Here is a 56,051-nt window from a genome sequence, read left to right on the forward strand (position 1 = left end):
ACATGAAGGGCGGCGGCTCCGGGTCGGTACGGCAAAGGAAGCATTGTACCGGGCGTTCAGGCAGCGCAGTTCGTAGGGTGGAAAACCGCGAAGCGTTTTCCGCCACGGTGTGCAGGCATTACCAGTGGACGCGGGAGCGTCGAGGGCTGCATTCCCACGCGGAGCATGAGAACGATCAATGGTGGCAAGCTGCGCGTTGACCACCCTACGAATCCGCCATGTCGGCTCGAACCCGTAGGGTGGAAACGACCTCAACAGCCCTAGATGCGGAAGCGACTGACCATGGCCTGCAGTTCGTTACCCAGGCGGGCCAGTTCGATGCTTGAGGCAGCGGTCTCATCGCTGGACGTAGCGGTCTGCTCGGCGATGTCGCGCACGTTGATCACGCTGCGGCTGATCTCCTCGGCCACGGCGCTTTGCTCTTCGGCAGCGGTGGCAATCTGTTGGTTCATCGCCTGGATATTCGAGACTTTGGCGGTGATGTGAGTGAGCGACAGCCCGGCCTTGCGGGTAAGTGCGACGCTGCTTTCGGTCAGGCTGTGGCTATTGTGCATCGCACCGGCGACCTGTTGCGTTCCCTGATGCAGCGCGGCGACCAACTGTTCGATTTCTTCGGTGGAGTTCTGCGTCCGCTGTGCCAGGCCACGCACTTCGTCGGCCACCACCGCGAACCCGCGTCCCGCTTCACCCGCACGGGCTGCCTCGATGGCCGCGTTGAGCGCCAGCAGGTTGGTTTGCTCGGCCACTGTCTTGATCACGTCCATGACGCTGCCGATGCGTTTGCTTTCCGATTCCAGCTTGGCCATGGCGTCGGTAGAGCGGAGCATCTCGTCGGACAGGCGCTCGATCTGCTGGATAGCTTCGCTGACCACCGCGTCGCCCGCGCGGGCTTCGCGATCGGCATCGCTGGCCGCTTGGTAAGCATCCTCGGCATTGCGTGCCACTTCCTGCACCGTGGCGGACATCTCGTGCATGGCAGTGGCGGCCTGGTCAGTTTCGACCTTCTGAGCGTTCATGCCGACGCTGGTCTGCTCGGTCACGGCTGACAGCTGCTCGGCAGCACTGGCCATTTGCGTGACGCTGTCGCGAATGCCCCCGATGAGCTCGCGCAGGGTCGCCGCCATGCTCATCACGCCCTGCTGCAATGCGCCAATTTCGTCTTTGCGGGTAATGTGGCGCTGGTCGGTCAAATTACCCGCAGCGATATTCCTGACCACCGCAAGCGTCGCGGCCAGGGGATGGGTGATTTGCCGTGTAATCTGCCACGCAGCGAAGAGGCCGATCAGCAAGGCCAGGGTCGCAACCGTGAGCTGGGTGAGTCGAGCTTGCGCAATATCTTCCTCGAGTAACGCGTCCTGGGCTTGGGCCAATGCCTTGCCGAGACGGTTGATCTCCGTGGTCTGATTCGCCATTTCCTGGCGTGCCGTGGCAATCGCCTCGGTCTGGGCCACGACGGCCTCGAGCGCGACCAGGTATCCGTCGAGTGCTTGTTTGGTGACTGCTACTTGAGTGGCGAAATTGCCTCCAAGTACCTCTTGCACGCGTGCGGCCGATTGGCGAGCTCGCTCGATCTGCTTTTCGACTTGAGCCGCGACTGCGGCGGTAGGCGTTATGTTGTAGCCGCGCATCTGGTAACGCACCAACTGCCAGTTCATGCGCAAGTCGGAAATCGCCTCGAGCCCGGCATAGCGATTGCCATCAGAGGCCGAGAACCGCTCCACCGCCTTGCCCATATCGTCGATGGGCTTGCTGGCCAATGCCGCCTGCTTACCCATGTCGGCGCGGGCTGCGGTGCCCGCAGCATAGGCGGCACGCATCTTCTGCAGCGAGGCGCGGGTGAGCTGAATCTGCTCGGCTTGCTGGCGCAGAAGGGCCACATTTTCGGGCCGAGTGAAGTTTGGCAGGATCTCGTTGAGGCGCTGTTCAAACCCTGCCAACGTACGGTCTACGGTCTCGGCCGATGTCACATCACCGTTGTCGAGCATGTACTGCAGGCGGGTGACTCTCAGCTCGGCCAGCGATTCGTTCAGCGAGGCAATCTGCTCCAGCAGCGTGCTGCGGCGCGTTACATCACCCAGGCTGAGCCAGCCGGAAACGGCCAGCGCAGCGGTCAGTAAAAGCACCGAGCCAAAGCCGATGGCCAGCTTCTTGGTCATGCTGAGGTCAGCGAACCATTCTTTCATCCGATTTCTCCTAGCCCTGAATGGGCTGCGGTGCCGAGGCGCTGACAGTGCGGCCCCGGTGACATCACTCGGGTGCGGCAACGCCCAAGGCCATTCCAGAGAGGATCGGCATGGCCTTGGGCGGAGACGATTTCCACATGCATCGACGCAGTAGCCTGGCGCTAGGCTCAGGCTAATCGGGGGTCAATACACGAAAGTCAGCAGCAGGTTGAAGATCAGCGCCGCGACGAAGCCCAAGGGCGCAGCCCGGAGGAGCAACTGCGGAAAGAGCGAGGTGCGGCTTTCTTCTGTGGGGCAGGCGCCGAGGATCAGGCTGCCGCCGGAGGAGAAGGGCGAAATCGAGGTGGCCTGGGAACCGACGACGATGGCGATGAACAGAATCATCGGATCGAGGCCCAGTGTCGAGGCAATCGCCGGCACCATCGGGAACAGGGCCGGGGTCACAACGCCGAGGGTGCTGGAGAACAGCGACATGAACGCCGCCACCACACCGAACACGACCGGCACCATAATCGGCGGAATGCTATTACCCATCCACGATGCCAACAGGTCAATGGTGCCCGCCTTGATGGCGACCGAGATGAGCATGCCCACGCCGCAGATCATGATGAGCGTGGCCCAGGGCACCGAGGCCATGGCCTTGCGCTCGTCGCCCAGTTTCAGCAGCAGCGCGACGACCGAGAACAGGCTGGCAATCAGGCCGATGTCCATCTTCGCGTTGATGAAGCTGACTGTGGCGTTGTCCGGCAGGATGATGTTGGCAATAGGCGCCGCGAGCACGATGGCCATCATCAGAAGGGTCAGCCACAAGGTCATCTTTTGTTCGCGGTTGAGCGGCGTCGGCGCGGTCGCCAGGTAGGCAGAGGCCTTCATCGCCTTGCCATGCCCGGTCATGAACACCAGCCCGGAAATCACCACCAGCGGAATCACCAGGGTACTGACAAAGATCCCCGCCGCGTTGATGAAGGCCTCGTTTTCCGGGATGCCTGCGTTCACCATCAGGCCGCGGAAAATAATGCCGCTCTGGCTCGACACGAAGTTGGCCCCGCTCAGCGCGCCATAGTTGACCGCCATCCCGCCAGTAATCAGGCTCATGCCGGTGCGCTGACAGAGCAGCAGGGTGATGGGTGCCATGAAGGCCAGTACGGTGTAATACCCCGCGCCCATCGCCGAGATGGCCGTCGCGGTGAAGAACACCGCAAACGGCAGCAACTGCGGCACGGTCCGACATTGATAGATCAGGTGTTCGGCCAGCTTCTCCAGCGTGCCGTTGACGGTGGCGAAGCTGTAGAACAGGCAGACCGAAAAGATCACAAAGAAAATCTTCAGCGGCCACATGCCGATGATTTCGGACGGGCTGAGGCCCATGCCGAAACAGCCGATCAGGTAGGCAAAGGCAATGGCAAACAGGCCGATGTTGATCCGGGTCTTGTAGCCAAGGGCGACGGCGACGACGATCGCCGCGACGACGAGCATGCTCATCATGTGAGAGAGTCCTGTTGTTATTTTGATTCGTTAACGGGAGACGTCGAAGCCGAACAGCTTCTTCGGGTTAACCATCAGCACCTGGTTGCGCTCGCTGGCGTCCGGGAGCAACGCCTTGATGAAGGCGGACTGCTGGTCATAATCGGTGTGTTGCTCGAACTGGGTATTCGGCCAGTCGCTGCCCCACAGGCAGCGGTCGAGGCCGCCGCTCGCCTGGCGAGTCTGTTGCACTAGCCAAGCTGCCTGGGCCAAGTCGGATTGGCTGCGATAGGCCGCGGACAGCTTCAGCCACACGCGCTTGTCAGCCAGCAATGCGAGAAACGCCTGGTGGTTGGGGTTGTTTGGGTCGATGCCGCCAGCCGGCAGCCCGAAATGGTCGATCACCACGTTGACGCCACTGGCCAGGATCGACGGCACGATCAGAGCCAGGTCATCGATGCTGCGTTGAATCTCCACTTGCCAACCGCGCGGGGCCAACCGCTCGAACAGCGCGGTCCAGGCGGGGCCGCTGTAATCGACCAGTGCCTTGCCCACCAGGTTCAGGCGGATGCCGACCACGCCCGCGTTATCCAGTTCGTCCAATTCCTGGTCAGTGACATCCGCATCGACTACTGCAACGGCGCGCAGCCGCTGCGGATAACGCCGTAGCGCGTCGAGCATGAAACTGTTGTCGGTTCCCAGAAAACTCGGCTGGATCAGTACGCCGTGCGAGAGGCCATTGCGGTCCAGATGGTCGAAGTACTGCTCTATCAGCGCATCGTAATGCGGGCTGTAACGACGGTTCGGCACCATCGGCAGGTCATGGCGAAAGATATGGGCGTGCGTGTCGACGCCAGTAAGGGCGGGCGGGTGATGGGCTTTCATGAGCAAGGTAACTCTGGTCGTTTGTTGTTAGGCAAACCGCCGGTGGGGTGCATGGCCTCGGATGCGAAGCCCTGCGCGGTGGGTGCCATTATTCGAGCGATCATGTAGTCATATATATGAATGGATGACCATATATTCGGAGATGGATATCTGTCAATCATGGGTCGGTGCTAAAGTGGCTGGACGTGTGTGGACCTGGATCGATCGAATGAACGCCCCGACACTTGGATACGACGAGCGCCTGCCGCTCTATCAGCGCCTGCGCGAAGAAATGCTGGCCAAGATCGCCGCCGGTGAATGGACGCCTGGGGCGCCCATTCCCACCGAAGCGGAACTGACCAAACTTTATGGCGTGGCCATCGGCACCGTACGCAAGGCGGTGGATACGCTGGTCAACGAAGGGCTGCTGTTGCGCAGCCAGGGGCGCGGCACCTTTGTGCGCCGGCCCAACTTCGAGGCGTCGCTGGCGCGTTTCTTTCGCCAGGTGGATGCCAACGGCGGCCGCGAGATTCCCACCAGCCGTATCCTGTCCAAGACGTTGCACGAGCCATCCCAGACGGTCGCCACCGCACTGGAGCTGCCAGACGGCGAACAGGTGGTCCACATAAAGCGCCTGCGCATGATTGAAGACCGCACGCTGTTCCACGAAGAAATTTGGCTGCCCGCCTCACGCTTCGGCGCGTTGCTGGATATCGACGCTGAAGATTTTGGCGAACTGCTCTACCCGTTTTATGAAGAGCAGTGCGGCCAACGCATCGCCTCCGCCAAGGAAACCCTCACCGTCGGCGCAGCCAATGGCGCCATGGCCAAGACCCTTTCGGTTGCCGAGGGCTCCCCCGTGGTCACTATCGAGCGCACGGCGCTGGGTTACGACCGTTCCCCGCTGGAATACCGGCTGTCCCGCGCCGGGGCCGAGGGGTTCCGATACCAGATCGATATTTCCTGAGTTCGCGCGGTTCGTTGGAGGGAATAGTTTGCGTTCACGTCCGGGCATTGCCGCGGACGCCGGAGCGTCGAGAACTGCGTTCTCATGGGGAGAGCAGAAACGAACAAAAATGAAGTGTTGCGAAGTTCGTAGGGTGGAAAACCGCGAAGCGTTTTCCACCAGCAGCCCAAGTCACTCCCCGTAGCCGTTCTCATCCAACGATGGGCCACCACACCAGTCCTCAGCGTAAATACCCATCGCCACAGTCCGATGAACTCGAATAGGGCCGTGTTTCAGTTCGTAGGGTGAAGAACCGCGAAGCGTTTTCCACCAGCAGCACAACTACTCCCCGTAGCCGTTCTCATCCAACGATGGGTCACCGCACCAGTCCTCAGCGTAAATACCCATCGCCACAGCCCGATGAACTCGAATAGGGCCGTGTTTCAGTTCGTAGGGTGAAAAACCGCGAAGCGTTTTCCACCAGCAGCCCAGCTCACTCCCCGTAGCTGTTCTCATCCAACGATGGGTCACCGCACCAGTCCTCAGCGTAAATACCCATCGCCACAGCCCGATGAAAACTCGAATAGGGCCAATCCACCAATCGTTGCACGTGGCCGTGTTTCAGTGGGTTGTAGTGGATGTAGTCGAAGTGGCGTTGATAGTCCTCTTCGTCACGGATCAGGTGTTCCCAATAGCGCCGCTGCCAGATGCCTCGCTCGCCGCGTCGTTGTTGCGTTGCGGTGAGCGTCTCGGTGATTGGCAGACGTTTGGCGAAGGCGAATTTAATCACCTTCCAGCGCAGTGCGAAGTTGGCATCGCCGGGCGGTAGCGTCCACAGGCAGTGCATATGTTCGGGCAACACTACCCAGGCATCGATATGGAAAGGATGACGAGCTTTGGTGGCCCGAACCGTATCGCGAAGCAACGCGACTTCGCGGATCAGTAAATCACTGCTGCGGTTATGCAGATTCACGGTGAAGAAATAGGTGGCGCCAGGCACCCGGGCACGGCGGTAGTCGGGCATGACGTCTCGTCCTTGAGCATGCGGGGATTGCAAACATGGTGGACAAGCTGCGCGTTGTCCACCCTACGAATCCGCCATGCCAGCTCAAACCCGTAGGTGGAAAACCGAGAAGCGTTTTCCGCCGTGGATCTCCAGGCTATTGGCTGCCGCGGTTACGCAGATTACGCATGGTGGACAAGCTACGCGTTGTCCACCCTACAAATACATCACTCCGCTGCTATCCCGAACGTAGGGTGGAAAACCGCGAAGCGTTTTCCACCATGGATACAAGCTACTGGCTCAACCAGTGACGCTCGATTGATCAAACTGAACCGCTGAAACGACGGGTTGTGCCGATAGCTCGGCGCGCTCGGCAAGGCCGAGGTTGTCACGTCCTTGAAGGTAGGTCTTGGTCATTACCGCCCAGCGCAGTGGAAACTCGGCCACTAGGGTCAGGCTGCCCACTTCGGTCTGCACGCAACCCAGCTCGTTGCCTGCGTACTCCACCGCCTCGTCGATTGCCCGACGCCAGCGCTCATCGGTGAAACCGACTCCGAGCAGAATGGAGCTGCCGGTGGCTACTGACTGGTTGCTGGCAAGCAAACGCGACATATACCAGAAGTCATCCGAGGCACTGAGCATCATCTTGCCCTGGTTAGTATTGGCGAACGGGACTTTCAGCTCGATGTAATGAAAGCCGCGACCACTGGCCTCGCGCACCCACAGGTCGCATTGCTTGGTGTCTCGGTCCATCTGCCTGCGCCGCTGGTCCAACCAGACCGTGTACTCGAGGCCGATATCCTCGTTGTCTGGCTCCAGTTGGTATTGCGCAATCAGCCAGAGATAGAACTCGATCTTCAACCAGCCTTCGAAACCATTCTTCAGCTGCGACAGTCGCTGCAGGTCGGCAGCGCGGCGGATACTCAGGTCGTCAAGGAAGGCCTTGAAGGTTGCGGTAACGTTGTGGAAGCCGGGCATTGGAGTCCTTATAGGTTCGGCTTGTGGCGGATTGCGAAAACAAGGGGAAGGTTTAAATAATCTGTCCCCCTTTTTGTTTCGCAGCGTTTTCCACCTTGGATATACAGGCTACTGACTGCGGTTAAGCAGATTAACGGTGAAAAAATAGGTGGCGCCGGGAACGCGGGCGCGGCGGCTCGTCCTTGAGCGTGCGGGGCAGCAACCATGGTGGACAAGCTACGCGTTGTCCACCCTACGAATCTGGTTGTAGGCCCGCAGGAGGGTTTCGAGTTCAGGGCTTTGGGGAGGCGAGGGCAGTTGCATGATGTGGCTTTCGAGGCGGGTAATGGCTTATGCCGGCCCTTGGGCCGGCAATGGCAAGCGGTGTGGAGTCTGCCTAGGTGGGAATGAAAAATAAATCTGTCCCCTTTTCCTTTTTTGTCAGTCTCTTTTGTCACGTTTTCCTTTTCATGCCTGGCTCGTTATCTTCGGCGAGGGCAGTGTCTTTTTCTTCTTCTGTATTTAAAGGGGCTGGTTTGTATTCGAAGTCTTTTTCAAGATCTTTCGCTAGATGGCTCTTTAAAATTGCAACTTTTAGTCTTATGCGCTCTTGAAATCTTGTTTGGTCTTCAATTTCCAGTCCGTGGGCTGCTGAGTATACGGTGTCCTTTGCAATGATTAGCAGCTTTGCCAGATTAAGACGGTCTTCATGAATTTTGAAAATTTTTGAAAAAAGCGATTTCGAAAGTTTCCATGAGTAAAGAATTCCAAGCCCAAAAACGAGTGCAAATGGAATCCTTAAAATAAAATTTGATAAGATATCAGAGGCGCTTACGTAGTCTGTAAAAAGCAGTTTGCTAGCGCTGTGGTAAAGCTGGTAAATGCAGAAAATTATACTCGATAAGGAAATGGTGGCTAAGATTGAATAAAGCTTGGATTGGCCTTTCCCCTCTTTTACATAGTCTCTATATTCGTCCGAGATAAGGTTTCTATCATTTATTATAGTGGTAAGTTCGCTTTTCTTTGCTGATATGCTTTTGTTAAGATCCTTTACTTGCTCTGTTAGTTGGTCGTGGTTATTTTTTGCCTCGTTAAAATGGGTAAGCTTGTTTTGTAGATCTATGGATTGGATATTTGTTTTCTCTATTAGAAGCTCTAGTTCCTCTTCGGTTTTATTTAGCTCCTCTTCTGTTGTGGCTTTTTCTTTTGATGCCTCTATTATTTCATTTTCGAGGCTTTCTTTTTCGGATTTTAATACTTCTGACTTGGTCTCTAGTTCAAGGTTCTGTTTTTTATATTTTTCAATTTTTGATTCTATATTGTAAATCGTGTCTATCGTTGTTTTTATTTTTTCTGAGATTTCAGCAAATTGTGAAAATGGATAGCCTATTATTTTTATTTTATTTGCCTCTGGCTTTACGAGTATGTGGTTGGATTTTATTTTGATGCCAAGGGCTATGGAATTTACCATGAATTGTGCGGTGGTATCGTTGAGCTTTGTTGGCTTTGGTATTATCTTCTTTGTCCCAGCATTAATTTCTAATGCAATGTCCTTGATTATTTCTCCGGCATTTCCAGAAATCTCAATTCTTCTTATGAAGGCAGGCTCATTAACGTGTATACCGCGCTCTTTTTTCTCAATTCCAATATGAGTTTGGTTTTCAGGGTCTAGTAATGGTGAATATTTTGCTGTTGTGGTGAAGAATTCATTTATTATTGTTGGGGCGCTTGGGATTTCTTGTTTAAGTTCTTCTATCGATTGCGTTAAATCGTTCATTTTCTGATCCATAAGAAAGCCCCGCACTAGGCGGGGCTTCTTAATTCAGCTCATCCCCTACATCCATGGCGGGCGTAGGTCGAACCGTATAGCAATGTCAAGGTGCTATCAATCCCAGCTCAACGCCCCACCCGTCTGATACTCAATCACCCGTGTCTCAAAGAAGTTCTTCTCCTTCTTCAAGTCCATGATTTCCGACATCCACGGGAACGGGTTGGTGGTGCCCGGGTACTCTTCCTTGAGGCCAATCTGCGTCAATCGGCGGTTGGCGATGAATTTGAGGTAGTCCTCCATCATCGCGGCGTTCATGCCGAGCACACCACGGGGCATGGTGTCGCGGGCGTATTCGATTTCCAGTTGGGTGCCCTGCAGGATCATCTGCGTCGCTTCGTCCTTCATGGCGTCGTCCCACAGGTGTGGGTTTTCGATCTTGATCTGGTTGATCACGTCGATGCCGAAGTTCAGGTGCATGGATTCGTCGCGCAGGATGTATTGGAACTGCTCGGCGGTGCCGGTCATCTTGTTGCGGCGGCCCATGGAGAGGATCTGGGTGAAGCCGCAGTAGAAGAAGATGCCCTCCAGCACGCAGTAGTAGGCGATCAGGTTGCGCAGGAATTCCTTGTCGGTCTCCACCGTGCCGGTATTGAACATCGGGTCGGAGATCGAGCGGGTGTACTTGAGGCCCCAGCTGGCCTTTTTCGCGACGCTGGGAATCTCGTGGTACATGTTGAAGATCTCGCCTTCATCCATGCCGAGGGATTCGATGCAGTACTGGTAGGCGTGGGTGTGGATCGCCTCTTCGAAGGCCTGGCGCAGGATGTACTGGCGGCATTCGGGGTTGGTGATCAGGCGGTACACGGCCAGCACCAGGTTGTTGGCGACCAGGCTGTCGGCGGTGGAGAAGAAGCCCAGGTTGCGCTTGACGATGCGGCGCTCGTCTTCGGAGAGGCCGTCCTGGCTTTTCCACAGGGCGATGTCGGCGGTCATGTTGACCTCTTGCGGCATCCAGTGGTTGGCGCAGCCATCGAGGTATTTCTGCCAGGCCCAGTCGTACTTGAAGGGCACGAGCTGGTTGAGGTCGGCGCGGGCGTTGATCATTTGCTTGTCGCCGACTTGCACGCGAGCGGAGGAGCCTTCCAGCTCGTCCAGACCTTCCTGGATGTCGAGGGCGTTCAGCGCGGCCTTGGCGCGGGCCACGGCGGCGGAGTCGTCGGCGGCGACGGCGCGGGCTTGCTGCACGATGCCGGCGGCCTGGCCGTCGAGGTGTTCAAGGCCCTGGGCGGCGGCGTTGGGGGCGCTCGCCGGTTGGGCGGTGGTTTGGCCTTCTTCGGGCTTGTCGAATTCGTCCCAGCTCAGCATGGCGGTTTCTCCTGATTGGGGACCGGTCCGTGCCCGGTCGAAAGGTTTGATGGCTTTTGGTGTGCACGCAAAAGCGCGGAATGTGTTGTGTCTTTGGGCTGTGGCGTGGCGCCCATTGGTGGATGCATAAAGCGGCACCCTACAAGGTCGGTTCGCGAGCGAGCCCGCTCTTACAAACTCAGCTCGGGTGTGAGCGCGAAACTGAGCGAGTGAGCGCTAGGCGTCGGGTTGCTTTGGCCCCGGAGCGTACTGTTGTACGTGAGGAGCCGAAGCGGCCCGGCAACAACGCGTGCGCCGCTCAGGTTCGTGCGTCAGTTAACGTCTACTGGCAGGCTTCGCAGTCGGGTTCATCGATGGCACAGGCTTTCGGCACGGGCGCCGGGCCGGCGGACATCGGTGCTACCGGTGCCACTGCCGGGGCGGCGCTGAGGCCGTCATTGCCACCGCTGGATACGGCGTTGAGCTTGCCGGTGGTGATGGTGGATTTCTCGGTGCTGGTGGCGGCCAGGGCACGGAGGTAGTAGGTGGTTTTCAGGCCACGGTACCAGGCCATGCGGTAGGTCACGTCGAGCTTCTTGCCCGAGGCGCCGGCGATGTACAGGTTCAGCGACTGCGCCTGGTCGATCCACTTCTGGCGGCGGCTGGCGGCGTCGACGATCCACTTGGTTTCGACTTCGAAGGCGGTGGCGTACAGGTCTTTCAGTTCTTGCGGGATGCGCTCGATCTGCTGCACGGAGCCGTCGTAGTACTTGAGGTCGTTGATCATTACCGCGTCCCACAGGCCGCGGGCCTTGAGGTCGCGCACCAGGTAGGGGTTGATCACGGTGAATTCGCCGGACAGGTTCGATTTCACGTACAGGTTCTGGTAGGTCGGCTCGATGGACTGCGACACGCCGGTGATGTTGGCGATGGTCGCGGTCGGTGCGATGGCCATGATGTTCGAGTTACGAATGCCTTTCTTGACGCGCTCGCGTACCGGGGCCCAGTCCAGGGACTCGGTCAGGTCGACGTCGATGTATTTCTGGCCACGGGCCTCGATGAGGATCTGCTGGGAATCCAGCGGCAGAATGCCCTGGCTCCACAGCGAACCCTGGAAGGTCTCGTAGGCACCGCGCTCGTCTGCCAGGTCGCAGGACGCCTGGATGGCGTAGTAGCTGACCGCCTCCATGGATTTGTCGGCGAACTCGATGGCCGCGTCGGAACCGTAGGCGATGTGCTGCAGGTACAGCGCATCCTGGAAGCCCATGATGCCCAGGCCCACCGGACGGTGCTTGAGGTTGGAGTTACGCGCCTGCGGCACGCTGTAGTAGTTGATGTCGATGACGTTATCGAGCATGCGTACCGCGGTGCGCACGGTGCGCGCAAGCTTCTCGGTGTCCAGCTTGCCATCGACGATATGGTTCGGCAGGTTGACCGAGCCTAGGTTGCAGACGGCGATTTCGTCGGCGTTGGTGTTCAGGGTGATCTCGGTGCACAGGTTGGAACTGTGCACCACGCCCACGTGCTGCTGCGGGCTGCGCAGGTTGCACGGGTCCTTGAAGGTGATCCACGGGTGGCCGGTCTCGAACAGCATCGAGAGCATCTTGCGCCACAGGTCCTTGGCCTGAACGACCTTGTGCAGCTTGATCTTGCCGTAGGTGGCCAGGGCTTCGTAGTACTCGTAGCGCTCCTCGAAGGCCTTGCCGGTGAGGTCGTGCAGGTCGGGCACGTCGGAGGGCGAGAACAGCGTCCAGGAGCCGTCGTCGAAGACGCGCTTCATGAACAGGTCGGGCACCCAGTTGGCGGTGTTCATGTCATGGGTGCGGCGACGGTCGTCACCGGTGTTCTTGCGCAGTTCGAGGAATTCCTCGATGTCCAGGTGCCAGGTTTCCAGGTAGGCGCACACCGCGCCCTTGCGCTTGCCGCCCTGGTTGACGGCGACGGCGGTGTCGTTGACCACTTTCAGGAAGGGCACGACGCCCTGGGACTTGCCATTGGTGCCCTTGATGTAGGCGCCCAGAGCGCGCACCGGGGTCCAGTCGTTGCCCAGGCCGCCGGCGAATTTGGACAGCAGGGCGTTGTCGCGGATGGCGTTGTAGATGCCGCCCAGGTCGTCCGGCACGGTGGTCAGGTAGCAGGAGGACAGCTGCGGGCGCAGGGTGCCGGCGTTGAACAGGGTCGGGGTCGAGGCCATGTAATCGAAGGACGACAACAGGTTGTAGAACTCGATGGCACGCGCTTCCTTGTTCTGCTCTTCCATTGCCAGGCCCATGGCCACGCGCATGAAGAACACTTGCGGCAGTTCGAAGCGCACACCGTCCTTGTGGATGAAGTAGCGGTCGTAGAGGGTTTGCAGGCCCAGGTAGGTGAACTGTTGGTCGCGCTCGTGATCGATCGCCGCGCCCAGCTTGGCCAGGTCATAGCCCTTGAGCTTGGGATCGAGCAGTTCGAATTCCACACCCTTTTCCACGTAGGCGGGCAGCGCCTTGGCGTAGATCTCAGCCATTTCGTGGTGGGTGGCGGCCTTGGCCACGTCGAGGAAGCCCAGCGCTTCGGCGCGCAAGGTGTCAAGCAACAGGCGGGCGGTAACGTAGGAGTAGTTCGGCTCGCGTTCCACCAGGGTGCGCGCGGTCATCACCAAAGCGGTGTTGACGTCTTTTTGCGCGACGCCGTCGTAGAGGTTCTTCAGGGTTTCGCGTTCGATCAGCGCGCCGTCCACTTCGGCCAAGCCTTCACAAGCTTCACGGATGATGGTCTGCAGGCGGCCGAGGTCCAGCGGGCGCTGGCTGCCATCGTCCAGGGTGATGCGAATGCTCGGGTGCGGCTGGGTCACGTTGTGTGCGGTGCGCTTGCGTTCCAGGGCGCGGGCTTCGCGGTACAGCACGTAGTCGCGGGCGACCTTCTGCTCGCCGGCGCGCATCAGCGCCAGTTCCACCTGGTCCTGGATGTCTTCGATGTGCAGCGTGCCGCCGGACGGCATGCGGCGCTTGAAGGCGGCGGTGACCTGCTCGGTCAGATGGCGCACGGTTTCGTGGATGCGCGAGGAGGCAGCCGCCTGGCCGCCTTCCACTGCGAGAAACGCCTTGGTAATCGCCACGGTGATCTTGTCGTCGGTGTAGGGCACCACGGTGCCGTTGCGCTTGATCACGCGCAGCTGACCCGGCGCGGTGGCGCTCAGGTCCTGGCGGTTGTCGACAGGCTGCACGTTGGCCTGTGTCTCGCGTGTGGTATCGGTTTGCATGGGGATCTCCGCATCTCCAATGGTCGGCATCCGTTGATTGGGACGCCTCACGTCTTACTGCTAAAACAAAACGCGCACGCCTGCGAACTGCGCCGGCGTGGGCATGGGTAATTCGGAACGGGTCTGGCCTACATCAAAATGCCTTCCTGGCGCCCAGTCCGCTGGAGGAAAACCTCCAACACAACCCCTAGTGGTTGCTGAGGTTGCTTCGCTGCTGCGACCCGCTGTCGGGGGAGCATCCGAAGCAACCTCAGTCTGGTCTGCAATCAGTCCGTCAGGGGTTGCAGAAACAAGGTGTTTAGGCTAGTCGGTCGAGCGTTTTTCGGTCTCGTCCGGTTAGAGTCCTGTAGTGCCTACTGGTTCATCTGAACACAATATGTAGGGGTCATTGCTGAATAAGATACAGGATATTGATTGCGTACGGGCGTGGCAAGATAGCGGGTAGTGGCCATCTGTGGATAAGTCTGTGGGTTAGCTTTGCGTAACCGGCTGTAGCGGGCGTCTGGGCGATCTTTGCTGTTTTTGTCATTTTGCGACCTTGGCAGCAGAGTTTTTTTGTCGTCGGGGCAAAACACTATATGTTGTGTTTTCCCGTTGAAAATGGCATGGCCTGTGCAGACGTGGGCAGATTGCTACAATGCCGGCCTTTTCGGGCTGTATCGATAGGGAGGGCGGCGCATGGAACAGGACTGCTGGCGAATCTTGATCGTCGAGGATGACTTGCGCCTGGCCGAGCTCACCCGTGATTACCTGGTCGCCCACGGCCTACGGGTGGATATCGAATCTGACGGCGCCCAGGCAGCGGCGCGCATTATTGATGAACGCCCCGATCTGGTGATTCTCGACCTGATGCTGCCCGGCGTGGACGGGCTGTCGATCTGCAAGCAGGTGCGCCCGGCATACGCGGGGCCGATCCTGATGCTTACGGCGCGTACGGACGACACGGACCAGGTGCAGGGGTTGGAGTCCGGCGCCGACGATTATGTGTGCAAACCGGTGCGCCCGCTGGTGCTGCTGGCGCGTATCCGCGCCTTGCTGCGCCGTCGGGAAGGTGCTGGCGAAGTGGAAGGCACGCCGCAGCGCCTGGAGTTCGGCGCCCTGCGTCTGGACAACGCCCGCCGCGAAGCCTGGTTGGGCGAGGAATTGATCGATCTGACCGGCGCCGAGTTCGACCTGCTCTGGCTGCTGGCGGTGAATGCTGGGCGCATCCTGTCTCGCGAGGAAATCTTCAACGCCCTGCGCGGCATCGAATACGACGGCCAGGATCGCTCCATCGACGTGCGCATCTCGCGTATCCGCCCAAAAATCGGCGATGACCCGGTGTTGCCGCGCCTGATCAAGACCATTCGCGGCAAGGGTTATCTGTTTGTGCGCGAGGCGGCCGAGGAGCTGTAATAGCGCGCAGGTGCTGCTGCTTTTTTCCCAATTGATGGACGGCCCGTGAACTCGATTTTTCTGCGCATTTATGCCGGCATGCTCGCCACCCTGGTGCTGGTTGCCTTGCTAGGTGTGGGCAGCCTGCAACTGGTCAACGGCTTGCGCGTCGATCATTACCGCGAGCGCTTGGCCAGCGGCACCTTTCATCTGATGGCCGACAACCTGACGTCGATGAATGCTGTGGAACGTCAACGGGCCACGGCGTTATGGGAGCGCATGCTGGGTGTGCCGCTGCGCTTGCAGCATCTTTCCGAGTTGCCGCTGGATGCACCCTCGCGCGGTCGCCTGATGCGCGGTCAGGTACTGGTCCAGCAGAGCGGCACGCAGCCTTCGATGGTGTACGTACTGGTCAGCCGAGCGGAGCAACTGTTGCTCACCGCCAGCGTGGGACAGGTCAGCGAACAGCTGGCGCGCGCCACCCTGTATTTGCTGATGGATGAACTGGCGCGTTACCCCATGATCGAGCAGCCGCGTCGGCTGGAGGCGTTGAAGGCAGAGAAGGATTTCGGCTTCGCGGTGAACCTGCTGCCCATCGAGCGTATTGAAATGGACGCCGACCAGCGCCGACGGGTCGCGGAGGGCGATACGGTCATGGCGCTGGGCAGGGGGGGCGAGTCAATTCGGGTGATCGCCAGCATGGTGGCTTCGCCCTGGGTGCTCGAGTTGGGCCCGTTGTACCGCATGAACCCCTATCCGCCACACCTGTTGGTGCTTTTCGTGGCGCTGGGTCTCAGCCTGATCGGCCTGACGCTGTATTGGCTGGTGCGTCGACTGGAGCGTCGCTTGCGCGGCCTGGAAGCCGCCGCGACGCGGATCGCCGCCGGCAGCCTGGAGACCCGCGTTCCGGAGGTGGGTACCGATTCGGTGGGCCGTCTGGCCGTGGCCTTCAACGTCATGGCCGAGCACCTGCAACGGCTGCTGTCGATGCAACGCGAACTGGTGCGCGCGGTGTCCCATGAATTGCGCACGCCGGTGGCGCGGTTGCGTTTTGGTCTGGAGATGGTCGGCGAGGCGCCGGATGCCACCAGCCGGGGCAAATACTTGGCGGGTATGGACCACGATATCCAAGAACTCGACCGGTTGGTGGACGAGATGCTGGTTTACGCACGCCTGGAGCAGGGTTCGCCGGCGCTGAACTTCCAGGAGGTCCGGCTGGAGGCGCTGCTCGATCAGGTGATCGATGAACTGGCCCCGCTACGTGCCGACGTGCGCATCGAACGCGGGCTATGGCAGCCGGCGCAGGACGGTTCGGGCAGCACAGTCGAAGCCGAGCCGCGTTACTTGCACCGCGCGGTGCAGAACCTGGTGAGTAATGCCCTGCGCCACGCGGAATCCAAGGTGCGCGTCAGTTTTACTGTGGGCATGAACCGTTGTCGAATCGATATCGAGGATGACGGACCGGGTGTGCCGGAAGAAGCTTGGGAACGAATCTTCACCACGCCATTCCTGCGTCTGGATGACAGCCGCACGCGCGCGTCGGGTGGGCACGGCCTGGGGTTGTCCATCGTGCGTCGCATCATCTACTGGCACCGCGGGCGCGCACTGATTGGTCGCAGCGCGTTGGGCGGCGCGCAGTTCAGCCTGGTCTGGCCGCGCCGCCAGCACGAAGGCGAACAGTAAGCGCCGGCATTTTCAGGTAGGCGGTGGGCCGCCCGGCCACGCCGCAGCAGGGTGAGACCGGTGTGAATGAAGTAGGGCTGCGTCGCTCGCTGCACGGTGTTGGGATGGAAAACACAACGTTTCACGAGCACCCCGCCAGCGGAGCATCAGGCTAAAAAGATGGGCTGCCCGGCGACTCAGTGCGTTTATCTGTGCAGCCAGCAACGGGCGAGGAGCCCTACAACGGTGCACATGAAAGTTGTCGGCCTCAGTCAGGCCGCTTCCTTGGCAAATTCCACCTGATAGCGCTCCATCAATACGCGGTTGTCATGCTGCCAGGGGTGGAAGTCGCGGCGATAGAAATCCAGGTAGTCGCGTACCAGCGGGCGGAAGATGCCGCGGCTGCCCCACAGCCAGACCAGACCGTTGCGCCAGACGCGCCAGTTCCACAGCAAGCCGTCGCGCTTGAGCATATGCCGCATCCCTTTGAGGGTGTCCCAGGTGAAGAAGAGGGTGCTCTGCACCATGGCCCGGCGGCGCAGCCAGGGACTGCCACACACCTGTTGATACACATCGAAGGCCACCGCCTTGTGCTCGGTTTCCTCCAGCGCGTGCCAGCGCCACAGGCGGGCCAGACGCGGATCGGCGCCGTCCATCCAGGCGGGATTGCTGAGCAGGGCGTTGGCCAAAATGGCGGTCAGGTGTTCCACCGCACAAGTGGCGGCCAATTGCAGTTCGGGTGACAGATGCCGTTTGACGAATGCGAGGCGTCGCTGCAAACCGCGCTCCAGGTAGTCGATGTTGTAGCCCAGATCGCGCAGGCGTTGGTTGTAGTCCTGATGCTCACGGCTGTGATGGCCTTCCTGGCCGATAAAGCCGCGTATCTCTTCACGCAATTCAGGGTCTTCGATCTGGTCGCGAAACAGCCGCACGGAGTCGATGAAAAAACGTTCGCCATCGGGGAACAGCACCGACATGGCATTGAAAAAGTGACTCTTAAATGCATCCCCACTGTGCCAATGACGCGGCAATGGGCTGGGCAGGTCAAAATCCGGCTGGCGCGGGCGGATGTGCAAGCCTTCAGGGGTCAGACGGGGCATGGACGGCTCCAGAGTTGAGGAGGAATGGCTATGGCGAGTCCATCTTTGCTATTCATCACCAAGACGCGTACCGATCTTTAGCAGGGCTGAACTGCAGATTCCAGGAGACTGTCGGCGTGCCGAAGCCGCGCCAATGGAATAAGCTGCGAACCATGAACTACTTGGCACATCTGCACCTGGGCGGGCCGGCGCCGGCGCAACTGCTCGGCAGCCTGTACGGCGATTTCGTCAAAGGCCGGCTGGACGGTCGTTATCCCGCGGACATCGAAGCGGCGATCCGCCTGCATCGACGCATCGACATGTTTACCGACAGCCATCCGCTGATTTTTGAGGCCCGGATGCGCTTCCCGGCTGCGCGGCGGCGCACCTCGGGCATTCTACTCGACCTGTTTTTCGATCATTGCCTGGCCAATGCCTGGGAGGACTACGCCAGCGAGCCGCTGCCGGCCTTCACCACGCGGGTTTATCAGGTGCTGGCCGATGAGGCGCATCTGCCGGGGCACCTGGCGCAGATTGCGCCGCGCATGGCTGCGCAGGACTGGCTGGGCAGTTACCGCGACTTCAGCGTGCTGGAGCGGGTCGTTGCCAGCATGCGCCGACGCTTGTCCCGGCCCGCATTGCTCGACGACGCCGAGCTGGAGCTGGAGCGCCTGTATGAACCGCTGTGCAAGGATTTCCGGGCGTTTTATCCGGAGTTGATGGCCTTTGCTGAGCGTGAGCTCAATTCCTAAATCCGTAGGGTGGATGTCGCTTTTCACATCCACCCATTAACCGTGCTCGGTGGACAGGGAAAACGTTGTCCACCCTACAGTGGGCCCCGCTAAACCAGGTCGAGTCAGGCGGCGTGCTTGAGGCTCTCGGCGGTACCGAATAACGCGTGTTCTACCGCCGCCTGCGCCTGGCGGGCCAGTTCGTTGCGGCTGCGCCCCTGCGATTCCAGCGGCGCCAACAGAAAAATATCCACGTCGGCCACCTCGTTGCGCAGCAAGCGGCGCAAATGGCTGAGCAGATCGTCGTCGCCGATGAACGGAGCGATGGGGTCTGTTTCTCCCAGGCGTCGGTAGCGGATCGCCACGGGCTGGATGGCCACGCCCGCGTCGATCGCGCCGGACAGCAGTCGGCCATGAAAGGTGCGCACGGCGGTACCGTCGGTACTGGTGCCTTCGGGAAACAGCATCACCGAGCCGGGCTGGCGCAGGCGCTCGGCCAGTTGTCCGCTGACCTGTCCGCTATCGCTGGCGCCGCGCCGGATGAACAGCGTGCCGCCTTGCAACGCCAGCCAGCCGGCCAGCGGCCAGCGGCGCACCTCGGCCTTGGCCAGGAAGGCCAGGGGCATCAGTTGACCGAGCAGCGGGATGTCGGTCCAGGACACGTGGTTGCCGATCCACAGCATGGGCGTATCGGGCAGCTTGCCATGCACCGTGACGCGAAACGGCAGGGCAGCGGCCAGCCGCCCGTGAAACCAGCGCGTCAGACGTTGGCGCCGCGCCGCGCGCGGGCCAGTGCCCAGGCGGGTTGAAAGCGCCACCGCAGCGGCCAGCAGCGCACCGAGGCCGATCACCAGCAGTAAGCGCAGCAGCCGCGCCGGATAGCGCAGCGCCGTCATACGGCCGCCTTGAAGTGGCGGGCATAGCGCGGGCACAGGTCTTCGCGCTTGAGCAGGATGAACACGTCAGCGACCTGGAAGTCGGCATCCCAGCAGGGCTCACCGCAGATTTTCGCCCCCAGGCGCATGTAGGCCTTGAGAAGCGGTGGCAGCTCGGCAATCACGTTATTCGGCAGGTTCAGCGTGGGCAGCGGCGTTTTCGGTTCCGCATGCAGGTTTTCCGTACACAGGTAGCGTTCGCGCAGGCGTTGCATCACGGCTTGGGCCTGCACGCCGCCGTCGCGCATGGGAATGCTGGCGCAGCCCATCAGGTAGCGGTAGTCGCCCTGGTTGAGGACGTCCGCCAGTTCGCCCCAGAGCACGCCGATGGTGGCGCCGTTGCGGTAACGGGCATCCACGCAGGTGCGGCCGATTTCCAGCAGCGGGCCTTCGAGCGCGCTCAGGCCATGCAGGCGAAATTCATCTTCACTGTAAAAGCGCCCCAGACGCTGCGCGGCGTGATGATCCAACAGGCGGGTGGTGGCGACCAGTTCCCCGGTTTCATGGTCGCGCACGCCGATGTGCTGACAGTGGGGATCGTAATCGTCTTGATCCAGACCCTGTTCTCCGCCCTGGAGTTGGGCGCCGAATTCGTGGCTGAACACGCGAAAGCGCAGGGCTTGTGCTTCACGCAGGGCCTGCTCGCCGATCAGGCGCTCGGCCTGCAGACGGCTGGGGGTGGAAACCGCACGACGGGCGATGCAAGTCATGTTGCTGCTCCTCTGCCGGCTGTAGCCGGTCGACCTGGTTGGCAAGGCCGATGCTAGGCACACAGGGTGGCGAGGCGGTTACGGTTGCATGACGCCTGCATGACAGCGCGCGGGGCGGATGGCCGCGTAATCAGGGCTACGCTGCTAGTGGCTGATCCCGTTTCGTCGCGATGAAATGGTGATAGCCCCTTAGCGAACGACTTTTTTCTGTAACGGTCCATGTGTGGCGGGTCGGCAGCTTGAATGAACCTGTCGCAATCCGGCCCGCAGCCGAACGGAGGAAGCTGTGCATATCGCCGATATGACCATGTTCTATGCGCCGGCCAGCGGCGGAGTGCGCACTTATCTGGATGCCAAACATAGACGGCTGCGTCAGTACCCCGGTGTACAGCACAGCCTGCTGATCCCGGGCAATGTCTATCGGCAGCACGATGGGATTTATCAAATCCCCACGCCGCCGCTGCCGTTTGCCAAGGGGTACCGCTTTCCCATTCGCCGCACACCTTGGCGCAATGTACTGCGCGCTCTGCAGCCTGATGTGATCGAAGTGGGCGACCCTTACCTGACCGCCTGGGCGGCCCTGGATGCCGGCCGACGTCAGGATGTGCCGGTGATAGGTTTTTATCACTCCGACCTGCCGCTGCTGGTGCGCAACCGCATCGGCTCCTGGCTGGACACCAATCTGGATGCCTATGTCGCTCGGCTGTACGGCAATTTTGACCGGGTGCTGGCGCCGAGCCGGGTCATGGCCGACAAGCTGTGCCGGCTGGGGGTGCGCAATGTCTATGTGCAGCCGTTGGGCGTGGACCTGGATGCCTTCCGGCCTGAGTTGCGTGATACCGACCTCAAGCGTCAGCTGGGGCTGGAGGAGTCGGTCCGGCTGTTGGTTTTCGCCGGGCGCGGTTCGCGGGAAAAGAACCTGCCGGTCCTGTTGGAGTGTGTACAGCACCTGGGCAAGGGCTATCACCTGTTATTGGTGGGCTCGGACATGCCCACCCGCGTTCCGCATAACGTGTCGGTCATCAATCATTTCTGCCCGCTGGGCGAAGTGGCGCGGCTGATGGCGAGCAGTGACGCCTTGCTGCATGCCGGCGATCAGGAAACCTTCGGCCTGGTCGTGCTGGAAGCCATGGCCAGCGGAATACCAGTGGTGGCCGTACGCGCCGGTGCGCTGGCGGAAATCATTCCGAGCCATTGCGGGCGGTTGTGTCGGCCCAACGACGGGAAAGCCATGGCTACTGCGGTGCGTGAGCTGTTCGAAGACGATGCGCGGCTGATTGGCGAGCAGGCGCGCCAGCATGTCGAGGCCCAGCATGCCTGGGATGCGGTGATTGCCGGATTGCTCGCCCATTATCATGCGGTGCTGGGCTCGACCGCGTTCGAGGCGGTGGTGCATGGCTGAGCGTTATTTCCTGGCAGTCCTGCACGATGTGGCGCCGCAAACCTGGGCAGATTATCAACCGCTGCTCGCTACGCTGGATGCCTGGAACGTGTCGCTGACCTGGCTGGTGGTGCCCGACTTTCACCATTGCCAGCCTTTGCAGGAATACGGCGGGTTCCGCCAGCGGCTCGATCAACGCCTGGCGTTGGGTGATGAACTGGTGCTGCATGGCTTGTTTCATTGCGACGATCAACCACCGCCGCGTACGCCCAGGGAATGGTTCATACGCCGGGTGTATACCCACGAAGGGGAGTTCTACCGGCTCGACGAGGCCCAGGCGTACTCGCGGCTGGAGGCTGGTATCGAGGCGTTTCGCCTTTCTGGTTGGCCGCTGCAGGGCTTTGTGGCCCCTGGTTGGCTGATGAGCAGCGGCACGCGTCAGGCGTTGAGTCGCACGGGTTTACGCTACACCAGCGATGCTCGGCATCTGTATTTGCTGCCCGAACACCGGCCGCTGGTCGCTCCAGGCCTGGTGATGAGCAGCCGCAGCGCGTGGCGGCGCCGGCTTTCCAAAGGCTATTGCGAACGTCTGTTGCGACGCCACAGGTGTTCGCCTGTGCTGCGCTTGGGGCTGCATCCGCAGGATTTGCGCCAGCCGGCCAGCCGTGATTATTGGCTGGCCGTGATACGGCGCTTGCTGGATGAGGGGCGGGTGCCATTGACCAAGCGGGAATGGATCGAACGGCAGGCGGGCGGGCATGGTGCTTCATGAGCCGCGGATTGTGGCTGTTGCTATGCGCGCTGCTGGCCGCCGCCCTGATTCCCCTGTTGCTTGGCGGAGGGGAGCTGTGGCAACGCTTGCGAGCTTTTCCGCCAGGTCTGTTGCTGATCATGCTGGGCATGATCGTGCTGTGCTGGAATCTCAATGCGTTGCGCTTGCGCCTCTTGCTGGGCTGGCGCCGGCTGGGGCAGGGCCGGGCACTGGGTGTGGTGATGGCCACCGAATTTGCCATTTGCGCCACGCCTGCCGGAGCAGGAGGACCCTTGACGCTGATGGCGCTGCTGATGCGCCATGGCGTGCGTCCTGCACAAGGCACGGCGATTTATGCCGTGGAGCAACTCGGTGATCTGCTGGTATTTGCCTGTGCGCTGGTGGGTATTTTGCTGTTCGGCCTGTTCAACGCGCTGAGCTCACGGCTGGATTGGATGCTGGGAGTCAGCTTGGTGCTGCTGGGAGGGGGATTGGCGCTCATCGGCCTGGCGGCCTGGTATCACCGCGTGCTGCTGCGCTTCAGCGGTTATATGCTGGCGCGTCTGGGCGTGTCCTGGCGTCGACGGTTGCGCTGGGGGCGCCGGGTGTTGGGTTTTCGTAACGCCTTGCGTGACAGCTTACATTTGCCACGGCGGATTCTTTTTGCCGTGTTCTTGCTTACCCTGGCCCATTGGCTGCTGCGCTACAGCGTGCTTTACCTGACGCTGCGAGGGCTGGGCAGCGCGCTGCCCTGGGCATGGACGTTTCTGATTCAGGTACTGGCGCTGGGAGCGGGGCAACTGAGCTTGTTGCCGGGCGGCGCCGGCAGCGCTGAACTGGCCTCGGTGGCGTTATTGACGCCTATGGTGGGCAAGTCCAGCGCGGCGGCAGCGATTCTGATCTGGCGCGCGGTGACCTACTACTTCTATCTGATCGCAGGCGCGCCTTTATTCCTGCATCTGGCCGGGCGACCGCTGCTCAGAAGACTGGTGCGTTTTCGCCAGCCTTGAGCAGTGCGGTGGTGCCGCTTACTTCTTGCCGATGGTGATGTGGCGCTTGGGTGCCCAGGATTGGCCACTGACGCCCTTGTCGATTTCTTGGATCTCTCCGCCGGACTTCAGGAAAGCGGCGATCTGGGCATCCAGGGATTCGCTGGTGGAAGTGGCTGCAGCGGGCTTGGAAGTCCGATTGGAGCCTTTGATGCGAGTAGGAGCTTTTACGGCTGCTTTGGCGGGTGTGCTGGTGGACATGTCTGCTGATCCTCAGTGAAGAAGTGAACACCTGAACGGCAAAAAACACGAAAACGGCCGAAGAGCCGGTTTGAGTGCTAGCCGATTGAGTTGTGAACTTCACCGCCTGCGTGTTGGAGATGTGCGAGGGAGTGAAGAAGTGGTGGCCTTCTGTGAAGCCTCTGGAGGGGCGGCATGTGAAGCTGTTGCGCTTCGTCTGCGCTCCGGTTGCATTAAGGAACGATTGCGGTTGGCGAACGGGTATTCGCAGAACAATTGGGGGCCGAAAATGCAACACAGCCGCTCCACCATACGCGTCGGAGCGACAATTAGCCAGCGACTTGTGGTTTGGTTGCCCAGGCAGGATAGAGAAAATGCCGTGAAAAATAGCGAAATAGACGGGATTTGTGCCGTTTAGCCGCGATTCGAGTGAAGCCTTGACTGGCTCTGCGTCGCGGTTTCCAGGCCGCTAGCCGATCGGTTGGGGAGCACAGCTTTGCTCAAATGCTCGCGGGATAAATTTTGTCAGCCAGACGACTCAGGGATAGCAGGGGTTTACATTGCTGGTAGCGCTTCAGTCGCTCGGCCAGAGGGAAGGGAAGAGACGTATCGGGGTGAAAACCCAGGCGCTGGTAAAACATCTGCAGATCAGGATGGCAGAACAGCCAGATCGGCTCGGTTGTCTGGGCGATAACCCGCTGCAGCAGATGGGAGGCAACTCCTCGGCCGCGCTCATGGGAGGCCACCCATAGGCCGGTGAGCCAGTGTCCATTCTCTACCGGGGTCAAGCACAGCCCGGCGATGATCTCATCGCGTCGGGCGACCCACAGCTGCTGCGCCTGGCCGGTACGCATGCGGCTGCGCTGGGCACGGTAGAACTTGTCCAGCAAGGGGCGTTGGGCGGGGGTGAGCTGGCTGATGTTGAGGTTGGACATGGTGCGCGGGATTGAGACTTGGGGGCCGTATTCTAAGGCACCTGCGTCGCTTTGCTGCCTGGGACCGATCCATAAGTCGGAGTGCGCCGATGGCGTTAAAGGATTTGCTGCTAGCCCTGGTGGTGATCATTGCCTGGGGCTTGAATTTCGTGGTGATCAAGGTTGGTCTGCAGGACATACCGCCGCTGCTGCTGGGCGCCTTGCGTTTTTTACTGGTGGTGTTTCCCGCGATTTTCTTCATGCGTCGTCCACAGGTGCCGTGGCGCTGGTTGCTGGCCTACGGCCTGACCCTTTCGCTGGGCCAGTTTGCCTTCTTGTTCTCTGCCATGGCAGTGGGTATGCCGGCGGGGTTGGCGTCGCTGGTATTACAGGCGCAGGCATTCTTTACGCTGCTGTTCGCCGGACTGTTTCTGGGCGAGCGGCTACGGCGGGTCACGTTGTTCGGTTTGCTGCTGGCTGCCGCAGGGTTGGCGCTGATTGGCCTGCAAGGCGGCGAGGGCATGACCCTGGCGGGCTTTCTGCTGACGTTGTGCGCGGCGTCGATGTGGGCGCTGGGTAATGTGGTGACGCGGCACATTGGCCGGGTGGATATTCTTGGTCTGGTGATCTGGGGAGCGTTGGTGCCGCCGGTGCCGTTTCTGGCCTTATCCGCCTGGCTGGAGGGGCCGGCCGTCATGGAGCAAGCCCTACGAGGCATCAGTCTGGATTCGCTGTTGGCCATCGCCTATCTGGCGTTTGTCGCCACCATGCTGGGTTATGGACTCTGGGGGCGTTTGCTGGCGCGCTACCCGGCCACTCAAGTCGCACCCTTCTCGCTGCTGGTGCCGGTGGTGGGGATCGGCTCTTCGGCACTGCTCCTTGGGGAAAGATTGGCGCCGCTGCAATGGGTGGGCGCGGTATTGGTCATGGCGGGGTTGCTGATCAATGTGTTTGGTGCCCGGTGGTTCGGGAGGTTGCGCGCCGGCTAGTTCAGGAGGGAACGGATCGGGTATAAAAACCCTCGCTCTTAATCGGGCGAGGGTTACTGATGATGCCTTACGGCATTGCGCCGTGACTGCCTAGCAGGCTGGTGTCGGTTTTCTTGGCGTGTTTGGCCAGGCGTTTTTCCTTGGCATTCTTCAGCGGTTTTTTCTTCGCTTGCTTGCGAGAGTCGTGACTTTTCATGGCCTGTTTCCTCTGGAAAATTAAGAGTCAACATGTGCATTTCGGCAGCCGGCGTCCCGGTCACCCTTCCTCCCCAGGCCGCATGAGCCTGTAAAACGTTCCTTTCAAGAATAGTTCGTCGCTAGCTCAGGTTGTAGGTGTGCGACGGAATGGCTTGAAAGCCGTGCGAAGAGGCAGGAATGGAGCGGTTAGTCAGACGCCAAGAAGGGCTCTCCGGCCCGCCTGGCCAATGCGCTGGAGCGGATGATCGCTCCGCTTTGCGGGCGGAGCGACTCGCATCATTCAGGGCGATCGCCCAAAACGTAGCAGCATTCACAAGGCTTGGCTGTGCTGACGGCTATGCGGTATCAAAGCCTGTTATTGCTGTTTGCTTTTAAGCAGGTCAGCCAGGCCCGCCAGCCCCTTGAAGGTTTCCTTGGGCCCCTGGCCACCGCCGGGTGTGGCTTCGGCGAAATACTGATTGTCGGTGTAGCGGGAGTGTTCATTATCGTGGCAGAACAGGCACAGCAGCTCCCAATTCGAGCCGTCCTCGGGATTATTGTCGTGATTGTGATCCTTGTGGTGCACGGTCAGCTCGCTCAACCGCTTGCCGGAAAATTCCCGCGCGCAGCGACCGCAGACCCAGGGGTACATTTTCAGTGCTTTTTCCCGATAACCCTGTTCACGCTGGCTGTAGGGAATGCTCGATTTGTTGCTCATGGCGAGTCCTGCTCGACGATGTGAAGAAGAGGCGTGTAGTTGACGTCGGACATTCGCCTCAGTCAATACGCTCAGCCGCGTTGGCGCTGGGTCAGACCCTTGAGGAAATTGCGCAGTACCTGATCACCACAGGGCCGATAGTTTTTATGGCCGGGCTTGCGAAACAGGGCGCTGAGTTCGGCTTTGCCCATCGGCAAGCCAACGGAGACGAGCATGGCATGGATGTCTTCATCCTTGAGTTCGAAGGCGACGCGCAGTTTCTTGAGAACCTGATTGTTGGTGACCGGAGTTTCCACCTCGGCGACAGGCGCGTCCGGGCGCTGGCCGCGCTTGAAGATCACCAGGCCATTGAGCACATGAGCCAGGGTCAAATCGGGGCAGGGTTGATAACCCTCGTCTTCTTCGTGCTGCAGGTAAGCGCTGATATCCGACTCATTAATCGGATAACCGGCCAGTTGTGCGATCTTTTGCAGCTCGGCATCGCTGATGTCGAGCAGGTAACGCAGACTGCGCAGGACGTCGTTGTGGGTCATTCGGTGGCACTCTGGGGGAAATTTGGCCGCGCAGTATACAGCCCGGACGCCAGGCTCCGGGGCGTGTGAACCAGCCGTCGATGCACCCCAATGCTCAGATCATCTTTCTGAAACGGTTCCAGGTTTGCTGGCCGGCGATTATCCAGTACGGGCGGGCCTGGCCGACTCCGGCCTGCTGCATGTACGGATGCTGCTGGATGATCCGCTCCAGCACTGGCTCCTGGGAGGGTTCGACATCCACGAAAAAGACGTGATCGCCTGCGCGCAAGCGATCCTGTAGTTGGCGGAAATACTGGTTGGGCGTCTGAATGCCAAACAGGCCGCCTTCCCAGGTACTGAAGCCAAGCAGGATCAAGGCCAGGAAAATGAACGGAACCCAGCCGGCCGGGCTGTCTGTCCAACCGCTGAAGTAAGCAACCAGCAACACCAGAATGGCCAGTGCCAAGCCGATGTACAGGCCCCGGCGACCGGAATTGACCACATCGGTTTTCAACACCGAGGGCACGCTGTGCACGTGATGACGTTCCAGTGCCGCATCCTGCTCGCTCAGCACATGAATCTGTTCGGTGGCGATGCCGCTGGCTTCGAGCTCACGCTCGATCTGTTCCAGATCATCCAGATTATTGCTGATGTAGTAATGGCGGTTCATAAGCACCTCCGAGGGCGATGAACCATCCTTGGTGAAGCAGACGAGTCAAAATGACTCACCCTGCAGTCTAGCACGGGGGTTCTGGGCTGATTCTGCCCTGCGCTATGCTTGGGTAAGTTCAGACAGGAGAAACACAATGCGCACTGTATTATTGGCCTTCGATGGCTCTGACAGTTCCAAGCGAGCGCTGCAGTACGTCATAGACTTCGCTCGTGAATACAATGCGACCCTGGAGTTGCATCTGATTAACGTGCAGCACGAGCCCATGGTGTACGGCGAATACATGACCGGCGACATCATCGAACAAGTGGGAAACTCGATACGCGCCGAAGCCAGCAAGATTCTCGAGTGGCCAGCGGCCCAGCTTGCAGCAGCCGGCATCACCTACCAAACCCATACGGCACTGGGCAACATCCCCGAGCAGATCGGCCTGGCTGCCAAGAAGCTGGGCTGTGACACCGTCGTCATGGGCACGCGTGGCCTGGGCAGCTTCACCGGCATGCTGATGGGCTCGGTGGCCACCCGGGTGATTCACGAAGTGCCGGTGCCGGTACTGCTGGTCAAGTAACTCAGCGTCAAGACATCGGGCAGCCACGTGCCAGCTGGCTTGCCTGATGTGCCCGTTCGGCCGGGATCCGTAGCTGGGCCAACAGGTAGTCGGCAAATGTCGCTGAATAAGGCTGTAAGGCGATGGCGTCCTGCATGCACGCCAGCCAGGCATCGCGCTCCGTCTGCGTAATATTCCAGCGCGTGTGAAACTGCGGAATGCTGATCGGCCCGAAACGCTCGGCGTAACGACGTGGCCCGCCCAACCAGCCGGTCAGGAACGTGGCCAGCTTGTCGCGAGCCAGGCTCAAGTCTTCGGGGTACAGGTTGCGTACACAGGCCGCAGCGCTTTTCTGATCCATGATCCGATAAAAATCCGCTACCAGACGACGGATACCAGCCTCTGCGCCGGCCGCCTGAAACGAGGCGTCGCCGACGCCGAATTGGGGTTGTTGAGTGAGGGACATGTGCATACCTGCTTGGAAAGTGCTGCCGCCATAGTGCGGGGTTTTTCTCACACCGTGTGATTGAGCTGCGTCGGCATCTGCAACTGGCCCGCGCTAATTTCCACGTTTGCTGTCGATTTGCCGCAAGCGATTTCCCTCGAAGCGCAGGTAGTGATACATGCCGTTTTTGGGCCCGTAGATCCATTCCTCGACCGACACCTCCTGGCGCCAGCCATAGTCATCAGCCTGCAGTTTGTAACCGATGCTTTGTCGGCTGGCAGGCTCTCCGCATGTGTTCAGGACTTCGAAGGCGCTGTCATCCAGGCTGACCAGGCGGCTGCCGCAGCGGTAAGTGGATGCTGCCTGGAGCGGGCTATTGAAAAGCAGCATGCATACGGCAGCGACCACCAGGCGAGTCATGATGTTCATTCACTGTCCAGGTGCATCAGCGTGGCCACCTCTCCTGTTTCCTGTGCTTCGCCAACGACGGTATCGAGCAGGTATACCCGGCGATCCTCCAGACCGCCCTGATCGACCAGATAATCCTTGATGCTGGCCGCGCGCTGTTGGCTCAGACGGCGCAGCTGAGCCGGGTTGTCGGCCCAGGAGGCGAGGACCTCCTGACGCATGCGCTCAGCGCGTTCCTGATCGTCGAGTTCCTGCCATTCGGCGGGCGGTTGCCGTTGCAGGCGGCTGCGGTAGATGGCACCCAGCAGGGCGGACTGGGTGTCTTCGTCTACTTCCAGCTGGGTAGGGTCGTCCGGGACGCTCTTGCCGCGGCGTTGCAGGCTCTTGTAGAGCAGGTCCTGGTACTCGCGCTGCAAGCGGCGTTCGGCCAGCAGTGGCCCGTCACTGGCTGCTGCGCTGCTGCCTTCGATTTCGAGGCGCAATGCGGGGCGCTGTTTGAGGGCGGCCGCCAGGGCGTCGAGACGTTGGCGAGCACGGCTGTCGAGTTCGCTGCTGCCGGCGGCAAAGCTGATTTGGCTGAGATCGTCATCGTCACCCCCGCTCACCAATCCGGCAATGAATTTGAAGGGCGCTTGCACGGCGCGCAGCACCAGGTTGCGCAAGGTCTGCCAGATGATGGGCATGACACTGAATTCGGGATTGTTCAGGTCGCCCTGAATGGGCAGGGCGATGTCGATATTCCCTTGGGTGTCCTTGAGCAGGGCGACGGCCAGGCGTACCGGTAAGTCAACGGCGCTCGGGCTGTCGACGCGCTCGCCGAGCTGCAGGTTCTCGAGCAGCATATGATTTTCGGCATTGAGCCTGCCTTGCTCGATGCGGTAGTGCAGGTCGAGATTGAGGCGCCCCTTGCGGATGCGATAGCCGGCGAATTTGCCCGAGTAGGGCGTCAGAGTGGTCAGCTCGACGTTCTTGAACGAAGTGGCGATGTCCAGGCTGTGCAACGGATCGAAGGGCGTCAGGCGACCGGTGATGCTGACCGGCGCGTAGCGGTCCACTTTGCCGGTGATATTCACCGCCGCCGGCTGTTGGGCGCGGTTGTCCAGGGTGCCGACGGTGCCGTTGAGCTCTTGGATGGCGGTGGCGAAGTTGGGCTGCAGGCTGAAGTCGGCGAAGTTAGCCGAGCCGCTGTGAATGACAATGGCGCCGATCTGGATGCCCAGCGGTGGCGCATCGGTATCGCTTGCAGGAGTCGCTGCCGGGTCGGCTGGCTGTTCGACGATCAGTTCGGCGACGTTGGTGGTCAGGTCCTCGTAAATGATGAAGCGCGCGTAAGGCTCGTTTAGATCAATGCTGGCAATGTTCAGGCTGTCGTCGTGGCGGTAGTCGAGGCCTTGGAGCTGCAGGCGCTGCCATTTGACGAAGTCGCGTTCCTTGAGGGTATCCAGAGTATGCAACTGATCAACCTCGGCATTGCCGGTGATTTGCATCGCTAACGGCTCGATGCTGTCCAGACGCACGTCCAGCTCGCTGGCCAACTGCCCGCTGCGCAATTCCAGGCGCACGAACGGGCTCAGGTAGGCCTGAGCCAGGCGCAGGTCGATGTCCTGGGTATTGACCTTGAGTCGGGCGCTGACCGGACTGAGTTGTACCTCGCCTTCGGCGTGCAATCGACCCTGTTCGCCCAGGCCTGTGTCCAGCCGGAGTTGGAAAGGTGATTGGCCCAGGCTGTCGAGTTGTTGTACATCCACATCCAGTGGGCCGACCAGCAGCTCGACGTCCTGCTCCGGAACCCGATCGGTGAGATGCACCCGATAGCCGCGCAACTGGCCATCCTGGAGCAGCACCTGCCAGGATTTGCCGGATTCGCTGTCGGCTGCGTCATCGCGGGTGGGCGTTTCGTCGCCGGCCAGTAGCGTCTGCCAGTTGATCTGACCGTCGGCTTCACGACTGGCCCAGGCTTCGAGTTGGGTGCTGCGTAGCTGTCCGATGACCACACGTTGCTCGGCCAGATCCAGTGATACCTGCTGCGCATCAAGGTCTTCCAGGCGCAGCAAGGGCTGTCCATCGGGCCCGTCAATGGCGAACGGTGCCAGTTGCACACGGGCGTTGCTGAGTTGCAGTTGGGTGGTTTCGCTGAGGTCGAGGCGGTAATCGCTGTGCAGATTGAGCGCGCCCTGCTGCAGATGCAGGGGCAGCATGTCCTGCACATAAGGCCAGAAGGTCTTCAGCGTGAGATCGGTCACTTGAAAGCGACCCTCGGAGGTAAAGGGTGACAGGTCGAAGCGGCCCTGCCAGGCGATGTTCCCGCCATCCGGCCCACTCGCCGAGAGGCTGGCGTCGGCATCGCCATCGACACGGGTGGCCAGGTTATGCAGCTCGAAGTCGAGCGGATCGTAGACGAAGTCGATGGGCTCGCTGGGGCGTTGATCCTGGAAATGCACCAGGCCGCGCTCCAGCAGCAGGCGGTCGATGCGCAGAGGGAAGGGTTCGCTGGGTTCAGTCTCGGCGGGTTCGGGCGCTTCGCTGGTGGGTAGCTCAAACAGCTGGGCCAGGTTCAGGCTGCCGTCCTTGGCAAACAGGATTTCGCTGTGGGGGCGCAGCAGGCGCACGTCAGCCAGGTGCAGGGTTCGCTGCCACAGACTGTCCCATTCCAGGTCCACATGCAGCGCTTCGAAAGCTGCCTGGGGTGCCTCGGCTTCCCCCAGCCGCAGGTTGTGTAGGTCCAGAGTCAGCGTAAAGGGATTGAATTCGAGGCGCTCCAGCGTGGCCGGCACCGTGGCGTACTGGGCCAGTTGCTGATTGGCAATGCGCAGGGCGATGCCCGGCAGAATCAGAAAGCCGATCAGGCTGTAGACCAAGAGCGCGACCAGCAGTACCCAGCCGGTACGAATCAATCCTTTCGACATAGCGGCGCCATTCATTCCAGTAAAGACGGCACGAGTATGGCAGGCCCTGAGAGAGTCAGAATGACGGTGGTCCATTATGTGTTGCGGCGGGTTCCTTCTCCCGGCGGTTGCCAGAGTGAAAACCTCAGAGGTGCAAAATCAGGGTTTTCAACGGTGCGTGGCCGTCTCTCGACGGAAAATCCGCAGCCGGGAAAATCGGCTGGCAATCCCGTACCGGTCTCCCCAGCTTGCTTGCGCAACGCATGACCTGATCGCGCCATTCACCCATATCGACTTTGGCCAGGTTGTTGCTGCACACCAGCACGCCGCCTTCGGCAGTGGTCAACAGCGCGGGCTTGAGCAGGCTTTGATAGTCGCGCAGCAGGTCGACGGTGCCAAAGGCGCTCTTGGCCCAGGCGGGCGGGTCGAGAAACACCAAGTCGAATTGGCGTTGCTCCAGTCGTTCGTAAGAGGGCAGGCGGTGACCGCGACGGTGGGCAATGGGCAGGTCGGCGAGCTGGCGGATGGCCGAGAAATAATCGGACTGAATAAACCGCATGGCCGGCAATTGCGGGTTGAGGGCCGCGTTTTCCTTACCGACGGCCAGGTTGCCGGCGGCGAAATCCAGATTCCATACCTCGCTGGCGCCGCCCGCACTGGCGCACAGGCCAACGCCGCAGGTGTACGCAAACAGGTTGAGCACCGACTTGCCAGCCGCGTGCTGTTTGACCCAGCCGCGAGCGTTGCGCAGGTCGAGAAACAGCAGCGGGTCCTGGCCCGCATGGCGACCGCGCACCCGGTAGTTGAGGCCCCATTCATGGCCGACCAGTTCAGCCAGCGCCGCCGGCTCCGGCTGATGGGCTGCGCGGTCGATGCGTGAATGGCCCTGGGAGCGATCGTTGTAGACCATCAGTAGCGGTGTGCCGAGAGAGGCGTCGATCTGCGCGCTGAGCCTCGGCAGCAGAGCGACGTCCAGAGGCTGATGAAAACTCTGGATCAACAGTTGCGGGCCATAGCGGTCAATGGTCAGGCCGGGAACGCCTTCCTGGCTGCCATGGAAGAGGCGGTAGCAGTCGGTACCTTGAGCGTGCAGTTCGTCCAGCAAAGGGCGACGAGCGTCCAGGGCGGCGCGCAGCGCCTGGTCAAGAGAGGGCATGCGCGGCGGTCTCGGGAGGGGAAGGTGCGCATTTTACAAGAAAACCCGGCGCCACGCCGCCGGGCTGGCGATTAGCTGTTGGGCAAGCCCAATCGGCGTCGTGCGCGGTGGATCGAGCCGTTGCGCACAGCCCAGCGCAACACCGGGGCGCTATGCAATACGGCGGTGCGTATCCAATAGCGCCGGCGATTGCCCTGATGAAAGCCCAGCTGGACGGCTGCCCATCCGGGGAGCAAGTCGATACCGGCGCGCAGCATCAAGGCGCCCATCGGTTTGCTCAGAGTATTGGGGGCGGGCGCATTGAGCAGGACGCGCATGACTTCACGGCAGCGCTCGTCACAGAGCAACTGCGGGCGCATGGCCTGGAAATAGTCGGCCACTTGCTGACGGGTGCGTGGGATGTCGCGAGCACCGAGGCGTTCACCGACCAGGGCGATTTCATTGTAGTAGCGATCCTGCTCATGGCCCGGCATCGCCGGATTGCGGTAGCGCAGGTGCGATTGCAGGAAACTGTACACCTCGGCTACATGCACCCAGGTGAGTAGCGCAGGATCATTGGCGGCATAGGGGCGGCCATCGGGGGCTACGCCGGTGATGTGGTCATGGATGCGTCGCACTCGGGCGATCAGGCGCTCGGCGTCGGCGCGACTGGCAAAGGTGGTACCGGAAATGAACTGCCCGGTGCGGCGCAAACGGCCGAGCATGTCCTGGCGAAAATTCGAGTGGTCCCAGACGCCGGAAAGGGCGAGAGGGTGGAGCATCTGTAGCATCAGGGCGGAAACCCCACCGATCAGCATCGAGGTGAAATCGCTATGCACCTTCCAGCAGGCTGAGTCGGGTCCGAACAAGCCCGGATCGCCCTTGGGATTCTCGAAATCGACACCGCCCAAGGCCAGCCCGGTGAGGCTGAGCACCTGGCGTTCAATGCGTTGACGTAGGTATTCCATAAAAACGGCCTCGCGCTCTAGCCTGAGACCCGCAGACCAGAGCAGCAAATGGACGGTGGAAGCATCCTGCGTGTGAGCTCAGGGTAGCCTGCAGAGGCAGGCCAGGCGTGCAGGGCGTCGGGTTGGGTGCACAGCTGATCGGCTGCACACGTCCTTCGCCCTTGCATTTGCCGCCGTCACCCCCGGTGGCGGCTCCGGAAATACTCGATCAGGCCTCGGGTCGAGGCGTCTTCACCGTTGGCGTCCTGGCTGCCGACCAGGCTCTGGTAGACGTTGCGGCCCAGGTCTTTGCCCAATTCCACGCCCCACTGGTCGAAGGCGTTGATGCCCCAAAGCGCGCTTTGCACGAAGACCTTGTGCTCGTAGAGCGCCACCAGGGCGCCGAGACGGCGCGGATCGATGCGTTCGACCACCAGGGTGTTGCTCGGTCGATTGCCGGGAATCACCTTGTGCGGTGCCAGGCGTTGTACTTCCTCCTCCGACAGCCCTTGGGCGCGCAGCTCGGCTTCGGCTTCGGCGCGGGTCTTGCCGAGCATCAACGCCTGGCTCTGCGACAGGCAGTTGGCATACAACCAATGATGGTGATCGGCCAGCGGGTTGTAGCTGACCACCGGGACGATGAAGTCCGCGGGAATCAGCAGCGTGCCCTGGTGCAGCAACTGATGGTACGCATGCTGGCCGTTGCAGCCGACGCCACCCCAGATCACCGGGCCTGTGCTGCAGGTCACCGGGCTGCCGTCTTGACGCACGCTCTTGCCATTCGACTCCATGTCCAACTGCTGCAGGTGCTTAACGAAGTTGCGCAGGTTGTGGTCGTAGGGCAGGAAGGCATGGCTCTGCGCGCCCCAGAAATTGCTGTACCAGAGGCTGAGCATGGCCAGCAGCACGGGCATGTTTTGCTCGAAAGGCGTCTCGCGCAGGTGCTGATCCATGCAATAGGCGCCGGTCAGCAGCTCCTTGAAGTTGGCCATGCCGATGGCCAGGGCAGTGGGCAGACCGATGGCCGACCACAGTGAATAGCGCCCGCCCACCCAGTCCCACATGGGGAAGATGTTCTTTTCGCTGATGCCGAAATCGATGGCTGCCTGACGGTTGCTGGTCACGGCGATAAAGTGCCGATAAAGCTTCTGTTCCGAGCCCCCGCTGGCCAGGTACCAAGTGCGCGCCGCCTGGGCGTTCTTGAGGGTTTCCAGGGTATTGAAGGACTTGCTGGAGACGATGAACAGCGTGGTTTCGGCATTCAACCGGGCGGTTACTTCGCGAAATTCGCTGCCATCGATATTCGCCAGGTAATGGCAACGTACGCCGCGCTGGGCGAAGGGCAATAGGGCTTCGGAAACCAACTCCGGCCCCAGAAAGGAGCCGCCAATGCCGATGTTCACCACATCGGTAATGCTCTTTTCGCTGTAGCCGCGCCACAGGTTGTTATGGATTCGTCCTACCAGGTCGGTCATCTGCCCCAGCACGCGGTGCACGTCGGGCATCACATCCTCGCCGTTGACCAGGACCTGCTCACCGATGGGGCGACGCAGGGCTGTGTGCAGCGCAGGGCGGCGTTCCGAGGCGTTGACGGTTTCACCGTCCAGCTGGGCCTGAATGGCGTCTTCGAGGCCGGCCTCGCGGGCCAGGCGCATCAGCAGCGCGACGGTATCCTCGGTGATCAGGTTCTTCGAGTAATCAAGAAACAATCCGCAGGCGGTCAACGAGAAGTCGGTAAAGCGCTGCGGTTGCTCGGCGAACGCCTCGCGCAGGCTGAACGCGCGCATGGCCTGGCGGTGTTCGCTCAGTGCCTGCCAAGCTGGCAGTCGGGTGATATCGGGTGGGGTTTGGTAGTACGCCATGTCCGGCTTCCTGTGCGGTGGCGCGCGAACCTTCGCGCGTTCGGAAAATTCCTGCAGGCAGCGCGCATGGTCGCACCGCCACTTCCCTTGGAGAGCCAAACACCGAGGGCGTTCATCGGGGCGACCGAAGGTCGCCCCGGTGTCAGGCCAGCTGGACTGGTATGGCGTTGCTGGTGTGGCTCAGGTCGCCATCTGCGCCGATGTACAACACGCGGGGCTGGTGACTGTCCAGTTCGGCTTCGCTGTAGTGGGCGTAGGCGCAAATAATCAGGCGATGGCCGACATCCGCCTTGTGGGCTGCGGCGCCGTTGACGGAAATGATCCTTGAGCCGGCTTCGCCACGAATCGCATAAGTGGTGAAGCGCTCGCCATTGTCCACGTTATACAGCTGGATCTGCTCGTATTCGCGGATCCCGGACAGGTCCAGCCAGTCGCCATCAATGGCGCAGGAGCCTTCATAGTCCAGCACGGCGTGGGTGACGATGGCGCGGTGCAGTTTGGCCTTGAGCATGATGGCATGCATGACGGGGTTTCCTCATCAGGTGCCGCAAAACGGCGGCAGAGTGTGCCCCAAGCCCGGTGACCGGACAAGGTGGGCAATCGGCCGCCGAGGCGGGGATTAACGATTGATGGTCAGGTTGTCGATCAGACGCGTGCTGCCCAGGTAAGCGGCAGCCAGAATCACCAGTTGCCGGTCCTGAGGGATGGCCGGTCGCAGTGTCTCGGCTTCGCGGATTTCCAGGTAGTCCGGGCGAAAGCCGGCCTGTTCCTGGAGTGTTCTGGCTTCGGCAATCAAGGTGGCGAAGTCGTTGGCACCGGCGGCCAGGGCGTTGCCGATGTGGTTCAGGCTGCGGTAAAGCGCTGGCGCGGCCTGGCGCTGGGCTTCATCCAGATAGCCATTGCGCGAGGACAAGGCCAGGCCGTCGGCGGCGCGAACGATGGGCGTGCCCTGGATCTCGATCGGCAGGTTCAGGTCGCGGACCATGGTGCGGATCACCGCCAATTGCTGGTAATCCTTCTCGCCGAAAATCGCGAGATCGGGCTGGACCATGTTGAACAGTTTGCAGACTACGGTGGAAACACCGTCGAAATGGCCGGGACGGCTGGCGCCGCACAGACCCTCGGTTACGCGGGGCACCACCACCCGGGTTTGGTCATCCATCCCGTTTGGATACATTTCTGCGACGCCGGGCGCGAACAGCAGCGCGCAACCGGCAGCGGCCAGTTTTTCCTGGTCGGCAGCGAGGGTGCGCGGGTAGGTGTCCAGGTCTTCGTTGGCCCCGAACTGCAGCGGGTTGACGAAAATGCTCGCCACCACGAACTCGCTGTGGGCAACGGCCTGCCGGACCAGCGCAATGTGGCCTTCGTGCAGGTTGCCCATGGTCGGTGTCAGGGCGATGCGCTTGCCGACGCTGCGGGCCTGGGCCACGGCAGCGCGCAATTCATGAACGGTAGTAACGGTTTTCATGCGCTGAATTCGTGCTCGGGAGCGGGGAAAGTGACCGCCTTGACGGCCTGGGTGTAGGCGCGCAGCGCCTCGACAATGCTGGGTTGGCCGGCCATGAAGTTTTTCACGAACTTGGGCGTGCGACCGGTCAGTGACAGCCCCAGCATGTCGTGCAGGACCAGCACCTGGCCATCTGTGCCGCTACCGGCGCCAATGCCAATTACGGGAATCGACACCGACTGACTGATCTCGGCGGCCAGATCGCTGGGTACGCATTCGAGCAACAGCATGGCCGCGCCGGCCTGTTCAAGAGCAATGGCATCGGCGCGTAGCTGGCGGGCCTGGGCTTCGCTGCGACCTTGCACTTTGTAGCCGCCAAGCACGTTGACAGTTTGCGGGGTCAGCCCCAGGTGCACACAAGTGGGAATGCCGCGGTCCGCCAGTTGGCGAATGGGCTCGGCGAGCCAGCCAGCGCCTTCCACCTTGACCATGTGCGCACCGGCCCTCATCAGCTCGGCGCTGTTGAGCAGGGTTTGCTCAAGCGAGGCGTTGGCCATGAACGGCAAGTCTGCGACGATGAGTGCATCCTGATTGCCGCGTTTGACGCTGGCCGTGTGGTAGGCAATGTCGCCGACGCTGACCGGCAGGGTGCTGTCGTGACCTTGCAGGACCATGCCAAGCGAGTCGCCGATCAGCAGCATTTCGATGCCGGCGGCGTTCGCGGCAGCGGCGAAGGTCGCGTCATAGCACGTCAGCATGACGATTTTTTCGCCTTTCTGTTTCAGGCTTTGCAAGGTGGTCAGGGTGATAGCGGGCATGGTGAGTCCTCTTCGCAGAGCGTTTCGCGGGCCGCGGGCGCTCTGGGTCGGCACGTTATGAGGTGCCGGTACTGGGCATTGGGACGCTTATAGTCGTGATGGGCAGGCGCGAAGTCAATTGCGGGTGTTACTCGAATTCACAGCGGTTATCCGCTTTGCGCAACTGCTGGCAAACGCTCCAGGCCCTGAAATGGGCACTGATCCAGCAGGGTGCTGAGCGGACGACCATCGGGTAGGTGCAGTTCAGGAGCGATCTCGGCCAGCGGATAAAGGACGAAGGGCCGCGCATGCATATGGTAGTGGGGCACGGTCAGGCGCTCGTCGTGCAGTTGGCGATCACCGAAAAGCAGGATATCCAAATCCAGCGTGCGCGGTCCCCAACGCTGGGCTTTGCGTACCCGACCCTGGTGTTGCTCGATGCGCTGCAGGGCATCCAGTAGCTGCAGGGGCGCCAGTTCAGTATCCAGGGCTGCCACTGCATTCACATAACGTGGCTGATCAGGTGGGCCGAGCGGGTCGCTGGCATAAAAAGAAGACACGCCGTCGAGTCGGGTTTGCGGGAGTTCTGCCAGGGCTGCGAGCGCCGCGCGCAACTGCTGCAGGGGCTGCTCGAGATTACTGCCCAGACCGATATATACCCGCTCCATGTCACTCGCCTGTCGGGTTGCCGCCCGGTTCGGGACGGCGCTTGCGTCCACCGCTGCGGCGACGTTTGCGGGGCGCGCCGCTGCGCTCGTCCTTGCTGCTCAGGGCGCGAATCATATTGCGTCGCTCGCTGTCGCTGACTTCCTGGTAATCGGTCCACCAGTCACCGAGGCCGTCGGTTTGCTCGCCAGCGCTTTCACGCAGCAACAGGAAATCGTAGCCGGCGCGAAAGCGCGGGTTTTCCAACAGCACGTCGGCGCGTTTGCCGTGACGGCGAGGCAGGCGTTCCTGCATGTCCCAGATTTCGCGAATCGGCAGGGTGAAACGCTTGGGAATGGCAATGCGTTGGCACTGCTCGCTGATCAGCTGGTGGGCCGCTTCCTGCATGGCCGGAATGGGCGGCATGCCACGCTCCTGCATGTCCAGCACGCGGGCGGGCAGGGCGGGCCAGAGCAGCGTGGCGAACAGAAAGGCCGGGGTGACCGGCTTACCCTGGCGAATGCGCTCATCGGTATTAATCAACGCCTGGCGGATCAGTTTGTCGGCGTATTCAGGCTGCTCTTTGAGGGCTGCAGCGCTGGCGGGAAACAGCGGGGCAAACAGGTCAAACTCGATCAACAGGTCGAAGGTGCGCTCGGCCCGTCCAGCGAGGAACAGTTTGAGCACTTCTTCAAACAGGCGGGCGGCGGGAATGTCACGCAACAGCGGTGCCAGGCGGCGGATGGGTGCAGCGCTGTGCCGTTCGATGGCGAAGTCGAGCTTGGCGGCGAAACGCACGGCACGCAGCATGCGCACCGGGTCTTCCATGTAACGCTGTTCAGGATCGCCGATCAGGCGCACCAGCCGGTTCTTGATGTCGTGTACGCCCTGGGCGTAATCGAGAATGCGCTCGGTACGGGGGTCGTAGTACAGGGCATTGATGGTGAAGTCGCGGCGCTGGGCATCGTCTTCCAGCGTGCCGTAGACGTTGTCGCGTAGGATGCGGCCGCTTTCGTGGCGCGCCGAGTGGGAATTGTTTTCTTCCTCGTCATCATCGGCTTGCGGGTGGTTGGCGCGGAAGGTGGCAACCTCGATGATCTCGCGTCCGAAATGCACATGGGCCAGCTTGAAGCGTCGGCCAATCACGCGGGCGTTGCGAAACTCCGCGCGCACTTGTTCAGGCGTGGCGCTGGTGGCCACATCGAAATCCTTGGGAGGCAGGTTCAAGAGCAGGTCGCGTACGCAGCCGCCTACTACATAAGCCTGGTAGCCGGCCTGCTGCAGGCGTTCGACCACATTGACCGCATTGCGGCTGATGCGCGAGCGTGTCAGCGAATGCTGGCGGCTGCTGAGCACTTCAGGGGTGGTGCGAGGATGCGCGGCGCGGCGCAGGGGAAAACGAAAAGACTTGAACAGCTTCTTCAGCATGGGACGGCAACTGTTTTGCGAATAAGAAGGGGCAGCCAGAAGGGCAATAACCACCGGATGGCCGAGGATTCTAGCACCGGGAGGGGGGATGGGGAACGAATAGGGTTGCGCAAGGGGAATTGACAGGGGGAGCCGCAGCTCCCCCAGAAGAATTGTTGCTTATTTGTTGTTGTTATTGTCCGGCCTTGTTGTTCTTGTTGTCCGGTGCATCGTGGGCTCTTGCTGGCCTTGGATGCCTCCCGATCGGGAGTCAATAGCAAACGGATTGCTTTGGATGCTGGTGCTGCTTTGATCAAAGGATCCAACCTGTTCGGCGCTGCCTGGTGACAGTTTTATTGTTCTCGATCCGGTTGTTGGGGAGTCCCCAAAAGCAAGTCTCCAAAAGAATCGGTTAGCTGCGCCTCCGCCTTGTTGTCGTTATTGTGCTGGAGTCGTTACGTGTTGTTTTTATTCTATGGATGTGTGGTTTTTATTGTTGTTGTGCTTAGGGTAAAGCAGAAGCCGTGCCAAGATTGGTAAATCTCTTATATTTCAATGGTTTAGCTAAATTGCATGGCTTTTGGAAGGCAGAAAAAAACCGGGCTCCGTTACTTTGAAACCCGGTTTCGTTACGTTTGAGTGGCGCAGGTAACACTTTTGTGGGCAAGCCGTTGTGTTACCGCATCGATCAGGAGCCGCTGGTCGCGCCTGCCTTACGGCGTGGAATCCCCAGACGTTGACGGCGTTCCCACAGGCATTTGCGGCTGATGCCCAGCTTGCGCGCCAATTCGGTTTCGGTCATGTGGTCCTGATGCTCGAGGACGAAATGCTGGAAATAATCCTCCAGCGACAGGTTCTCGGTCGGTTCGTTGGTGCTGACGCTCATTGACGGGCGGGAGGAGAGACCGTCGTCCAGATCATCCAGATCGTCCAACTCGATATCGATGCCCAGCAGCTCGGCGGAAATGTCCGGGCCTTCACTGAGAATCACCGCCCGCTCGATAGCGTTCTCCAGTTCACGCACGTTACCGGGCCAGGCGTAATGGCGAATCACCTGTTCCGCATCGATGGTGAACCTGAGGTCTTCGCGCCCCATTTGCGCGGCCTGGCGAGCCAGCAGCGTGTGGGCGATTTCGCTGACGTCGGCGCCCCGCTCGCGCAGTGGCGGCAGTTTCAGTGAAATGACGTGCAAGCGGTAATACAGGTCTTCACGGAACTGGGCGGTCTTGGCCAGATTCTTCAAGTCGCGGTGAGTGGCTGCGATCAGGCGGACGTCGACCTTCTGCGACTGCACAGAGCCGACCCGGCGAATCTCGCCCTCCTGCAGTACGCGCAGCAAGCGGGCCTGAGCTTCCAGCGGCAGCTCGCCGATTTCGTCGAGAAACAGAGTGCCACCGTGCGCGGCCTCCACCAGTCCGGCGCGCCCGGCGCTGGCGCCGGTGAAGGCGCCCTTTTCGTGGCCGAACAGCTCGGACTCGATCAAGGTTTCCGGAATGGCTGCGCAATTCACCGAGATCAGCGGTGCCTTGGCGCGCCGCGACAGGTTGTGCAGAGCACGGGCCACCAGTTCCTTGCCGGTCCCGGATTCGCCCTGGATCAGCACGTTGGAATCGGTAGGCGCGACCTTGCGGATCTTGCCGAACAGGTCTTCCATGGCCGGGCTTGAGCCGATGATGCCGATCTCACCACTGCCGGCCGGCTTCTCGGTGCGCGCGGCCGATTTGGCGGGGGGCTCGGTGCTGCTGGCGCGTTGCTCGCGTTCACGCAGAATGCGCGCCACCGCCTGGAGCATTTCATCGTGATCGAAGGGCTTGGCGATGTAGTCCACCGCGCCAAGCTTCATCGAATCCACTGCCGAGCGCAGGCTGGCATAGCTGGTCATGATCAGCACGGGCGCACCCTTGGCCAATCCGATCAGCTCGGTGCCTGGGGCGCCGGGGAGGCGCAGGTCGCTGACGATCAGGTCAAAATCCGGAATGCGAAAGCGCTCCTGGGCTTCTTGCACGGAGCCCGCCTCGCTCACTTCGTACTGGTTGCGCTCCAGCAGGCGGCGCAGGGCGGAGCGAATGATGGTTTCGTCTTCGACGATCAGGATGTGCGGCATTGAGTACGGTTCTCTCTCTTTCTCGACGGCTCAGGACGGGGCGGAGGTCGTTGCGACATGGCGAGGCAAGGTCACCCGGAAACGGGTGCCACGCTGGCTCTCGGGGTCGACCGGACTGTCGATAATGATCTGTCCATAATGCTCTTCCACAATGGAATAGACCAGCGCGAGGCCCAGACCAGTGCCGGCGCCGGGGTCCTTGGTGGTAAAGAATGGCTCATACAGTCGGTCCATGATGGCTTTGGGAATACCGCTGCCCTGGTCCTCGACGCTCAGGGTTACGGTGTGTTCGTCGGCCTCGCTGCTGATGCGGATGATGCCGCCCTCAGGCATGGCGTCGCGAGCATTGCTCAGCAGGTTGATCAGCACCTGGGCCAGGCGTTGTGGGTCCCCTTCAACGCAGTGCTCCGGGGCGCACAGGTTAAAGAACTGCACCGCGGCGTTACGCCGGTTGAGTTGCAGCAGGCCAATGGCTTCGTGGGTGATAGCCGCCAGGCTGACGGCTTCATTATTACTATGCAGGGCGCCGGCATGGGCAAAATTCATCAGTGACTGGACGATGCGCGACACGCGTTTGGTCTGATCGATGATTTGCTGGCTGATCTCACGGATTTCGCCGTCTTCGTCGCGTTCCTCTCGCAGGTTCTGGGCCAGGCAGGCGATGCCGGTAATCGGATTGCCGATTTCATGGGCAACGCCAGCGGCCAGGCGGCCAATGCTGGCCAGGCGCTCGGAATGCACCAGTTTGTCTTCCAGAGCGCGGGTGGCGGTCTGGTCTTCGACCAGCAGCACCAGGCCGTTGTTGCCCGAGGCCAGTGGCTCTTCGATAGCCGCCTTGTGCAGGTTCAGCCAGCGATTTTCTCCGTCTTCGCTCAGGCGGTGCTTGTGCAGGTGCTCGGCTGGGCTGTCGATGAAGTCGGTCAGCAGGCTGCGCCAGGGTTCGTCGATGGCCGAAAGACGTTCGCCCAGTACGTGTTGGGCGGCGATTCCGGTGAGCTCTTCCATGCAGTGGTTCCACATGAGAATTTCCCGATCCTTGGCCAGCGAACAGACGCCCACCGGCAGATCCTGCAGGGTCTGCCGGTGGAAGCGGCGCAGGCTGTCAAGTTCGGCGGCCAGGCCGGTGAGCTGTGAGCGATAGTCTTCCAGGCGGCTTTCGATGAAGTGGATGTCCTCGGAGACATAGGCTTCGCTGCTGGATTTATAAGGCAGGAAGGTCTCGACGATTTCCTGGGCAAAGCTTGGGCCCATCAAGCCGGACAGGTTGGCTTCGATCCGGTCGCGCAGGCGGCGCAGGGCGTAGGGGCGGCGTTCGTCGAAGGGGAGCTGCAGGTCGCTAAGCGCGTGCTCGACTTCGCGCTGCGCTGCCTTGGCCCCGAGCGGCTTGCTCAACTGGGCGGCAAAATCCTGCGGCGAGGTGGCGAGAAGCTCCCGGCGTTGCGGGCGACGCACGTTATCCACCGCACAGGCTTCGGCGGCGCTTTGCTCCTCGGCGCTGGGGTCGCTGAACAAGGAGATCAGCGTGAAGAACAGCACATTGGCGGTCAGTGAGGTAATGGCTGCCAGGTGCCAGCTGGTATCGTCCAGTACATAGACGATGTCCAGGTAGGGCATGTAGAAGCCCTGCAAGTTGCCGATCAGCGGCAAGAGCATGGTGACTGTCCAGACGGCGAAACCGGCCAACAGGCCCGCGATAAAACCGCGTCGGTTGGCGGTTTGCCAATACAGCACCGAGAGTACGCCGGGTAGGAACTGCAGGGTGGCGACGAAGGAGACGATGCCCAGGTTGGCCAGGTTGGGCTTGGAGCCTAACAGCAGATAAAAGCCATAACCGCCGAGAATGATGGCGGTAATCAGCGCGCGTCGGGTCCATTTCAGCCAGCGATAGATGTTGCCCGCCGCAGTGGGTTGATAAACCGGCAGGACCAGATGGTTTAGCGCCATGCCCGACAGGGCCAGGGTAGAAACGATGATCAGGCCGCTGGAGGCGGACAGGCCACCGATATAAGCCAGCAGCGCCAGGGTTTCGCTGTTGAGCGCAAGGCCCACGCCCAGGGTGAAATATTCTGGGTTGGTGTTTACCCCCAGCTTGAGGCCGCTCCACAGGATCAGGGGCACGGGCAGGCTGATCAGCAGCAGGAACAGCGGCAGTCCCCAGCTGGCGCTGACCAGGGTGCGCGGGTTGAGGTTCTCGGTAAAGGTCATGTGGTACATGTGCGGCATGACGATCGCCGAGGCAAAGAACACCAGCAGCAGGGTGCGCCACGGACCTTCCTGCAGCGGGGTATACAGCGTATTGAGAGCTTCTTGATTGGTCAGCAGCCAGGTTTCCAGCCCTTGTGGGCCATCAAACACCTGATACAGCGCATACAGGCCGATGCTGAGCAGGGCGACCAGTTTGACCGTCGACTCGAAGGCCATGGCGAACACCAGCCCGGTGTGCTTTTCCCGAGGCGACACGTGACGAGCGCCGAACAGAATGGTGAACAGGATGATCAGCCCGCAGTAGCTCAACGCAACGCGGTCATGCAGCGGTTCGCGGGTAAGGATGCCGATGGCATCGCTCACGGCCTGCATCTGCAGCGCCAGCAGCGGCAGGATGCCCAGCAGCATGAACAGCGTGGTCAGCCCGCCGGCCCAACTGCTGCGAAAGCGAAAGGCAAACAGGTCTGCCAGAGATGACAGCTGATAGGTGCGTGAGATGCGCAGGATCGGGTACAGCAACACCGGCGCGAGCAGGAAGGTGCCGGTCACGCCGAGATAGCACGCCAGGAAACCGTAGCCATACTGATAGGCCAGGCCGACCGAGCCATAGAAGGCCCAGGCGCTGGCATAGACACCCAGCGACAGGGTGTAGGTCAGCGGATGGCGGACCATCCAGCGCGGCACCACGCCGCGTTCGCTCAACCAGGCGACGCTGAACAGGGCCAGCAGATAGAGGGCGCTAATCAGCAGCAGTTGACTCAGGTTAAAGCTCATCGGCATCGCGTTGGCTCAGCAGCAAAAAGGTCACCACGATCAGGATCAGCCACAGCAGGTACGGGCGATACCAGGCGCCGTGGGGTTGGATCCACCAATCCATGATCGCGGGTGAGAACAGGTAGATGCCCACTACCAGAAGCAGGACCAGACGATAGATGTACATAGAGGCTCAGGCGGCTCAGGGCTATTGGCTGACGTTATAAGCGTTGCGCGCCTAAATTGCAGCTTTGTCATGACGCCGTCCCCGGGAAGAGGTGTGCAACGCACACCATACAGAAGCCAGCGTGCTGGTGATTCGTGGCTTTATGGCGTCGGCAGTCGCTCGCAATTAGCCTCTACGAGATGGCATGAAATTGACTCAGCGCAGCTCGGCTTCGGCCAGGGTGGCGCGGTGGGGAATCAGCGTGGCATCCCAGTGGGTAATACCCCAGGCCAGTACATCGCCCGGCAGGCTGTGTGCCAGCTCGTCCGGGACGGGTTGGCCGAGGGCGCGCAGGGCGCGGCATAACAGGGGCGCGGCCTGGTCGGTGGGCAGGGGCGGAGAGCGGAATGACTTGCCGAGCTTGTGGCCGTCCGGCTGGATTAACAGCGGTATGTGCAGGTAGCGTGGCTGGGGCAGGCCGAGCAGTTCCTGCAGATACAGTTGCCGCGGGGTGTTATCCAGCAGGTCGGCACCGCGCACAATGTCGGTCACGCCCTGCAGGGCGTCATCCACGACCACGGCCAATTGATAGGCATACAGGCCGTCGCGCCGTTGGATGATGAAGTCGCCAACGTCGCGACCCAGATGCTGCCGGTACTCGCCTTGGAGCCGGTCGATGAAGTGGTATTCCAGCTCCGGCACGCGAATGCGGATGGCCGCGTTGTGCCGATCATGCTGCGCGTTGCGGCAGGTGCCGGGATAGACTGGCTGGCCCTCCAGCTCTTTGCGCGAACAGGTGCAGGCATAGGCCAGCCCTTGCTGCAGCAGACGCTCGATTACTTCGGCATAGGCCTCATGTCGACCGCTCTGGCGCAGCAGCTCACCGTCCCATTCGAAGCCGTAATTCTCCAGGGTGCGCAGAATGGCGGACTGGGCGCCGGGCACCTCACGGGGGGGGTCAAGATCTTCCATGCGCAGCAGCCAGCGACCGCCACAAGCGCGAGCGTCGAGGTAGGACGCCAGGGCGGCGACCAGTGAGCCGAAATGCAGGAAGCCGCTGGGTGTCGGCGCGAAGCGCCCGACGTAGCGGGAAGGAAGGCTGGACATGCCGGTGATTACAAATCAAACGGGGCGCCGAAGCGCCCCGATGTGCAGATCAGGAACCGATCTGCTTTTCCTTGATTTCCGCCAGAGTCTTGCAATCGATGCACAGCGTGGCGGTGGGGCGGGCTTCCAGGCGGCGAATACCAATCTCCACGCCGCAGGAGTCGCACCAGCCATATTCATTGTCCTCGATCAGGACGAGGGTTTCGTCGATCTTCTTGATCAGCTTGCGCTCACGATCGCGGGTGCGCAGCTCCAGGCTGAACTCTTCTTCCTGGCTGGCGCGGTCTGCGGGGTCGGGGAAATTGGCGGCTTCGTCCTGCATGTGGGTCACGGTGCGATCCACTTCCTGCATCAGCTCCATTTTCCACTTGTTGAGGATGGCAGTGAAATGCGCGCGCATTTCATCGCTCATGTACTCCTCACCCTTACCCTCTTTATAGGGCACGAAGCCACGGTTCAACTGGCTGTTCTGTTCTTTGGCTTTTGCTTTGGTGGGCATGGATGTCCGCCTCTCGCTCTCTCAAATTCACTACGCAGGTAGTGTCCTTTCCCGAAGTGATCTCCGGCCCCGCGCGTTGCAAGCGGGCGAACTTACCAGATCGGTTCGGGCTGCGCTACTCCCACGCCCATTGCCGAGTGCCCGTTACTGCGCCGGTTGGGTAGAATCCCCTTTTTGCGCCCAGAGTAGGTGTCTTTTCTATGGTCAGCTCCTTCAGCGCACGCAGCCGCGCGATCGAACCCTTTCATGTCATGGCCTTGCTTGCCCGTGCCAACGCGTTGCAGGCCGCCGGGCATGACGTCATTCATTTGGAAATCGGCGAGCCGGACTTCACCACGGCCGCGCCGATCGTCGCCGCTGGCCAGGCCGCGCTCGGCGCCGGGCAGACGCGCTACACCTCGGCGCGCGGGCTGCCACAGCTGCGCGAGGCGATTGCCGGCTTCTACGCCCAACGCTACAGCCTGGATATCGACCCCGCCCGCATCCTGATAACACCCGGCGGTTCCGGCGCCTTGCTGCTGGCCAGCAGCCTCTTGGTCGACCCCGGCAAGCACTGGCTGCTGGCTGATCCGGGCTATCCGTGCAACCGACACTTTTTACGCCTGGTGGAGGGCGACGCGCAACTCGTGCCGGTCGGTCCACAGGAACGTTATCAACTGACCGCGGATCTGGTGGATCGTTTCTGGAATACCGACAGTGTCGGTGCCCTGGTCGCCTCGCCGGCCAACCCCACCGGCACGGTGCTGCACCGCGACGAACTGAGCGCGCTGTCGGCGTCGCTCAGAAACAAGGGTGGGCATCTGGTGGTGGATGAGATCTACCACGGGCTGACCTATGGCATGGATGCGCCCAGCGTGCTGGAAGTGGATAACGATGCCTTCGTGCTGAACAGCTTCTCCAAGTACTTCGGCATGACCGGCTGGCGTCTGGGTTGGCTGGTGGCGCCGGAAAATGCCGTGGCCGACCTGGAAAAACTGGCGCAAAACCTCTACATCAGCGCGCCGTCGATGTCCCAGTACGCGGCTCTGGCCTGTTTCGAGCCAGCGACGCTGGACATTCTCGAAGCGCGGCGCGGCGAATTTGCACGGCGCCGCGATTACCTGCTGCCGGCCTTGCGCGATTTGGGCTTCAAGATTGATGTCGAGCCGGAGGGTGCCTTCTATCTCTATGCGGACATGTCGGCCTTTGGCGGCAACGCCTACGACTTCTGCCAGCACCTGATCGAAACCGAGTATGTGGCGGTGACGCCGGGAATTGATTTTGGTCGTCATCTGGCCAGCCGCCATGTGCGGTTTTCCTACACGCAAAGCCTGCCGCGCCTGGAGCAGGCCGTCGAGCGCATTGCTCGCGGTATCAAGAGCTGGCAACCCGATGCGCTTTGATCCGCCCCTTGAAGAGGCGCGCCTGCTGCGCCGCTACAAACGCTTTCTTGCCGACATCCGCACCGAGGCGGGTGAAGAGCTGTGCATTCATTGCCCCAACACCGGCTCAATGCTCAATTGCATGGAGCCGGGTGGGCGGGTCTGGTTCAGTCGCTCCAATGATCCAAAGCGCAAGCTGCCGGGCACCTGGGAATTGAGCGAAACGCCCCAAGGTCGACTTGCCTGCGTCAACACGGCGCGTGCCAATGCGCTGGTGGAGGAGGCGTTGCGTGGGGGCGTCATCACCGAACTGGCCGGGTTCGACGCGCTCAAGCGTGAAGTGGGCTATGGCGTCGAGAACAGCCGAGTGGATTTTCGCCTCGACTATGCCGCAGGACCTGCGTTCGTCGAGGTGAAGAGCGTCACGCTGGGTTTTGCCGACACGCAGGTCGCCGCCTTTCCCGATGCGCAGACCCAGCGTGGCGCCAAACACCTGCGCGAGCTGGCTGCACTGGCGCGCGACGGCATTCGAGCCGTGCAGCTGTATTGCGTGAACCTCTCCGGCATCGATGCAGTGCGCCCGGCTGGCGAAATCGACCCGGCCTACGCCGAGGCGCTGCGGCAGGCAGTCAACGATGGCGTTGAAGTCCTGGCGTATGGGACGACGTTGTCGCCGCAAGGCATTCAGCTGACGCATCCTTTGCCGGTGCACCTGTAAGTGAGCCAGGGTTTGGCGGCCTTAGGGATCGACCCAGATCCCCCGATCGTCTTCGCGGCAGGGAATCAGCGAGAGTTCCTGGCCGGCGCAAGGTCCCGAGACGCATTCGCCCGATTCGATCAGGAACAGAGCGCCATGGGTGGCGCACTGGATCAGGCTGCCGCTCTCATCGAGGAACTGGTCGGCTTGCCATTCCAGCGGAATGCCGCGGTGCGGGCAGCGATTTTCGTAGGCGTACACCTGTCCTGCGCGGCGCACCACCAGCAGTTTCAGCTGGGTGAGGGTAAAACCCCGGCTTTGGCCTTCAGGCAGTTCGTGGCTGGCGCATAGATACAACATAAGAATCTCCAACGGCAGGGCCGGCGATTATCTGCTGAGGCGGATCGTGCGGCCAGTGTGCCTGGCTTTCATTGGTGCTTTCGCACGTTACTCTTTGTCAGTCGAAACGGTCTGTATCCTACGGAGCGTCGATCCACGATACCGCGGGGGTGTTTGGTCATGGTGGATGGACTCCGCCGTCGTCTTCAGAAAGGAGTTCTCATGCGTATCCTGTTGATGTTGGCCATGGCGCTGCTCACTGCCTGTCAGTCGCTGCCGTCGCTGCCCGAATGGCAGAGCCCGGAAGGGCGCGAGCATTCCGAGCTGGGGATAATCCTCGACCTGCGCAGCGGCGAGCGCTTGAGCCCCGAGCAACTGGTCGGCCAACTGGCGAGCGCCGATCGGGTATTGATTGGCGAACGTCACGATAATCCCGATCACCATACCTTGCAGCTCTGGTTGGTGCAGGCGTTGGCAATGCAGCGCCGGCAGGGCAGCCTGTTGCTGGAAATGCTGGTTCCAGCGCAACAGGCCAAAGTTGATGGGGTGCGTGAGATGCAGGCGCAAGGCCGGTTGCCGAGCGATTTGCCCGCAGCGCTCGAATGGGAAAAGGGCTGGCCTTGGGCGCTTTATGGCGAGGTGGTGAGCTATGCCCTGCAGCAGTCTTATCCGGTGTTGGCCGCCAATCTGGACCGCTCGGAGGTGATGTCCATCTATACCGGAGCTGCGCCACCGCTGAGCGGTGTCCGGTCGACCGCGCCGTCTGTGCGCGAGGCGTTACTGGCGCAGGTACGCCGTTCGCACTGTGATTTGCTTCCCGAAGCGCAATTACCCGCCATGGTCGCCGTACAGCAACAACGCGATCGACGTATGGCCGACCGTCTGCTGGCGGCGCCGCAGCCGGCTTTGCTGTTGGCCGGCAGCTTTCATGTGCGACGCGATCTGGGGATTCCTCTGCATCTGGACGACCTGGACGCGCAGGGCGCAACGCGAGTGTTGATTCTGGCCGAAGTGGGTGAGCGTCTGACGGCGCAGCAAGCGGATTACGTCTGGTACACCCCGGCCCAGCCGGAACAGGACCACTGTGTGCAGCTGCGCCAGACAAGCCGTTAGTCAACCCCGGCTCGAGGCATCCTGATCTCGCCGGCAAAAAAAAGACCCGGCAAGAGCCGGGTCAAAACCGTGATTAGCCTGATGAGGAGATAGTCTGAAGAGCCCGCTTGTGCTCTCAGCTTACCGGCTGATCTCGCGATCAGTTACTGGTAATAATAAACATTATCATTTGAGAGTCAACTGCATCCGTCGGCGTTTTTCTGTTCTGCTGAGATTCCTGTGGTTGCTGACCCAGTGCTGGCGGATGTGCGTGTGTGCTGGTGCGAGGGGTTTTCCAGCTGATGGTTGAGAGCGGCCTTGTGTTCACTGGGCAGCTTGTTCCAGTGAATATCCAGCAGCGCACCCTCAATGGCATACAGCAGGACCCGTGAAGCCCGAAATCCTCGGGCACGGACAGCCCGATAGGCCTCTACCGCGCCCAGGCGGCGCAGATCCTCTGCATTGTGAATGCCGGCGGCATGCAGCCATTGCGCCGACGTCTTGCCGAGGTTTTTCAGCCGCTGCAATTCATCGTTCATCGTGCCTCCTTGCCGAGTGCGGAAAGCTTCCGGCAAGTGTAGCGGCGTTAGCGAGGGTTGCAGGGGGCCTGCGGGCGGTGACCGCCCGCGTCCGGATCAGAGTCCCGGCAAATGCTGGCGCAAGGCGCCGATCAGCGCATCCAGGCTCTGGTCGTCCTGCGTGTCGATCAGGCGGCGATTGGGCTGCTCCGCCTCGCTCAGAGGATCACGGCTGGCCTGCTGCGCCTGGACGACCGCGAGGGTGGCATCGGACGGATCCTGGGCTTCTTGCTGGCGCGATTGCAGGCGGCTGGCCAGTAACGCATCGGGAGCCTGACAATCGAGAATCAGGAAGGGCACACCACAAGCTTCGGCCACCCGGCAGGCGGCACTGCGCTGCTCAAGCTTGAGGTAGGTGGCGTCCAGCACGACGGGAAAACCCGCCCGCAAGGCCGCGCCGGCAAGCTCGTGCAGGCGCAGGTAAGTTGCGAGACTGGCGTCTTTGCCATAGATGCCGGCATTCAGCTGCCCCTGGTCAGCCTGCCCTTGCTCCCCGAACAGCCGCTTGCGCTCAATATCGGAACGCAGGCGGATGGCGCCGAGTTCCTCGACCAGGCGCATCGATACATGGCTTTTACCCACGGCAGAGACGCCATGGGTAATGGCCAGAAAGCGTGAAGGAATGGCGCTGTAATCTTCCGCCAACGCTGCATAGCGGCGATATTCGGCAAGGATGGCGTCCCGTTGCTCGTCATCCTGTGCATGTGCGAGGCCAAACAGGCTGACCTTGGCGCGCACCAGGGCGCGGTAGGCCTTGTAGAAATTAAGCAGATCAAGGGCTGCGTAATCGCCGGTCAACTCCAGCCAGCGGTTGACGAAGCGTCGGGCCAGCGACTTGAGCCCGCGTGCTTCCAGGTCCATGGCCAGGAATGCGGAGTCCGAAATGACGTCGATCAGGCGGAATGGCTCATTGAATTCGATGCAGTCGAACAAGGCCACCCGGCCGTCGAGCAAGGTGGCATTGCCCAGGTGAATGTCACCATGGCATTCGCGGATGAAGCCCTGCGCCTTGCGTTCGGCCAGCAGCGGCCGCAGGCGCGTGAAGCTGCAGTGCGCCCATTGTTCCAGGGCCTCGAGTTGGTGCAGGTCTGCCGCATCGTCGAGCAGTGGGCGGATCTGTTCGAAATTCTGCAGCACCGGTTCCATGACCGCATCCGGGGTGCCCAGCACATGGCTGGCCGGCACTTGCGGGGCGTGCTGGTGGAACTGGGCGATTTGTTCGGCCAGATCATCAATGTGCGCGCTGCCGAGCTCTCCCCGAGCATGCATTTCGCCCAGCAGTTGGCTTTGCGGGAACTGGCGCATTTGCAGCGCATATTCGAATGCCGGGGCGGTAGTGTTACCGAGCTGCGGTGCCTCCACGCTGCCGCTGATCGGCAACACCTGTAGATACAGATCGGGCGCCAGGCGCTGGTTCAAGCGCAACTCCTCATGGCAAAAGTGTTGCCGGGCTTGCAGGCTAGTGAAATCCAGGAAGCCGAAATTTACCGGCTTCTTGATTTTATAGGCGAACGGGCCGGTGAGCAGAACCCAGGAGATATGCGTCTCGATAACCTGGAAGCCATCCACCGGGTGCGGATAGAGGGCGGGGTTCTGCAGGGCGGTGATCAGGGCTTGGCTCACGGTCAGTCCTTGCGTTGCAACTAGGGAAAAGGGCGGCATTATGAACGTGCCGGCACGATCGAGGAAACTCCGTGGTGTTTCCAGCGTCATAGCAGCGCCGTTGGAAGCTCTCAGCCTTGATGATCGCTTCCGGTTGATCAACCCTACCTTTGACTTATCCACAGCGCGGGCCGATGGCTCGCCTTTGCGCTGTGGATTAAGTGCGTATAATTCGCCGCCATGAACCGTTCCCGAACTTCTCGTCCTCGTGCCCAACAACGTCGTTCCGGTGGCAAACGCCCCTGGCTCGGTTGGGCTGTCAAGCTGGGCCTGGTTGGCCTGGTCATTCTTGCCGCCTTTACGATTTACCTGGATGCCGTGGTGCAGGAGAAGTTCTCCGGCAAGCGCTGGACTGTACCCGCCAAGGTGTATGCGCGGCCATTGGAGCTGTTCAGTGGGCTAAAGCTGAGCCAGGCCGATTTCCTCAAGGAGCTCGATGCGCTCGGTTATCGCCGCGATAAAAGTGTCCACGGGCCGGGTGTTGTCTCGGTGGCCGGTAATACTGTTGAGCTCAACACCCGAGGCTTCCAGTTTTATGAGGGGGCTGAGGCTGCCCAACATATTCGGGTACGTTTTTCGGGTGAACACATTGCCAGCATGACGCTGGCCAGCGGCGGCGATTTGCCTGTCGTGCGCCTGGAACCCTTGATGATCGGCGGACTGTATCCGGCCCATCAGGAAGACCGCATCCTGATTCAGATTGATCAAGTGCCGCCGTATCTGGTCGACGCTCTGGTCGCGGTTGAAGACCGTGATTATTTCGACCACTTTGGCGTATCGCCCAAGTCGATTGCGCGGGCCTTTTGGGTCAATACCACTGCCGGCGCGGTGCGTCAGGGCGGCAGTACGTTGACCCAGCAGTTGGTGAAGAACTTCTTTCTGACCAACGAGCGCAGCCTCAGCCGCAAGGCCACCGAAGCAATGATGGCGTTATTGCTGGAGTTGCATTACGACAAGCGCGAGATTCTCGAGGCCTACCTCAATGAGGTGTTTCTCGGTCAGGACGGCCAGCGCGCCGTGCATGGTTTCGGCCTGGCCAGTCAGTACTTCTTCAGTCAGCCTCTTTCTGAATTGAAATTGCATCAGGTTGCCCTGCTGGTCGGCATGGTAAAAGGGCCGACCTATTACAATCCGCGCCGCCAGCCCGAACGGGCGCTGGCCCGGCGCAACCTGGTGCTCGACCTGTTGGCCGAGCAGGGCTCGGTCGATGCCGAACTGATCGTCAAGGCCAAGCAGCAGCCGCTGGGCGTGACCCGGCGCGGAAGCCTGGCCGATAGCTCCTATCCGGGCTTTCTCGACCTGGTCAAACGTCAGTTGCGTGAGGATTACCACGAGCAGGACCTGACCGAGGAAGGTCTGCGCATCTTCACCAGCTTCGATCCGCTGGTGCAGCTCAAGGCCGAAGAGTCGCTAGCCGAGACCTTCAAACGTCTAGGCAACCGCAAGGGCATCGATGATGTCGAGGCGGCGATGGTGGTCACCAACCCGGAAACCGGTGAGCTGCAAGCACTGATCAGTAGCCGTCAGCCGCGTTTCGCGGGTTACAACCGCGCTCTGGATGCGGTGCGACCAATAGGTTCGCTGGTCAAGCCCGCGGTTTATCTCACCGCTCTGGAGCGACCCAGCCAGTACACCCTGACCAGTCTGATCGACGATGAGTCTTTCTCAGTGACAGGCCAGGACGGGCAGGTCTGGAAACCGCAAAACTACGATCGCAAGTCCCACGGCACCATTTATCTCTATCAGGGCCTGGCCAAGTCCTACAACCTGGCCACCGCTCGGCTGGGCCTGGAAGTGGGCGTGCCCAATGTACTGAAGACCCTCGAGCGCCTGGGGGTGACGCGCAAGTGGCCGGCGTATCCATCGATGCTGCTCGGGGCGGGAAGCTTGAGCCCAATGGAAGTGGCGGGCATGTATCAAACCTTGGCCAATGGCGGCTTCAATACCCCGTTGCGCTCGATTCGTAGCGTGCTGGATGCCAACGGTGATCCGCTCAAGCGCTACCCGTTCCAGATTCAGCAGCGTTTTGATCCGGGCGCTATTTATCTGGTGCAAAATGCCATGCAGCGCGTGATGCGAGAAGGTACCGGCAGCTCGGTCTATAACCAATTGCCGGGTTCGCTGGCGGTGGCGGGCAAGACCGGCACCAGCAACGATTCGCGTGACAGCTGGTTTGCCGGGTTCAGCCAGGACTTGCTGGCGGTCGTATGGATGGGCCGCGACGACAATGGGACGACGCCCCTGACCGGTGCCAGCGGTGCCTTGCAAGTGTGGGCAAGCTTCATGTCCAAGGCTGACCCTATGTCGCTGGAGACGCCGCAGCCAGAAAATATCGTCCAAGCTTGGGTGGATGCGCAGACCGGGCAAGGCTCCGCTGAGCATTGTCCGAACGCGGTGCAGATGCCGTATATTCGCGGCAGCGAGCCACTACCGGGTGCCTCTTGCGGCTTTCCGCCGGCCGAGTCGGTGATGGACTGGGTCCGTGGCTGGCTGGATTAGCAGGCAATTTTAAACCTAGGCGGGACAGGCAAGACGAAACGCAGCGACCATGGGCCGTTGCAGTCGAAGGCTGGCGAGTCTCGCCACGCGCTGGCTGCTACAGCCTTGGCTGTGTTTTCGCGAGCGCTAAAAGCTTGCTCAGTTCTTAACGACGTATTGCCAACGCAGGTGGTTTTCAACCTCCTGCTGATTCAGGGGTGTGATGTGAACAAATGGTTAGTGGCAATAGCGATGCTGGCGACGCTGTCGGGATGCGCCAGTAACCCGCAAGGTTCGGTTCCGGTTGTGGATAACGGTGCTTCGGTCAGGGAAGAACAGGTCTGGATGGGCGGCCGGCCCGCTACCCCGGCGCAGCAGGCAATACCAAGCCCTGCTGTGGCAGAGCAAGATGCGGGTGTCGTGGTCATGGTGCCCGACGGTGCCAGCGGATCGGTACCGATGGAGAGTCAAAGTTTCCCGGCTCAGGCCTCGCCGTCTCTGGAGTTCGGCACAGAACCCATTGTCAGCGGCACTTATTCGCCGCCCATTACCTCATCTCCTGCGCAGCCAGCGACGCCCAGTGGCATTCCCAGTGCTCGCAGCGGGGGGCTGGCCGCAGATGAACAGCTTGATGGTCCGGTGCTGGCGTTATTGACCTCGGCGCAACAATTGCAAAGAAGTGGCGATCTGAATGGCGCGGCGTCAAGCCTGGAGCGTGCCCAGCGAATTGCTCCGCGCGAACCTCAAGTGCTCTACCGACTGGCCGAGCTGCGCCTGGCGCAGGGTGATGCTGCGCAAGCCGAGCAAGTGGCGCGGCGTGCGCTGACCTATGCGGCTGACCGTCCGGCCCTGCAAGCCAGTTTGTGGAATCTGATTGCCC

General features: G+C 60.9%; 50 protein-coding genes and 2 pseudogenes (2 of these 52 only partly in view). 14 read left to right on the forward strand and 38 right to left on the reverse strand.

Annotated elements, in window-relative coordinates; translation table 11 throughout:
* The 5 genes and pseudogenes from H9642_RS11520 to H9642_RS11535 all read right to left on the reverse strand — a co-directional run.
* On the reverse strand, window positions 1-4 hold the 5' end (the start) of the coding sequence (locus H9642_RS11520; protein ID WP_251836589.1) for a GNAT family N-acetyltransferase. 689 nt of this gene lie to the left of the window's left edge; 4 of the gene's 693 nt are visible here — the first part of the coding sequence; the start codon lies at window positions 2-4; its stop codon lies off the left edge, out of view.
* A 256-nt stretch (window positions 5-260) separates the two neighbouring features.
* Window positions 261-1,130, reverse strand: coding sequence for a methyl-accepting chemotaxis protein (locus tag H9642_RS18485; protein WP_433962699.1), 870 nt, complete (start codon window positions 1,128-1,130; stop codon window positions 261-263).
* A pseudogene (locus H9642_RS18490) lies at window positions 1,116-2,183 on the reverse strand (methyl-accepting chemotaxis protein); the annotation flags it as partial. The pseudogene H9642_RS18490 and the gene H9642_RS18485, both read right to left, overlap by 15 nt.
* Window positions 2,184-2,366: 183 nt before the next feature.
* Window positions 2,367-3,668, reverse strand: a complete 1,302-nt coding sequence (locus tag H9642_RS11530; protein ID WP_251836591.1) for an SLC13 family permease — start codon at window positions 3,666-3,668, stop codon at window positions 2,367-2,369.
* Between the two features lie 30 nt (window positions 3,669-3,698).
* A complete protein-coding gene (locus tag H9642_RS11535) occupies window positions 3,699-4,532 on the reverse strand; it encodes an amidohydrolase family protein (RefSeq protein ID WP_251836592.1) in 834 nt (277 codons plus the stop codon).
* 208 nt (window positions 4,533-4,740) lie between these two features.
* On the opposite strand from H9642_RS11535, the gene H9642_RS11540 reads away from it, so the two are divergent.
* A complete protein-coding gene (locus tag H9642_RS11540; protein WP_251836593.1) occupies window positions 4,741-5,478 on the forward strand; it encodes a GntR family transcriptional regulator in 738 nt (245 codons plus the stop codon).
* 472 nt (window positions 5,479-5,950) lie between these two features.
* On the opposite strand, the gene H9642_RS11545 is transcribed toward H9642_RS11540, so the two are convergent.
* The 5 genes from H9642_RS11545 to H9642_RS11565 all read right to left on the reverse strand — a co-directional run bounded on the left by H9642_RS11545 (window position 5,951) and on the right by H9642_RS11565 (window position 13,773).
* Window positions 5,951-6,481, reverse strand: a complete 531-nt coding sequence (locus H9642_RS11545) for an REP-associated tyrosine transposase (protein ID WP_251836594.1) — start codon at window positions 6,479-6,481, stop codon at window positions 5,951-5,953.
* A 279-nt stretch (window positions 6,482-6,760) separates the two neighbouring features.
* Window positions 6,761-7,438 carry a hypothetical protein gene (locus tag H9642_RS11550; RefSeq protein ID WP_251836595.1) on the reverse strand — a complete coding sequence of 226 codons (678 nt, stop codon included), beginning with the start codon at window positions 7,436-7,438 and terminating at the stop codon, window positions 6,761-6,763.
* Window positions 7,439-7,871: 433 nt separating this feature from the next.
* Window positions 7,872-9,194, reverse strand: coding sequence for a coiled-coil domain-containing protein (locus H9642_RS11555; protein ID WP_251836596.1), 1,323 nt, complete (start codon window positions 9,192-9,194; stop codon window positions 7,872-7,874).
* Window positions 9,195-9,302: 108 nt separating this feature from the next.
* Complete coding sequence (locus H9642_RS11560; RefSeq protein WP_251836597.1) at window positions 9,303-10,553, reverse strand: ribonucleotide-diphosphate reductase subunit beta; 1,251 nt, start codon at window positions 10,551-10,553, stop codon at window positions 9,303-9,305.
* Window positions 10,554-10,875: 322 nt separating this feature from the next.
* Window positions 10,876-13,773: a ribonucleoside-diphosphate reductase subunit alpha gene (locus tag H9642_RS11565; protein WP_251836598.1), complete on the reverse strand. Its 2,898-nt coding sequence runs from the start codon at window positions 13,771-13,773 to the stop codon at window positions 10,876-10,878.
* 678 nt (window positions 13,774-14,451) lie between these two features.
* Between H9642_RS11565 and H9642_RS11570 the strand changes: the two genes are divergently transcribed.
* Together H9642_RS11570 and H9642_RS11575 are read left to right on the forward strand one after the other, a co-directional pair.
* Window positions 14,452-15,168 (forward strand): winged helix-turn-helix domain-containing protein, encoded by a 717-nt coding sequence (locus H9642_RS11570; protein WP_251836599.1) that lies wholly within the window; start codon window positions 14,452-14,454, stop codon window positions 15,166-15,168.
* 45 nt (window positions 15,169-15,213) lie between these two features.
* A complete protein-coding gene (locus H9642_RS11575; RefSeq protein ID WP_251836600.1) occupies window positions 15,214-16,830 on the forward strand; it encodes an ATP-binding protein in 1,617 nt (538 codons plus the stop codon).
* 251 nt (window positions 16,831-17,081) lie between these two features.
* On the opposite strand, the gene H9642_RS11580 is transcribed toward H9642_RS11575, so the two are convergent.
* The gene (locus H9642_RS11580) at window positions 17,082-17,909 is read right to left on the reverse strand and encodes a metal-dependent hydrolase (protein WP_251836601.1); all 828 of its coding nucleotides are present in this window, start codon (window positions 17,907-17,909) and stop codon (window positions 17,082-17,084) included.
* Between the two features lie 152 nt (window positions 17,910-18,061).
* Between H9642_RS11580 and H9642_RS11585 the strand changes: the two genes are divergently transcribed.
* The gene (locus H9642_RS11585) at window positions 18,062-18,640 is read left to right on the forward strand and encodes an acyl carrier protein phosphodiesterase (RefSeq protein WP_251836602.1); all 579 of its coding nucleotides are present in this window, start codon (window positions 18,062-18,064) and stop codon (window positions 18,638-18,640) included.
* A 104-nt stretch (window positions 18,641-18,744) separates the two neighbouring features.
* Here H9642_RS11585 and H9642_RS11590 read toward each other — a convergent pair whose 3' ends face one another.
* Window positions 18,745-19,515: a lysophospholipid acyltransferase family protein gene (locus H9642_RS11590; RefSeq protein WP_251836603.1), complete on the reverse strand. Its 771-nt coding sequence runs from the start codon at window positions 19,513-19,515 to the stop codon at window positions 18,745-18,747.
* Window positions 19,512-20,264, reverse strand: coding sequence for an L-ornithine N(alpha)-acyltransferase (gene olsB / locus H9642_RS11595; RefSeq protein ID WP_251836604.1), 753 nt, complete (start codon window positions 20,262-20,264; stop codon window positions 19,512-19,514). Before olsB ends, H9642_RS11590 begins: the two co-directional genes overlap by 4 nt.
* Window positions 20,265-20,550: 286 nt before the next feature.
* On the opposite strand from olsB, the gene gpgS reads away from it, so the two are divergent.
* From gpgS to gpgF, 3 genes are read left to right on the forward strand one after another with little or no spacing between them, the layout of a single operon-like run.
* Window positions 20,551-21,666 (forward strand): N-acetylglucosaminyl phosphatidylglycerol synthase, encoded by a 1,116-nt coding sequence (gene gpgS, locus H9642_RS11600; RefSeq protein WP_251836605.1) that lies wholly within the window; start codon window positions 20,551-20,553, stop codon window positions 21,664-21,666.
* Window positions 21,659-22,417: an N-acetylglucosaminyl phosphatidylglycerol deacetylase gene (gpgD, locus tag H9642_RS11605; RefSeq protein WP_251836606.1), complete on the forward strand. Its 759-nt coding sequence runs from the start codon at window positions 21,659-21,661 to the stop codon at window positions 22,415-22,417. Before gpgS ends, gpgD begins: the two co-directional genes overlap by 8 nt.
* On the forward strand, window positions 22,414-23,406 hold the full coding sequence (gpgF, locus tag H9642_RS11610) for a glucosaminyl phosphatidylglycerol flippase (protein WP_251836607.1): 993 nt from the start codon (window positions 22,414-22,416) through the stop codon (window positions 23,404-23,406). The genes gpgD and gpgF overlap by 4 nt, the downstream gene beginning before the upstream one ends.
* An 18-nt stretch (window positions 23,407-23,424) precedes the next feature.
* Here the strand turns inward: gpgF and H9642_RS11615 are convergent, their stop codons facing one another.
* Entirely contained in the window at window positions 23,425-23,646 is a 222-nt protein-coding gene (locus tag H9642_RS11615) for a PFL_1563 family small protein (protein WP_251836608.1), read from the reverse strand.
* A gap of 479 nt (window positions 23,647-24,125) precedes the next feature.
* Window positions 24,126-24,560, reverse strand: coding sequence for a GNAT family N-acetyltransferase (locus H9642_RS11620; RefSeq protein ID WP_251836609.1), 435 nt, complete (start codon window positions 24,558-24,560; stop codon window positions 24,126-24,128).
* A gap of 89 nt (window positions 24,561-24,649) precedes the next feature.
* Between H9642_RS11620 and H9642_RS11625 the strand changes: the two genes are divergently transcribed.
* Window positions 24,650-25,528, forward strand: a complete 879-nt coding sequence (locus H9642_RS11625; protein WP_251836610.1) for an EamA family transporter — start codon at window positions 24,650-24,652, stop codon at window positions 25,526-25,528.
* Between the two features lie 67 nt (window positions 25,529-25,595).
* Here the strand turns inward: H9642_RS11625 and H9642_RS18345 are convergent, their stop codons facing one another.
* The 4 genes from H9642_RS18345 to H9642_RS11640 all read right to left on the reverse strand — a co-directional run bounded on the left by H9642_RS18345 (window position 25,596) and on the right by H9642_RS11640 (window position 27,605).
* Window positions 25,596-25,724, reverse strand: coding sequence for a hypothetical protein (locus H9642_RS18345; protein WP_286010301.1), 129 nt, complete (start codon window positions 25,722-25,724; stop codon window positions 25,596-25,598).
* Window positions 25,725-26,081: 357 nt separating this feature from the next.
* Window positions 26,082-26,423, reverse strand: coding sequence for a YajD family HNH nuclease (locus H9642_RS11630; protein WP_251836611.1), 342 nt, complete (start codon window positions 26,421-26,423; stop codon window positions 26,082-26,084).
* Window positions 26,424-26,494: 71 nt separating this feature from the next.
* A complete protein-coding gene (locus H9642_RS11635) occupies window positions 26,495-26,956 on the reverse strand; it encodes a YehS family protein (protein WP_251836612.1) in 462 nt (153 codons plus the stop codon).
* A gap of 94 nt (window positions 26,957-27,050) precedes the next feature.
* A complete protein-coding gene (locus tag H9642_RS11640) occupies window positions 27,051-27,605 on the reverse strand; it encodes a magnesium transporter (RefSeq protein WP_251836613.1) in 555 nt (184 codons plus the stop codon).
* Window positions 27,606-27,741: 136 nt separating this feature from the next.
* On the opposite strand from H9642_RS11640, the gene H9642_RS11645 reads away from it, so the two are divergent.
* Window positions 27,742-28,173, forward strand: a complete 432-nt coding sequence (locus H9642_RS11645) for a universal stress protein (RefSeq protein ID WP_251836614.1) — start codon at window positions 27,742-27,744, stop codon at window positions 28,171-28,173.
* A 7-nt stretch (window positions 28,174-28,180) separates the two neighbouring features.
* Here H9642_RS11645 and H9642_RS11650 read toward each other — a convergent pair whose 3' ends face one another.
* The 16 genes from H9642_RS11650 to dksA form a co-directional block, all read right to left on the reverse strand.
* Entirely contained in the window at window positions 28,181-28,618 is a 438-nt protein-coding gene (locus tag H9642_RS11650) for a group II truncated hemoglobin (RefSeq protein WP_251836615.1), read from the reverse strand.
* Between the two features lie 93 nt (window positions 28,619-28,711).
* Window positions 28,712-29,017 carry a DUF2845 domain-containing protein gene (locus H9642_RS11655; RefSeq protein ID WP_251836650.1) on the reverse strand — a complete coding sequence of 102 codons (306 nt, stop codon included), beginning with the start codon at window positions 29,015-29,017 and terminating at the stop codon, window positions 28,712-28,714.
* A 5-nt stretch (window positions 29,018-29,022) separates the two neighbouring features.
* Window positions 29,023-31,911 carry a DUF748 domain-containing protein gene (locus H9642_RS11660; protein WP_251836616.1) on the reverse strand — a complete coding sequence of 963 codons (2,889 nt, stop codon included), beginning with the start codon at window positions 31,909-31,911 and terminating at the stop codon, window positions 29,023-29,025.
* Window positions 31,912-32,035: 124 nt separating this feature from the next.
* On the reverse strand, window positions 32,036-33,046 hold the full coding sequence (locus tag H9642_RS11665) for a class I SAM-dependent rRNA methyltransferase (RefSeq protein WP_251836617.1): 1,011 nt from the start codon (window positions 33,044-33,046) through the stop codon (window positions 32,036-32,038).
* 71 nt (window positions 33,047-33,117) lie between these two features.
* The gene (locus tag H9642_RS11670) at window positions 33,118-33,993 is read right to left on the reverse strand and encodes an oxygenase MpaB family protein (protein WP_251836618.1); all 876 of its coding nucleotides are present in this window, start codon (window positions 33,991-33,993) and stop codon (window positions 33,118-33,120) included.
* Between the two features lie 176 nt (window positions 33,994-34,169).
* Entirely contained in the window at window positions 34,170-35,834 is a 1,665-nt protein-coding gene (gene pgi / locus H9642_RS11675; RefSeq protein ID WP_251836619.1) for a glucose-6-phosphate isomerase, read from the reverse strand.
* A 142-nt stretch (window positions 35,835-35,976) separates the two neighbouring features.
* Window positions 35,977-36,357 carry an aspartate 1-decarboxylase gene (gene panD, locus H9642_RS11680; RefSeq protein ID WP_251836620.1) on the reverse strand — a complete coding sequence of 127 codons (381 nt, stop codon included), beginning with the start codon at window positions 36,355-36,357 and terminating at the stop codon, window positions 35,977-35,979.
* Between the two features lie 96 nt (window positions 36,358-36,453).
* Window positions 36,454-37,302, reverse strand: a complete 849-nt coding sequence (gene panC / locus H9642_RS11685; RefSeq protein WP_251836621.1) for a pantoate--beta-alanine ligase — start codon at window positions 37,300-37,302, stop codon at window positions 36,454-36,456.
* Entirely contained in the window at window positions 37,299-38,099 is an 801-nt protein-coding gene (gene panB / locus H9642_RS11690) for a 3-methyl-2-oxobutanoate hydroxymethyltransferase (protein WP_251836622.1), read from the reverse strand. Before panB ends, panC begins: the two co-directional genes overlap by 4 nt.
* 146 nt (window positions 38,100-38,245) lie before the next feature.
* Window positions 38,246-38,746 carry a 2-amino-4-hydroxy-6-hydroxymethyldihydropteridine diphosphokinase gene (gene folK, locus H9642_RS11695; protein WP_251836623.1) on the reverse strand — a complete coding sequence of 167 codons (501 nt, stop codon included), beginning with the start codon at window positions 38,744-38,746 and terminating at the stop codon, window positions 38,246-38,248.
* A gap of 1 nt (window position 38,747) precedes the next feature.
* Complete coding sequence (locus tag H9642_RS11700; RefSeq protein WP_251836624.1) at window positions 38,748-40,151, reverse strand: polynucleotide adenylyltransferase PcnB; 1,404 nt, start codon at window positions 40,149-40,151, stop codon at window positions 38,748-38,750.
* Between the two features lie 667 nt (window positions 40,152-40,818).
* Complete coding sequence (locus tag H9642_RS11705) at window positions 40,819-42,234, reverse strand: sigma-54-dependent transcriptional regulator (RefSeq protein WP_251836625.1); 1,416 nt, start codon at window positions 42,232-42,234, stop codon at window positions 40,819-40,821.
* A gap of 30 nt (window positions 42,235-42,264) precedes the next feature.
* Window positions 42,265-45,219 carry a sensor histidine kinase gene (locus tag H9642_RS11710; RefSeq protein ID WP_251836626.1) on the reverse strand — a complete coding sequence of 985 codons (2,955 nt, stop codon included), beginning with the start codon at window positions 45,217-45,219 and terminating at the stop codon, window positions 42,265-42,267.
* Window positions 45,203-45,379, reverse strand: a complete 177-nt coding sequence (locus H9642_RS11715) for a hypothetical protein (RefSeq protein WP_251836627.1) — start codon at window positions 45,377-45,379, stop codon at window positions 45,203-45,205. The genes H9642_RS11710 and H9642_RS11715 overlap by 17 nt, the downstream gene beginning before the upstream one ends.
* Window positions 45,380-45,574: 195 nt before the next feature.
* Complete coding sequence (gene gluQRS, locus H9642_RS11720) at window positions 45,575-46,465, reverse strand: tRNA glutamyl-Q(34) synthetase GluQRS (protein WP_251836628.1); 891 nt, start codon at window positions 46,463-46,465, stop codon at window positions 45,575-45,577.
* 49 nt (window positions 46,466-46,514) lie between these two features.
* Window positions 46,515-46,964 (reverse strand): RNA polymerase-binding protein DksA, encoded by a 450-nt coding sequence (gene dksA, locus H9642_RS11725; protein WP_251836629.1) that lies wholly within the window; start codon window positions 46,962-46,964, stop codon window positions 46,515-46,517.
* A gap of 200 nt (window positions 46,965-47,164) precedes the next feature.
* Here dksA and H9642_RS11730 point away from each other — a divergent pair, with 200 nt between their 5' ends.
* Both H9642_RS11730 and sfsA read left to right on the forward strand, forming a co-directional pair.
* The gene (locus H9642_RS11730; RefSeq protein WP_251836630.1) at window positions 47,165-48,346 is read left to right on the forward strand and encodes a pyridoxal phosphate-dependent aminotransferase; all 1,182 of its coding nucleotides are present in this window, start codon (window positions 47,165-47,167) and stop codon (window positions 48,344-48,346) included.
* On the forward strand, window positions 48,336-49,043 hold the full coding sequence (sfsA, locus tag H9642_RS11735) for a DNA/RNA nuclease SfsA (RefSeq protein ID WP_251836631.1): 708 nt from the start codon (window positions 48,336-48,338) through the stop codon (window positions 49,041-49,043). The genes H9642_RS11730 and sfsA overlap by 11 nt, the downstream gene beginning before the upstream one ends.
* A 21-nt stretch (window positions 49,044-49,064) precedes the next feature.
* Here sfsA and H9642_RS11740 read toward each other — a convergent pair whose 3' ends face one another.
* Window positions 49,065-49,382 (reverse strand): Rieske (2Fe-2S) protein, encoded by a 318-nt coding sequence (locus tag H9642_RS11740; protein ID WP_251836632.1) that lies wholly within the window; start codon window positions 49,380-49,382, stop codon window positions 49,065-49,067.
* Window positions 49,383-49,583: 201 nt separating this feature from the next.
* Between H9642_RS11740 and H9642_RS11745 the strand changes: the two genes are divergently transcribed.
* Window positions 49,584-50,474, forward strand: a complete 891-nt coding sequence (locus tag H9642_RS11745; protein ID WP_251836633.1) for a ChaN family lipoprotein — start codon at window positions 49,584-49,586, stop codon at window positions 50,472-50,474.
* 272 nt (window positions 50,475-50,746) lie between these two features.
* Here the strand turns inward: H9642_RS11745 and H9642_RS11750 are convergent.
* Window positions 50,747-50,992, reverse strand: a pseudogene (locus H9642_RS11750) (TfoX/Sxy family protein); the annotation flags it as partial.
* Window positions 50,993-51,088: 96 nt separating this feature from the next.
* Window positions 51,089-52,654, reverse strand: a complete 1,566-nt coding sequence (locus H9642_RS11755) for a bifunctional aminoglycoside phosphotransferase/ATP-binding protein (RefSeq protein ID WP_251836634.1) — start codon at window positions 52,652-52,654, stop codon at window positions 51,089-51,091.
* A 219-nt stretch (window positions 52,655-52,873) separates the two neighbouring features.
* Here H9642_RS11755 and mrcB point away from each other — a divergent pair, with 219 nt between their 5' ends.
* Window positions 52,874-55,192: a penicillin-binding protein 1B gene (gene mrcB, locus H9642_RS11760; RefSeq protein ID WP_251836635.1), complete on the forward strand. Its 2,319-nt coding sequence runs from the start codon at window positions 52,874-52,876 to the stop codon at window positions 55,190-55,192.
* Between the two features lie 204 nt (window positions 55,193-55,396).
* Window positions 55,397-56,051: the 5' portion of a tetratricopeptide repeat protein gene (locus tag H9642_RS11765; RefSeq protein WP_350027864.1), read on the forward strand. The gene runs 71 nt beyond the window's last position; 655 of the gene's 726 nt are visible here — the first part of the coding sequence; it begins with the start codon at window positions 55,397-55,399; its stop codon lies beyond the right edge, outside the window.

The sequence above is a fragment of the Serpens gallinarum genome, from assembly GCF_014836765.1.
Lineage (GTDB): Bacteria > Pseudomonadota > Gammaproteobacteria > Pseudomonadales > Pseudomonadaceae > Serpens > Serpens gallinarum.

Coding starts and splice junctions, on each gene's coding strand:
- olsB (WP_251836604.1), bottom strand. CDS start 20,264: ATGACTTGCATCGCCCGTCGTGCGGTTTCCACCCCCAGCCGTCTGCAG.
- H9642_RS11545 (WP_251836594.1), bottom strand. CDS start 6,481: ATGCCCGACTACCGCCGTGCCCGGGTGCCTGGCGCCACCTATTTCTTC.
- H9642_RS11555 (WP_251836596.1), bottom strand. CDS start 9,194: ATGAACGATTTAACGCAATCGATAGAAGAACTTAAACAAGAAATCCCA.
- H9642_RS11615 (WP_251836608.1), bottom strand. CDS start 23,646: ATGTCCACCAGCACACCCGCCAAAGCAGCCGTAAAAGCTCCTACTCGC.
- panB (WP_251836622.1), bottom strand. CDS start 38,099: ATGCCCGCTATCACCCTGACCACCTTGCAAAGCCTGAAACAGAAAGGC.
- H9642_RS11630 (WP_251836611.1), bottom strand. CDS start 26,423: ATGAGCAACAAATCGAGCATTCCCTACAGCCAGCGTGAACAGGGTTAT.
- H9642_RS11650 (WP_251836615.1), bottom strand. CDS start 28,618: ATGTCCCTCACTCAACAACCCCAATTCGGCGTCGGCGACGCCTCGTTT.
- H9642_RS11540 (WP_251836593.1), top strand. CDS start 4,741: ATGAACGCCCCGACACTTGGATACGACGAGCGCCTGCCGCTCTATCAG.
- H9642_RS11560 (WP_251836597.1), bottom strand. CDS start 10,553: ATGCTGAGCTGGGACGAATTCGACAAGCCCGAAGAAGGCCAAACCACC.
- H9642_RS18345 (WP_286010301.1), bottom strand. CDS start 25,724: ATGAAAAGTCACGACTCTCGCAAGCAAGCGAAGAAAAAACCGCTGAAG.
- H9642_RS11730 (WP_251836630.1), top strand. CDS start 47,165: ATGGTCAGCTCCTTCAGCGCACGCAGCCGCGCGATCGAACCCTTTCAT.
- H9642_RS18485 (WP_433962699.1), bottom strand. CDS start 1,130: ATGAGCATGGCGGCGACCCTGCGCGAGCTCATCGGGGGCATTCGCGAC.
- H9642_RS11670 (WP_251836618.1), bottom strand. CDS start 33,993: ATGGAATACCTACGTCAACGCATTGAACGCCAGGTGCTCAGCCTCACC.
- H9642_RS11745 (WP_251836633.1), top strand. CDS start 49,584: ATGCGTATCCTGTTGATGTTGGCCATGGCGCTGCTCACTGCCTGTCAG.
- H9642_RS11570 (WP_251836599.1), top strand. CDS start 14,452: ATGGAACAGGACTGCTGGCGAATCTTGATCGTCGAGGATGACTTGCGC.
- H9642_RS11665 (WP_251836617.1), bottom strand. CDS start 33,046: ATGCCCTCTCTTGACCAGGCGCTGCGCGCCGCCCTGGACGCTCGTCGC.
- mrcB (WP_251836635.1), top strand. CDS start 52,874: ATGAACCGTTCCCGAACTTCTCGTCCTCGTGCCCAACAACGTCGTTCC.
- H9642_RS11740 (WP_251836632.1), bottom strand. CDS start 49,382: ATGTTGTATCTATGCGCCAGCCACGAACTGCCTGAAGGCCAAAGCCGG.
- pgi (WP_251836619.1), bottom strand. CDS start 35,834: ATGGCGTACTACCAAACCCCACCCGATATCACCCGACTGCCAGCTTGG.
- H9642_RS11635 (WP_251836612.1), bottom strand. CDS start 26,956: ATGACCCACAACGACGTCCTGCGCAGTCTGCGTTACCTGCTCGACATC.
- H9642_RS11700 (WP_251836624.1), bottom strand. CDS start 40,151: ATGCTGAAGAAGCTGTTCAAGTCTTTTCGTTTTCCCCTGCGCCGCGCC.
- folK (WP_251836623.1), bottom strand. CDS start 38,746: ATGGAGCGGGTATATATCGGTCTGGGCAGTAATCTCGAGCAGCCCCTG.
- H9642_RS11710 (WP_251836626.1), bottom strand. CDS start 45,219: ATGCCGATGAGCTTTAACCTGAGTCAACTGCTGCTGATTAGCGCCCTC.
- H9642_RS11580 (WP_251836601.1), bottom strand. CDS start 17,909: ATGCCCCGTCTGACCCCTGAAGGCTTGCACATCCGCCCGCGCCAGCCG.
- H9642_RS11705 (WP_251836625.1), bottom strand. CDS start 42,234: ATGCCGCACATCCTGATCGTCGAAGACGAAACCATCATTCGCTCCGCC.
- gluQRS (WP_251836628.1), bottom strand. CDS start 46,465: ATGTCCAGCCTTCCTTCCCGCTACGTCGGGCGCTTCGCGCCGACACCC.
- H9642_RS11585 (WP_251836602.1), top strand. CDS start 18,062: ATGAACTACTTGGCACATCTGCACCTGGGCGGGCCGGCGCCGGCGCAA.
- H9642_RS11640 (WP_251836613.1), bottom strand. CDS start 27,605: ATGAACCGCCATTACTACATCAGCAATAATCTGGATGATCTGGAACAG.
- H9642_RS11715 (WP_251836627.1), bottom strand. CDS start 45,379: ATGTACATCTATCGTCTGGTCCTGCTTCTGGTAGTGGGCATCTACCTG.
- H9642_RS11625 (WP_251836610.1), top strand. CDS start 24,650: ATGGCGTTAAAGGATTTGCTGCTAGCCCTGGTGGTGATCATTGCCTGG.
- panC (WP_251836621.1), bottom strand. CDS start 37,302: ATGAAAACCGTTACTACCGTTCATGAATTGCGCGCTGCCGTGGCCCAG.
- dksA (WP_251836629.1), bottom strand. CDS start 46,964: ATGCCCACCAAAGCAAAAGCCAAAGAACAGAACAGCCAGTTGAACCGT.
- H9642_RS11660 (WP_251836616.1), bottom strand. CDS start 31,911: ATGTCGAAAGGATTGATTCGTACCGGCTGGGTACTGCTGGTCGCGCTC.
- H9642_RS11565 (WP_251836598.1), bottom strand. CDS start 13,773: ATGCAAACCGATACCACACGCGAGACACAGGCCAACGTGCAGCCTGTC.
- H9642_RS11645 (WP_251836614.1), top strand. CDS start 27,742: ATGCGCACTGTATTATTGGCCTTCGATGGCTCTGACAGTTCCAAGCGA.
- panD (WP_251836620.1), bottom strand. CDS start 36,357: ATGCATGCCATCATGCTCAAGGCCAAACTGCACCGCGCCATCGTCACC.
- H9642_RS11655 (WP_251836650.1), bottom strand. CDS start 29,017: ATGACTCGCCTGGTGGTCGCTGCCGTATGCATGCTGCTTTTCAATAGC.
- H9642_RS11620 (WP_251836609.1), bottom strand. CDS start 24,560: ATGTCCAACCTCAACATCAGCCAGCTCACCCCCGCCCAACGCCCCTTG.
- H9642_RS11590 (WP_251836603.1), bottom strand. CDS start 19,515: ATGACGGCGCTGCGCTATCCGGCGCGGCTGCTGCGCTTACTGCTGGTG.
- H9642_RS11530 (WP_251836591.1), bottom strand. CDS start 3,668: ATGATGAGCATGCTCGTCGTCGCGGCGATCGTCGTCGCCGTCGCCCTT.
- H9642_RS11550 (WP_251836595.1), bottom strand. CDS start 7,438: ATGCCCGGCTTCCACAACGTTACCGCAACCTTCAAGGCCTTCCTTGAC.
- sfsA (WP_251836631.1), top strand. CDS start 48,336: ATGCGCTTTGATCCGCCCCTTGAAGAGGCGCGCCTGCTGCGCCGCTAC.
- H9642_RS11535 (WP_251836592.1), bottom strand. CDS start 4,532: ATGAAAGCCCATCACCCGCCCGCCCTTACTGGCGTCGACACGCACGCC.
- gpgF (WP_251836607.1), top strand. CDS start 22,414: ATGAGCCGCGGATTGTGGCTGTTGCTATGCGCGCTGCTGGCCGCCGCC.
- gpgD (WP_251836606.1), top strand. CDS start 21,659: ATGGCTGAGCGTTATTTCCTGGCAGTCCTGCACGATGTGGCGCCGCAA.